Source organism: Sulfuriferula nivalis (assembly GCF_009937995.1).
Classification (GTDB): domain Bacteria; phylum Pseudomonadota; class Gammaproteobacteria; order Burkholderiales; family Sulfuriferulaceae; genus Sulfuriferula; species Sulfuriferula nivalis.
Map to the genome: position 1 here is coordinate 1,605,459 of NZ_AP021881.1, position 57,671 is coordinate 1,663,129.

Annotated in this window: 56 protein-coding genes and 2 pseudogenes (2 of these 58 cut by a window edge); 29 read left to right on the forward strand and 29 right to left on the reverse strand. The window is 47.5% G+C overall.

All coding sequences use genetic code 11. From position 1 onward, the window contains the following. The 3 genes in view from SFSGTM_RS07895 to SFSGTM_RS07905 are tightly spaced (each overlapping or abutting the next) and all read right to left on the reverse strand, a layout consistent with a single transcriptional unit that may run on beyond the window. A protein-coding gene (locus SFSGTM_RS07895; protein WP_162084682.1) for an ABC transporter ATP-binding protein crosses the window boundary here: on the reverse strand, positions 1–289 show its 5' portion. 449 nt of this gene lie to the left of the window's left edge; only the first 289 of its 738 coding nucleotides appear in the window; it begins with the start codon at positions 287–289; its stop codon lies beyond the left edge, outside the window. Beyond that, positions 286–1,671, reverse strand: coding sequence for an efflux RND transporter periplasmic adaptor subunit (locus SFSGTM_RS07900; RefSeq protein WP_162084683.1), 1,386 nt, complete (start codon positions 1,669–1,671; stop codon positions 286–288). The genes SFSGTM_RS07895 and SFSGTM_RS07900 overlap by 4 nt, the downstream gene beginning before the upstream one ends. Beyond that, positions 1,668–3,146 carry an efflux transporter outer membrane subunit gene (locus tag SFSGTM_RS07905; RefSeq protein WP_162084684.1) on the reverse strand — a complete coding sequence of 493 codons (1,479 nt, stop codon included), beginning with the start codon at positions 3,144–3,146 and terminating at the stop codon, positions 1,668–1,670. Before SFSGTM_RS07905 ends, SFSGTM_RS07900 begins: the two co-directional genes overlap by 4 nt. A 329-nt stretch (positions 3,147–3,475) precedes the next feature. Here SFSGTM_RS07905 and tal point away from each other — a divergent pair, with 329 nt between their 5' ends. From tal to SFSGTM_RS07935, 6 genes are all read left to right on the forward strand, one after another. Continuing rightward, positions 3,476–4,588 (forward strand): transaldolase, encoded by a 1,113-nt coding sequence (gene tal, locus SFSGTM_RS07910; protein WP_162084685.1) that lies wholly within the window; start codon positions 3,476–3,478, stop codon positions 4,586–4,588. Positions 4,589–4,813: 225 nt separating this feature from the next. After that, a complete protein-coding gene (locus tag SFSGTM_RS07915; RefSeq protein ID WP_162084686.1) occupies positions 4,814–5,224 on the forward strand; it encodes a SpoIIAA family protein in 411 nt (136 codons plus the stop codon). Between the two features lie 47 nt (positions 5,225–5,271). Further along, positions 5,272–7,638 (forward strand): phosphoketolase family protein, encoded by a 2,367-nt coding sequence (locus SFSGTM_RS07920; protein WP_162084687.1) that lies wholly within the window; start codon positions 5,272–5,274, stop codon positions 7,636–7,638. Continuing rightward, a complete protein-coding gene (locus SFSGTM_RS07925; RefSeq protein ID WP_162084688.1) occupies positions 7,635–8,663 on the forward strand; it encodes a class I fructose-bisphosphate aldolase in 1,029 nt (342 codons plus the stop codon). Before SFSGTM_RS07920 ends, SFSGTM_RS07925 begins: the two co-directional genes overlap by 4 nt. Continuing rightward, positions 8,660–10,999: a glucose-6-phosphate isomerase gene (pgi, locus tag SFSGTM_RS07930; protein ID WP_162084689.1), complete on the forward strand. Its 2,340-nt coding sequence runs from the start codon at positions 8,660–8,662 to the stop codon at positions 10,997–10,999. Before SFSGTM_RS07925 ends, pgi begins: the two co-directional genes overlap by 4 nt. A 541-nt stretch (positions 11,000–11,540) precedes the next feature. Continuing rightward, positions 11,541–12,203: a TIGR00341 family protein gene (locus SFSGTM_RS07935; RefSeq protein WP_198420630.1), complete on the forward strand. Its 663-nt coding sequence runs from the start codon at positions 11,541–11,543 to the stop codon at positions 12,201–12,203. Between the two features lie 59 nt (positions 12,204–12,262). On the opposite strand, the gene SFSGTM_RS07940 is transcribed toward SFSGTM_RS07935, so the two are convergent. Next, the gene (locus SFSGTM_RS07940) at positions 12,263–12,940 is read right to left on the reverse strand and encodes a MarC family protein (RefSeq protein WP_162084690.1); all 678 of its coding nucleotides are present in this window, start codon (positions 12,938–12,940) and stop codon (positions 12,263–12,265) included. A 95-nt stretch (positions 12,941–13,035) separates the two neighbouring features. Then, positions 13,036–13,344, reverse strand: a complete 309-nt coding sequence (locus SFSGTM_RS07945) for a hypothetical protein (protein ID WP_162084691.1) — start codon at positions 13,342–13,344, stop codon at positions 13,036–13,038. 624 nt (positions 13,345–13,968) lie between these two features. Between SFSGTM_RS07945 and SFSGTM_RS07950 the strand changes: the two genes are divergently transcribed. The 3 genes from SFSGTM_RS07950 (at position 13,969) to SFSGTM_RS07960 (ending at position 17,489) form a co-directional block, all read left to right on the forward strand. Further along, positions 13,969–14,412, forward strand: a complete 444-nt coding sequence (locus SFSGTM_RS07950) for a low affinity iron permease family protein (RefSeq protein WP_232526069.1) — start codon at positions 13,969–13,971, stop codon at positions 14,410–14,412. A gap of 131 nt (positions 14,413–14,543) precedes the next feature. Continuing rightward, positions 14,544–16,622, forward strand: a complete 2,079-nt coding sequence (gene tkt / locus SFSGTM_RS07955) for a transketolase (protein WP_162084692.1) — start codon at positions 14,544–14,546, stop codon at positions 16,620–16,622. 108 nt (positions 16,623–16,730) lie between these two features. Next, positions 16,731–17,489, forward strand: a complete 759-nt coding sequence (locus SFSGTM_RS07960; RefSeq protein ID WP_198420631.1) for a DUF3943 domain-containing protein — start codon at positions 16,731–16,733, stop codon at positions 17,487–17,489. A 302-nt stretch (positions 17,490–17,791) separates the two neighbouring features. Here the strand turns inward: SFSGTM_RS07960 and SFSGTM_RS07965 are convergent, their stop codons facing one another. Further along, the gene (locus SFSGTM_RS07965; RefSeq protein WP_162083488.1) at positions 17,792–18,907 is read right to left on the reverse strand and encodes an IS91 family transposase; all 1,116 of its coding nucleotides are present in this window, start codon (positions 18,905–18,907) and stop codon (positions 17,792–17,794) included. Next, positions 18,904–19,817 (reverse strand): annotated as a pseudogene (locus tag SFSGTM_RS07975) (tyrosine-type recombinase/integrase). The gene SFSGTM_RS07965 and the pseudogene SFSGTM_RS07975 overlap by 4 nt, the downstream one beginning before the upstream one ends. 67 nt (positions 19,818–19,884) lie before the next feature. Between SFSGTM_RS07975 and SFSGTM_RS07980 the strand changes: the two are divergent. The 3 genes from SFSGTM_RS07980 to SFSGTM_RS07990 all read left to right on the forward strand — a co-directional run bounded on the left by SFSGTM_RS07980 (position 19,885) and on the right by SFSGTM_RS07990 (position 22,552). Next, positions 19,885–20,853, forward strand: coding sequence for a hypothetical protein (locus SFSGTM_RS07980; protein ID WP_162084693.1), 969 nt, complete (start codon positions 19,885–19,887; stop codon positions 20,851–20,853). 194 nt (positions 20,854–21,047) lie between these two features. After that, positions 21,048–21,263, forward strand: a complete 216-nt coding sequence (locus SFSGTM_RS07985; RefSeq protein WP_162084694.1) for a hypothetical protein — start codon at positions 21,048–21,050, stop codon at positions 21,261–21,263. A gap of 92 nt (positions 21,264–21,355) precedes the next feature. Next, positions 21,356–22,552 (forward strand): DUF2252 domain-containing protein, encoded by a 1,197-nt coding sequence (locus tag SFSGTM_RS07990; protein WP_162084695.1) that lies wholly within the window; start codon positions 21,356–21,358, stop codon positions 22,550–22,552. A gap of 69 nt (positions 22,553–22,621) precedes the next feature. Here the strand turns inward: SFSGTM_RS07990 and SFSGTM_RS07995 are convergent, their stop codons facing one another. Then, complete coding sequence (locus SFSGTM_RS07995) at positions 22,622–23,506, reverse strand: NAD-dependent epimerase/dehydratase family protein (RefSeq protein ID WP_162084696.1); 885 nt, start codon at positions 23,504–23,506, stop codon at positions 22,622–22,624. A 2-nt stretch (positions 23,507–23,508) separates the two neighbouring features. Continuing rightward, positions 23,509–24,561, reverse strand: a complete 1,053-nt coding sequence (locus SFSGTM_RS08000) for an LLM class flavin-dependent oxidoreductase (RefSeq protein WP_162084697.1) — start codon at positions 24,559–24,561, stop codon at positions 23,509–23,511. Between the two features lie 148 nt (positions 24,562–24,709). On the opposite strand from SFSGTM_RS08000, the gene SFSGTM_RS08005 reads away from it, so the two are divergent. The 12 genes from SFSGTM_RS08005 to SFSGTM_RS08060 are packed head-to-tail and all read left to right on the forward strand — an operon-like array spanning position 24,710 to position 33,989. Further along, positions 24,710–25,525 (forward strand): ABC transporter ATP-binding protein, encoded by an 816-nt coding sequence (locus tag SFSGTM_RS08005; protein ID WP_162086249.1) that lies wholly within the window; start codon positions 24,710–24,712, stop codon positions 25,523–25,525. Further along, positions 25,522–26,313 carry a lipid asymmetry maintenance ABC transporter permease subunit MlaE gene (gene mlaE, locus SFSGTM_RS08010; RefSeq protein ID WP_162084698.1) on the forward strand — a complete coding sequence of 264 codons (792 nt, stop codon included), beginning with the start codon at positions 25,522–25,524 and terminating at the stop codon, positions 26,311–26,313. The genes SFSGTM_RS08005 and mlaE overlap by 4 nt, the downstream gene beginning before the upstream one ends. A gap of 1 nt (position 26,314) precedes the next feature. Beyond that, on the forward strand, positions 26,315–26,818 hold the full coding sequence (gene mlaD, locus SFSGTM_RS08015) for an outer membrane lipid asymmetry maintenance protein MlaD (RefSeq protein WP_162084699.1): 504 nt from the start codon (positions 26,315–26,317) through the stop codon (positions 26,816–26,818). Further along, a complete protein-coding gene (locus tag SFSGTM_RS08020) occupies positions 26,815–28,167 on the forward strand; it encodes a TolC family protein (protein ID WP_162084700.1) in 1,353 nt (450 codons plus the stop codon). Before mlaD ends, SFSGTM_RS08020 begins: the two co-directional genes overlap by 4 nt. 25 nt (positions 28,168–28,192) lie before the next feature. Beyond that, complete coding sequence (locus SFSGTM_RS08025) at positions 28,193–28,813, forward strand: MlaC/ttg2D family ABC transporter substrate-binding protein (RefSeq protein WP_162084701.1); 621 nt, start codon at positions 28,193–28,195, stop codon at positions 28,811–28,813. A 3-nt stretch (positions 28,814–28,816) separates the two neighbouring features. After that, a complete protein-coding gene (locus SFSGTM_RS08030) occupies positions 28,817–29,083 on the forward strand; it encodes an STAS domain-containing protein (protein ID WP_162084702.1) in 267 nt (88 codons plus the stop codon). A gap of 5 nt (positions 29,084–29,088) precedes the next feature. Beyond that, positions 29,089–29,988 (forward strand): ABC transporter ATP-binding protein, encoded by a 900-nt coding sequence (locus tag SFSGTM_RS08035; protein WP_198420632.1) that lies wholly within the window; start codon positions 29,089–29,091, stop codon positions 29,986–29,988. Beyond that, complete coding sequence (locus tag SFSGTM_RS08040; RefSeq protein WP_162084703.1) at positions 29,985–30,740, forward strand: ABC transporter permease; 756 nt, start codon at positions 29,985–29,987, stop codon at positions 30,738–30,740. The genes SFSGTM_RS08035 and SFSGTM_RS08040 overlap by 4 nt, the downstream gene beginning before the upstream one ends. A gap of 14 nt (positions 30,741–30,754) precedes the next feature. Further along, the gene (locus SFSGTM_RS08045) at positions 30,755–30,997 is read left to right on the forward strand and encodes a BolA family protein (RefSeq protein WP_162084704.1); all 243 of its coding nucleotides are present in this window, start codon (positions 30,755–30,757) and stop codon (positions 30,995–30,997) included. A gap of 2 nt (positions 30,998–30,999) precedes the next feature. Continuing rightward, positions 31,000–32,253, forward strand: a complete 1,254-nt coding sequence (gene murA / locus SFSGTM_RS08050; RefSeq protein WP_162084705.1) for a UDP-N-acetylglucosamine 1-carboxyvinyltransferase — start codon at positions 31,000–31,002, stop codon at positions 32,251–32,253. 9 nt (positions 32,254–32,262) lie between these two features. Next, positions 32,263–32,898, forward strand: a complete 636-nt coding sequence (gene hisG, locus SFSGTM_RS08055) for an ATP phosphoribosyltransferase (RefSeq protein ID WP_162084706.1) — start codon at positions 32,263–32,265, stop codon at positions 32,896–32,898. A gap of 2 nt (positions 32,899–32,900) precedes the next feature. Further along, positions 32,901–33,989, forward strand: coding sequence for a glycosyltransferase family 9 protein (locus tag SFSGTM_RS08060; protein WP_162084707.1), 1,089 nt, complete (start codon positions 32,901–32,903; stop codon positions 33,987–33,989). Here the strand turns inward: SFSGTM_RS08060 and SFSGTM_RS08065 are convergent. Further along, positions 33,965–34,780, reverse strand: coding sequence for a glycosyltransferase family 2 protein (locus SFSGTM_RS08065; RefSeq protein WP_162084708.1), 816 nt, complete (start codon positions 34,778–34,780; stop codon positions 33,965–33,967). The two genes, SFSGTM_RS08060 and SFSGTM_RS08065, sit on opposite strands and share 25 nt — an antisense overlap. 62 nt (positions 34,781–34,842) lie before the next feature. On the opposite strand from SFSGTM_RS08065, the gene SFSGTM_RS08070 reads away from it, so the two are divergent. Beyond that, the gene (locus SFSGTM_RS08070) at positions 34,843–35,886 is read left to right on the forward strand and encodes a glycosyltransferase family 4 protein (protein WP_232526085.1); all 1,044 of its coding nucleotides are present in this window, start codon (positions 34,843–34,845) and stop codon (positions 35,884–35,886) included. Here SFSGTM_RS08070 and SFSGTM_RS08075 read toward each other — a convergent pair. Genes SFSGTM_RS08075 through SFSGTM_RS08085 form a run of 3 tightly spaced genes read right to left on the reverse strand, consistent with a single transcriptional unit; the run spans position 35,868 to position 38,706 of the window. Further along, on the reverse strand, positions 35,868–37,142 hold the full coding sequence (locus SFSGTM_RS08075) for an O-antigen ligase family protein (RefSeq protein ID WP_162084710.1): 1,275 nt from the start codon (positions 37,140–37,142) through the stop codon (positions 35,868–35,870). The two genes, SFSGTM_RS08070 and SFSGTM_RS08075, sit on opposite strands and share 19 nt — an antisense overlap. Beyond that, positions 37,133–38,140, reverse strand: a complete 1,008-nt coding sequence (locus SFSGTM_RS08080) for a CgeB family protein (RefSeq protein WP_162084711.1) — start codon at positions 38,138–38,140, stop codon at positions 37,133–37,135. The genes SFSGTM_RS08075 and SFSGTM_RS08080 overlap by 10 nt, the downstream gene beginning before the upstream one ends. After that, complete coding sequence (locus tag SFSGTM_RS08085; protein ID WP_162084712.1) at positions 38,137–38,706, reverse strand: glycosyltransferase family 2 protein; 570 nt, start codon at positions 38,704–38,706, stop codon at positions 38,137–38,139. Before SFSGTM_RS08085 ends, SFSGTM_RS08080 begins: the two co-directional genes overlap by 4 nt. Positions 38,707–38,761: 55 nt before the next feature. Here SFSGTM_RS08085 and SFSGTM_RS08090 point away from each other — a divergent pair. Together SFSGTM_RS08090 and SFSGTM_RS08100 are read left to right on the forward strand one after the other, a co-directional pair. Beyond that, positions 38,762–39,675, forward strand: a pseudogene (locus SFSGTM_RS08090) (tyrosine-type recombinase/integrase). Then, positions 39,672–40,787, forward strand: a complete 1,116-nt coding sequence (locus tag SFSGTM_RS08100; protein ID WP_162083488.1) for an IS91 family transposase — start codon at positions 39,672–39,674, stop codon at positions 40,785–40,787. The pseudogene SFSGTM_RS08090 and the gene SFSGTM_RS08100 overlap by 4 nt, the downstream one beginning before the upstream one ends. Before the next feature lie 302 nt (positions 40,788–41,089). On the opposite strand, the gene SFSGTM_RS08105 is transcribed toward SFSGTM_RS08100, so the two are convergent. From SFSGTM_RS08105 to SFSGTM_RS08180, 16 genes are all read right to left on the reverse strand, one after another. Continuing rightward, on the reverse strand, positions 41,090–41,497 hold the full coding sequence (locus SFSGTM_RS08105; protein ID WP_162084713.1) for a glycosyltransferase family 2 protein: 408 nt from the start codon (positions 41,495–41,497) through the stop codon (positions 41,090–41,092). Beyond that, complete coding sequence (locus SFSGTM_RS08110; RefSeq protein ID WP_162084714.1) at positions 41,494–42,120, reverse strand: class I SAM-dependent methyltransferase; 627 nt, start codon at positions 42,118–42,120, stop codon at positions 41,494–41,496. Before SFSGTM_RS08110 ends, SFSGTM_RS08105 begins: the two co-directional genes overlap by 4 nt. Before the next feature lie 36 nt (positions 42,121–42,156). After that, the gene (locus tag SFSGTM_RS08115; protein WP_332836251.1) at positions 42,157–43,293 is read right to left on the reverse strand and encodes a glycosyltransferase family 4 protein; all 1,137 of its coding nucleotides are present in this window, start codon (positions 43,291–43,293) and stop codon (positions 42,157–42,159) included. A 12-nt stretch (positions 43,294–43,305) separates the two neighbouring features. Further along, entirely contained in the window at positions 43,306–44,055 is a 750-nt protein-coding gene (locus tag SFSGTM_RS08120; RefSeq protein WP_162084715.1) for a flagellar brake protein, read from the reverse strand. 32 nt (positions 44,056–44,087) lie between these two features. Further along, on the reverse strand, positions 44,088–44,378 hold the full coding sequence (locus tag SFSGTM_RS08125; protein WP_162084716.1) for an EscU/YscU/HrcU family type III secretion system export apparatus switch protein: 291 nt from the start codon (positions 44,376–44,378) through the stop codon (positions 44,088–44,090). Beyond that, positions 44,371–45,432 (reverse strand): flagellar hook-length control protein FliK, encoded by a 1,062-nt coding sequence (gene fliK / locus SFSGTM_RS08130; protein WP_162084717.1) that lies wholly within the window; start codon positions 45,430–45,432, stop codon positions 44,371–44,373. The genes SFSGTM_RS08125 and fliK overlap by 8 nt, the downstream gene beginning before the upstream one ends. Positions 45,433–45,435: 3 nt before the next feature. Next, positions 45,436–45,774, reverse strand: coding sequence for a flagellar protein FliT (locus tag SFSGTM_RS08135; RefSeq protein WP_198420634.1), 339 nt, complete (start codon positions 45,772–45,774; stop codon positions 45,436–45,438). 4 nt (positions 45,775–45,778) lie between these two features. Continuing rightward, positions 45,779–46,258, reverse strand: coding sequence for a flagellar export chaperone FliS (fliS, locus tag SFSGTM_RS08140; RefSeq protein WP_162084718.1), 480 nt, complete (start codon positions 46,256–46,258; stop codon positions 45,779–45,781). A gap of 149 nt (positions 46,259–46,407) precedes the next feature. Then, positions 46,408–47,844, reverse strand: coding sequence for a flagellar filament capping protein FliD (gene fliD, locus SFSGTM_RS08145; protein WP_162084719.1), 1,437 nt, complete (start codon positions 47,842–47,844; stop codon positions 46,408–46,410). A 14-nt stretch (positions 47,845–47,858) separates the two neighbouring features. Then, a complete protein-coding gene (locus SFSGTM_RS08150; protein ID WP_162084720.1) occupies positions 47,859–48,203 on the reverse strand; it encodes a flagellar protein FlaG in 345 nt (114 codons plus the stop codon). A 66-nt stretch (positions 48,204–48,269) separates the two neighbouring features. Then, positions 48,270–48,995, reverse strand: coding sequence for a flagellin N-terminal helical domain-containing protein (locus tag SFSGTM_RS08155; protein ID WP_162084721.1), 726 nt, complete (start codon positions 48,993–48,995; stop codon positions 48,270–48,272). A 230-nt stretch (positions 48,996–49,225) separates the two neighbouring features. Next, complete coding sequence (locus SFSGTM_RS08160) at positions 49,226–50,800, reverse strand: GGDEF domain-containing protein (protein WP_162084722.1); 1,575 nt, start codon at positions 50,798–50,800, stop codon at positions 49,226–49,228. Positions 50,801–50,974: 174 nt separating this feature from the next. Next, a complete protein-coding gene (locus SFSGTM_RS08165; protein ID WP_162084723.1) occupies positions 50,975–51,619 on the reverse strand; it encodes a response regulator in 645 nt (214 codons plus the stop codon). A 5-nt stretch (positions 51,620–51,624) separates the two neighbouring features. Continuing rightward, complete coding sequence (locus SFSGTM_RS08170; RefSeq protein WP_162084724.1) at positions 51,625–53,076, reverse strand: PAS domain-containing sensor histidine kinase; 1,452 nt, start codon at positions 53,074–53,076, stop codon at positions 51,625–51,627. Between the two features lie 165 nt (positions 53,077–53,241). Continuing rightward, the gene (locus SFSGTM_RS08175) at positions 53,242–53,568 is read right to left on the reverse strand and encodes a hypothetical protein (RefSeq protein WP_162084725.1); all 327 of its coding nucleotides are present in this window, start codon (positions 53,566–53,568) and stop codon (positions 53,242–53,244) included. A 168-nt stretch (positions 53,569–53,736) separates the two neighbouring features. After that, on the reverse strand, positions 53,737–54,933 hold the full coding sequence (locus tag SFSGTM_RS08180) for a multidrug effflux MFS transporter (protein ID WP_162084726.1): 1,197 nt from the start codon (positions 54,931–54,933) through the stop codon (positions 53,737–53,739). Positions 54,934–55,209: 276 nt separating this feature from the next. Here SFSGTM_RS08180 and nhaA point away from each other — a divergent pair, with 276 nt between their 5' ends. Both nhaA and nhaD read left to right on the forward strand, forming a co-directional pair. Beyond that, positions 55,210–56,589 carry a Na+/H+ antiporter NhaA gene (nhaA, locus tag SFSGTM_RS08185; protein ID WP_162084727.1) on the forward strand — a complete coding sequence of 460 codons (1,380 nt, stop codon included), beginning with the start codon at positions 55,210–55,212 and terminating at the stop codon, positions 56,587–56,589. A 192-nt stretch (positions 56,590–56,781) separates the two neighbouring features. Then, a protein-coding gene (nhaD, locus tag SFSGTM_RS08190; protein WP_162084728.1) for a sodium:proton antiporter NhaD crosses the window boundary here: on the forward strand, positions 56,782–57,671 show its 5' portion. 394 nt of this gene lie beyond the right edge of the window; only the first 890 of its 1,284 coding nucleotides appear in the window; it begins with the start codon at positions 56,782–56,784; the stop codon falls past the right edge of the window.

Sequence of the window (57,671 nt, forward strand, 5' to 3'; positions counted from 1 at the left end):
TAAAACCCTGAAACACAAATCCCAGATAGCGCCGTCGCAGCCGCGCGCGCTGGTCGCGCGACAGGGCTTCGACATGCGCACCTTTGAACAAATACTCGCCACTGGTGGGCGTGTCCAGGCAGCCCAGAATGTTCATGGCTGTGGACTTGCCCGAGCCACTTGGACCCATGATGGACACAAATTCACCTGCGTTGATCTCCAGGTCGATGCCGTTCAACGCCATCAGCTCGTTAGCGCCGCTACCATAGCGCTTGCTGACGCCGCGTAGCTGGATCAGGGGCGTGCTCATTTTGAGGCCGCGGTTTTCTGCGCGGTGACGACCTGCATGCCAACTTTCAGGTCTCCGCCGATGATTTCGGTCATATGGCCGTCGCTGATGCCAGGCATAACAGCCGTGGCCACTGGCGTGCCGCTCGCACCTACGGGCAGCACCCAGACTTGACGTGCGTTGGCTGTGCTGGCGCTGTCGGCAGCGCCCTTGCGGCTGCTCTCGGTCTTAGGTCGGCCAAAATTGATGCCGGAAGCGAGACCTTTTTTCGCGTCGGCCGCAGCAGTGGTCGGTGTGTAACGCAATGCGGCGTTGGGCACCAGCAGTACGTCTTTGCGCTGTTTGGCTACGATGGTGGCGGTGGCTGTCATGCCCGGGCGCAGGCTCAGATCCGTATTGTTAACGTCCAGGTAGGTTAAGTAGGTGACAACATTGTCGGTGATCGTAGAGCCGAAACCTACGCGCGTAATGTGTGCTGGGAACGACCGGCTTGGATACGCACTGACGGTGAAGGTTGCCTCTTGCCCGAGCTTCACCACGCCGACATCGGCCTCGTCTACATAGACCCACAGACGCAACCTTGTGAGGTCTTCGGCCACGGTGAATAGAGTGACGGCCTGCAGTGAGGCGGCAACAGCATTGCCCGGATCCACCGCGCGGGTCAGCACGACGCCATCGGCGGGTGCACGGATCGATGCTTTTGACAGGTTGATCTGGTTGGTAGACAGCGTTGCTTGCGCGGTTTTAACGGCAGCACGGGCGCTGGCATCGGCAGCTTTAGCGCGGGTGAGCGTCGCACGGGCGACATCAAGCTCGGTTTTGGCTGGCACCTTGCCGCCGGAAAGTTTTTCTACGGCTTCAAGACGCGCAAGGCTGGCTTGCGCCTCTGTGATGGTGGCGGCAGTTTCATTTGTTTTACTTTGAGCGGCGTCCAGTGCCGCCTGCGAACCAGTGACCTGATCGCGTAATTTAGCAGGGTCGAGTTCGACTAGTACTTGCCCCCGCTTGATCTGATCGTTGACATCGGCGTTAACCTTCAGCACCGTGCCCGAGAGTTCGCTGCCTATACTGATCGTGCGTGTGGGCTGTATCGTGCCGTTGGCAGTGACGGTCAGTGTCAGGTTGCCGCGCGTCACTGCCTGTGTGATGTAGACCGGTGCAGCGTTGGCGATTCGGCTCATATACCAGTACCACAGGCCAATGGCTACCAGCAGTATCAGCGCGACGCCTGCCCAAATCATTGGTCGTCGATACCAACTTTTCGCAGTCGGTTCGTCAAGCATTGCGGCCAGATTAGTGGCGGGTGCTTGATCGTTTGCAACCTCGGCTTTAGTTTTAGCATCAGCTGAGTTTGCAGTTGGCGCTGGTGATGCTGCGTCGGGTGAGGGGGTCAGGTCGGTCATGATAGCGGAGTCCGTTGTTCGGTATGGGATGTTGCATGATCGTTGTTGTCGGGTATCCAGCCGCCACCCAGCGCCTTGTACAGACGCACATGATCGGCGCTGAGGTCGGCAGTGGCGCTGGCCACACTGTCCTGCGTGCTGAGCTGGGTGCGCTGGGTTTGCAGCACGGTCGCGAAGTCCACCAATCCGCTGTCGTAGCTCTGGCGCGCAAGCCGCGCGGCATTAGTCGCCGCCTTGGCGGCTTCGCGCAGATGTAACAGGCGCTCGCGGTCGCCGCGTATTGCAACCAGTGCGTTTTCCACCTCCTGTAATGCCTTTAGCACAACAGCTTTGTAGGCCATACCCGCCTGATCCAGCGCGGCCTGCTGAGCGCGAATCTGGCCGCGTATGGCTCCACCGTCGAATACCGGCATGGAGATGCTGGCCAACAGTGAACTGACGACTGACGCGCCGTTGGTTAGCGCTCCCAGTGTCAGCGCGCTCAAGCCGAGCGAACCACCAAGATTGAAACTTGGTAGACGCGCCGCTTCGGCCTGCGATACGCGAGCCAGTGCTGCTGTCACCTGAAATTCGGCAGCCCTGACGTCGGGCCGCTGGCGTAGTGTATCGGCGGGCATGCTCATCGCCAGGTTGTCATCCGCCTGCGGCACCGGGGCGACAGCAGACAGCACAGTCAGCAGGGCTGCCGGTGGCTTGCCGGTCAGCACGGCGAGCGCATGGCTGGCCTGGTCGATGCTGATTTGTAAGAGCGGCAGTTGAGCACGTGTCTGTTCTGTTGCGGCACGCGCCTGCTCAACATCAAGTGATGTGACCAGGCCAGCCTGCATGCGCCACTGCGTGATCTGTTGCGTCTCCTGCTGGCTGGCCAAGTTGTTTCTGGCAATCGTCAGTCGCGCCTGTGCGACGCGTAAGGTGATATAGCTGAGCGCCACTTCGGCGGCAATCGACACCTGTACGTCGCCGAGGCTCGCGGAGCTGGCTCTCGCCGTGGCGGCGCTGGCATTCAGCGCACTCCGTTTGGCGCCAAAGACATCAATCTCCCAACTCGCGTCCAGTCCGGCGTTGAAGTGGTTAATTGCATCGCTATCACCAGATTTACTGCGTTGTGCCGATGCCGAGGCACCGACTGTCGGCAACAGTGCAGCGGCAGCGACATCACGCAGCGCCCGAGCCTGCCGCAAAGCAGCTTCGGCACTTTTTACGCTGGTATTGGCCTGCATGGCCTGTGCCACAAGATTACCAAGCAGCGGGTCGTTAAAGCGCAGCCACCACTGTGTCAGTGAAGATGATCCCACCGATGCCGTGTCATTGGTGACTGACCATGTGGCCGGTACTTCGATAGCGACGGGCGCTGTACGATACGATGAAGTAAGTGATGAGCAACCGTGCAGGGTCAGCAGCAAACCACCCACGACAGTGTGGATGCATATTTTGGCTGTAATGAGCCGGCTACGTGTAGTGAAAGGAATATTCATGGGTTAGGCAGGGATCGTGGGTCCGTGGGTGCTGGCTACTTAGTGATGACAATATTGCTCCGTGACCTTTGTGTAGGTCTGTTCGGTAGCGCACGAAGTTGAAAGTCATATAAATCCACAACACACAAGGCGAAATGCCAGCTGTATCAGTACATCAACAGTGCCGTAGTGTTTTTATGTTATGTGTTCCAGCGCACAGAGCGTCTTGATACAAACGGCAAGAATGTCGCTTCTATCGAAATATCGCGGCGTTACTCTGGAAAAGGCTGGTTAAAGCAGAGTGAAGTGTTGATTGCAGCAGACTGTGTATGTCACAAATTGGTGAATAAATGAAAATTACACAACAATTGCACGAACTCGGCCAAAGTCTCTGGCTCGACAACATCACGCGTGAGCTGCTGACTAGCGGTACATTGGCTCGTTATATCAGCGAGCTTTCCGTGACAGGGCTGACCTCCAATCCCACTATCTTCGATCACGCCATGCAGAAGGGGGATTTCTACGATGAAGCGATCCGTCAAAAAACACTCGCTGGCAAGTCGGGAGAGGTGTTGTTCTTTGAACTTGCATTGGAAGATCTGATTCGGGCGGCTGATTTGTTTCGGCCTATCTATGACGCCACGGGTGGGGTCGATGGTTGGGTGTCGCTGGAGGTGTCGCCCTTGCTGGCTGAAGATACTGCAGCCACGATAACAGCTGCTGTCCAGTTGCATGCGCGTGCACAGCGCCCGAATCTTTTCATCAAGATTCCAGGTACGGCGGCAGGGATTCCCGCAATTGAGGACGTGATTTTCGCTGGTGTGCCGGTTAACGTCACGCTGCTATTCTCCCGTGAGCACTATATTGCTGCAGCCGAGGCATACATGCGCGGCATCGAGCGGCGCATCGCTGAGGGGCTTGATCCAGTGGTCGGTTCAGTGGCATCGTTATTTATCAGCCGCTGGGATGTCGCTGTTAAGGATAAGGTTCCGGATACATTACACAATCGTCTCGGTATCGCTATCGCGATGCGCACCTACGAAGCCTACCGTGATTTGCTGTCGTCCCCGCGTTGGCAAAAATTGGCTGCTTCCGGGGCTTTACAGCAACGCTTGCTGTGGGCGAGCACCAGTACTAAGGATCCTGCAGCCACTGACACACTTTACGTAGAAGCGCTCGCTGCGCCAGATACGGTCAATACCATACCCGAGAAGACACTACTTGCCTTCGCTGAGCACGGCAACATAAAGCACGTATTATCGACCGATAAAGCTAATGCCGTAATGGCGGAAGCGGTAATCGCAGAATTTACCCGCGAGGGCATCAACGATGCAGCGCTGGCGGCTGAACTGCAACTTGAGGGAACAGCATCCTTTGCAAAATCCTGGCGCGACCTGATGGCATGCATTGCATCAAAAAGCGCCGCACTTACACATAACCATCCAGGTGAAAAATTGCCATGACCATCACAACGAACTCGACAAGTTGCTTGTCAATACCTTGCACCCATTTTCATCATTACGCTGCAGCGGTTGTAGCGCGTAAATTTCGGTACGTCGTAAGTGAAGTAGCAAACCGACACATCCTTCCGGGGCAGCCATGCTCCTTAACATGTACACGGCACAAGATGTTTTGAATATGAATGTTGTCTAAGAAGTATTTGTATATTTAATTAAGGAGAGTAAGCAATGCTCAATTACGACTTGCGACAAGACGAAGGCATACTGGTACTGCATCCGGAAGGACCACTTGAAGCGGCAGATTTTATTTCGATAACGAGTCAGGTTGATACTTATCTTGCTGAACATGGGAAGCTGCACGGCGTATTGATACATGCAAAATCATTTCCCGGCTGGAAAGGCTTTGCCGCGATGCTGGCTCACTTGAAATTCATCGAGGCGCATATTCAAAGAATCGAGAAAGTGGCAGTTGTTGCGGATGGCGCGTTGGCGAATATCATGCCGGACATTGCGAAACATTTTGTCCATGCAGAGGTGCAGCATTTCGACTTTGCGAACGAGGAAGTCGCGTGGCTCTGGCTTAATATCCACAAGATACCCGTGAATCCAGGCGCGTCAACGGATAATCAGCACCCGTAATTCACTTAGCTTACATTCATGAGATAGTAATGAAGGAAACATAGTCTATGACTACTAACACGCTCACACCTGACCTGTTGTACAAAATTGACGCTTACTGGCGTGCCGCCAACTATCTGTCGGTCGGGCAGATTTTTCTCTATGATAATCCGCTTTTGAAGCGACCGCTGGTACTGGCGGACGTGAAACTCATGCTATTGGGTCACTGGGGTACTACACCCGGACAGAACTTTATTTACGTACACCTGAACCGGGTCATCAATAAATATGACCTTGACATGATCTACGTCTGTGGCCCCGGCCACGGTGGCCCGGCCGTAGTTGGTAACACTTATCTCGAGGGTACCTATAGCGAGATATATCCCGACATCAGTCAGGATGAGGCAGGACTACAAAAACTCTTTCTACAGTTCTCGTTTCCGGGTGGTATTCCCAGTCACGCCTCGCCCGAGTGTCCCGGTTCGATCCATGAGGGTGGAGAGCTGGGCTATTCGTTAAGCCATTCGTTCGGCGCGGTGTTTGACAATCCCGATCTCATCGTTGCCTGTGTCATTGGTGACGGTGAAGCAGAAACCGGCCCCTTGGCCACGGCGTGGCAATCCAACAAGTTTCTCGATCCGATCACCGACGGCGCGGTGCTGCCGATTCTGCATCTCAATGGCTACAAGATCAGTAATCCGACTGTCCTCGCTCGCATCGAACATGAAGAATTGGAGCAATTTCTTCGAGGTTGTGGCTGGGAACCTTACTTTGTGGAGGGTGATGAGCCGGAAGTGATGCATCAACTCATGGCCGGCACGCTGGAAAAGGCTATCGAAGACATTAAGAGCATCCAAAGCAATGCGCGCAGCAATAATAACACCGCGCGTCCGCGCTGGCCGATGATCGTCCTCAAGTCGCCCAAAGGCTGGACAGGGCCGGAGATAGTCGATGGTCTGCAGATCGAGGGTACGTTCCGCGCACACCAGGTGCCGCTCCATCCACACAATAAACCCGAGCACCTCAAGCTGCTGGATGACTGGATGCGAAGCTACCGGCCTGAAGAACTGTTCGATGAACAGGGTCGTCTGAAACCCGAACTGGCCGAATTGGCGCCCAAGAGCGAACGTCGCATGGGCGCGAACCCCCACGCCAACGGCGGTATCTTGTTGCGCGATCTGCGTATGCCGGATTTTCGCGACTATGCAGCTTCAGTGCCGATACCGGGTGCACCCGGCATCGGCGACACCCATGTGCTCGGACCTTTCTTGCGTGATGTCGCGAAGCTGAACCAGACGCAGCGAAATTTCCGGGTGTTTGGTCCAGACGAAACACTTTCAAACGGCCTGGAGGCGATGTTCGAAACAACCCAACGCCAATGGGACGCCGCGACCGTGCCGAACGACCAATATCTGGCGCCTGCCGGGCGCGTGATGGAAATGCTCAGCGAGCACCAGTGCGAGGGCTGGCTCGAAGGTTACCTGCTGACCGGGCGGCATGGGCTGTTCAATTGCTACGAGGCATTCATCCACATTATCGATTCGATGTTCAACCAGCACGCCAAGTGGCTGAAAGTCACGGCGCACTTGCCGTGGCGGCGCAAAATCGCCTCGCTTAACTACCTGTTGACCTCTCATGTCTGGCGTCAGGATCACAACGGCTTTACCCATCAGGATCCCGGCTTCATCGACCACGTAGTGAACAAGAAGGCCGAGGTCGTGCGAGTTTACTTTCCACCGGACGCCAACTGCCTGCTATCGGTGATGGATCATTGTCTGCGCAGCCGTCATTATGTCAACGTGGTGGTCGCGGGCAAACACCCGGCACCGCAGTGGCTGACGATGGATGCCGCGATCAAGCACTGCACCCAGGGTATCGGCATATGGCAATGGGCCAGTAATGATCAGGCAGTTGCGCCCGACGTAGTCATGGCGTGCTGCGGCGATGTGCCTACGCTGGAGACACTAGCTGCCGTGTCCATCCTGCGCGAGCATCTGCCCGAACTGAAAATCCGCGTGGTCAATGTCGTTGATCTGATGAAACTACAGCCTGCCAGTGAACACCCGCACGGTTTGAGCGACACGGATTTTGACGAACTGTTCACCAAGGACAAGCCGGTTATATTTGCCTATCATGCCTACCCGTGGCTGATCCACCGGCTGACTTATCGCCGTACTAACCACGCCAATATCCACGTGCGCGGCTACAAGGAAGAAGGCACTATCACAACACCTTTCGATATGACCGTGTTGAACGACCTGGACCGCTTTCATCTGGTCATGGACACCATCGACCGTCTGCCGCAAACGGGTGATAAGGGCATCTACCTGAAACAGCAGCTCAAGGACAAGCTGATCGAACACAAACAGCACATCGAAAAGTACGGCCAGGACATGCCCGAGATTCGCAACTGGAAGTGGAGTAATTCCATATGAATATACAAGCGCTTATCAATACCGCGAAGATGCTGGTCGCCGACGACAAGGGCCTGCTGGCTATGGATGAAAGCAATCCAACTTGCAACAAGCGCTTTGCCAGACTAGGCATTCCGCAAACGGTAGATGCCCGGCGTGCGTATCGGGAATTGCTCATCACTACGCCCAATCTCGGCGTGTGTATCAGCGGCGCGATCCTTTATGACGAGACGATACGCCAGACGACGAGTAAAGGTATTCCCTTTGTTCAAGCCGTTATCGATGCAGGCATTATTCCCGGTGTGAAAGTGGACGCGGGGGCAAAGGACATGGCCGGCCATCCCAGCGAGAAAGTCACCGAAGGACTGGATGGGTTGCGTGAGCGCCTGAAGGAATACGCTCAAATGGGTCTGCGTTTTGCCAAGTGGCGTGCTGTGATCGTGATAGAAGAAGGTCTTCCCAGCCGGGCTTGCATTGAGGCCAACGCACATGCTCTGGCCCGTTATGCCGCGCTGTGCCAGGAAGCCGGACTGGTCCCCATAGTTGAGCCGGAAATTCTTATGGATGGGGAGCATACCCTGGCGCAGTGCTTGGCGGTGACGGAGCAAGTTCTACATACTGTCTTCGACCAGCTCCATACCCAGGGCGTGGCACTGGAGGGTATGCTTCTGAAACCCAATATGGTGCTGCCAGGATTGAGTTGTTCACGGCAGCAAAATGCGGAGGAGGTAGCCGAAGCCACTGTAAGGTGTTTTCTGCGAGCCGTGCCTGCAGCCGTTCCCGGAATCGTTTTTCTGTCGGGCGGCCAATCCGCCGAACTGGCTACGGCTCGATTGAATGCGATGAATATGCGTTTCAAGTCGTGTGCGCCCTGGGCATTGTCATTTTCGTATGGTCGCGCCCTTCAGCAACCTGCTATGGCGATATGGTCGGGCCAAATCGCCAATGTGAAAGCCGCGCAACAGGCTCTGCTGCATCGTGCTCAATGTAATCGAGCTGCGTGCCGCGGAGAATACAGCGAGGCGATGGAAGTCGCAGTCGTATGAAGCCAGACACATCCAAGCCTCTGCGCCTCTATCTGATTCGACATGGCGAAACCGAGTGGTCACTCTCCGGTCGGCACACTGGTCGTACAGACATTTCATTGACCGAAAATGGCGAGGATGAGGCGCGTGAGTTAGGTAAGCGTCTGGTGGGTATCTCGTTTGCACATGTGCTGGTCAGCCCGCTCAAGCGTGCACTGCAAACCTTTGAGTTAGCGGGGTTAGATAAAATTCCGGAGATAGAACCCGACCTTGCCGAATGGGACTATGGTGAGTATGAAGGACAGCGTTCTGTGGATATCCGCAAGGAGCGGCCAGATTGGAATGTTTATCTGGATGGTTGTCCACACGGAGAAATGCCTGCACAAGTATCAGATCGGGCTGATCGGCTTCTTGCCCGTTTGTGCGAGATGGACGGGAATATCGCGCTGTTTTCGCACGGTCAATTCAGCAGTGTTCTGGCTGCGCGCTGGATAGGATTGGCAGTAGCCAATGCACAGCATTTTATGCTTGGTACGGCATCACTGAGTATTTTCACCTTCGACCCCCACCATCCGACTGTGCCGGTTATCGCATTGTGGAATGCTGTTTCTCATGAAATATTCAGTACCGTCAGCTCTCATTCCGTCGGCGGCACCATGACGGCTAAGGAACGATCACTTGCGCGATGGGAAAACGAGGGCGGAGAGATCCCGCAGCCCAAGCCGAGCCGGGAAAACAGTATCGTGCCACTGACTAAGCTCGCGGCATGGCAGGCACTCGAAAAGCATTACCCTAAAGTTCGGGAACTGCATCTGCGTAAGCTCTTTGCGGATGATCCGACGCGTGGCAATCGCATGACGGTCGAAGCCGTCGGCATTTACTTCGACTATTCGAAACACCGCATTACGGACGAGACTATCGAGCTACTGTTGCAATTGGCGGAGGAGTCTGGCCTGGGGTCTCGCATCGATGCCATGTTCCGTGGTGAAAAGATCAACGTTACGGAGAAGCGGGCTGTACTGCATGTGGCCCTGCGCACTCCCAAGGGGGAATCCATATTCGTGGATGGTGTAGACATCGTGCCCGAGGTTCACGCCGTGCTTAACAAGATGGCTGATTTCTCCACTAAGGTGCGTAGCGGGGCGTGGAAGGGGTACACCGGCAAACCAATACGCAACGTCATCAATATCGGCATCGGCGGGTCTGATCTGGGGCCGGTAATGGCATACGAGGCCTTGCGACATTATAGCCAGCGTGACCTGACTTTCCACTTTGTTTCCAACGTGGACGGCACCGACTTCGCCGAGGCTACCCGCGACCTCGATGCTGAAGAAACGCTGTTTATCATTGCATCGAAGACCTTTACGACGCTGGAAACGATGACCAACGCACACACGGCGCGCGACTGGGTTCTCAAAACTATGAAGGATCCTGCTGCCATTGCCAGACATTTCGTTGCGGTCTCGACTAATGCAGGGGAAGTGACCAAGTTCGGCATCGACACCACAAATATGTTCGGGTTTTGGGACTGGGTCGGCGGGCGCTACTCAATGGACTCGGCGATTGGCCTTTCGACGATGATTGCCATTGGTCCCGAACATTTCCACGCCATGCTCGACGGTTTTCACCAGATGGACGAGCATTTTCGTACCGCCCCATTTGAACGCAACTTGCCAGTGCTGATGGGTTTGCTGGGTATCTGGTATAACAACTTTTTTGCTGCCCAGACCGTAGCGGTACTTCCTTATGAGCAGTACCTGAAACGTTTTCCGGCCTACCTCCAGCAACTGACCATGGAGAGTAATGGCAAGCATGTCACGCTTGATGGGACGGAAGTTGACTACCAAACCGGACCCATCTACTGGGGGGAGCCAGGCACAAACGGCCAGCATTCCTTCTACCAACTAATTCATCAGGGAACCAAGCTCATCCCTTGTGACTTTATCGGATTCGTTCAGCCACTTAATCCCCTCGGTCACCACCACGACATATTGCTGGCCAACATGTTGGCTCAGGCAGAGGCGCTTGCCATCGGCAAAACGCCGCAGGAGGTTAGCGCCGAGGGTACTCTTGAATCACTGGCGCCACACCAGACTTTTGAAGGGAATCATCCATCTAGTACGATTCTTCTGGAACGGTTGACACCGATGGCGTTAGGTAAGCTTGTTGCACTCTACGAACACTGTGTTTTTACTCAGGGCACTATTTGGCAAATCGACTCATTTGATCAATGGGGAGTTGAACTAGGGAAATCACTTGCCAAACAAATAGTCACGGAACTTGAGTCCGGAGCCACAGGCCAACTCAAGCACGATAGTTCAACCAATATGCTGATTCGGCGCAATACTATAGTCTAGGAATGGTTGTATGAATATTAAGGTTAGCTCAGCAAAAGTATGACCAACAACGACTTGCAAGCATCTAATTTCTGGGGGGTATATGATGCTACAAAACATAAATAACATAGACGGGTGATCATTCTGATCGAGGTCTATGTCGACCTATGACAGAGATTTGCGTATGGACATGGAAAGGATGACACCTGGATGGCACTACGCCTGATCGAAATGGTGTTAAAAGAGAAGGACGGCGAAGAAGTCCGCGAGCTTCTCAAGGAACACAAAGTGCTCGAACACCGCCAGATCCGGTTGCCGGATGACGAAGTGCTGGTACGGATCCTGCTCGACGCGGAACAGATCGAGGCGGTGCTGGATTTATTGGAGAAACACTACACCAGTGAGGAAGGCAACCGGGTGGTGGTTCTGCCTGTGGAAGCAACCTTGCCGCGTGCCCAAGTGGCGTCGGAACCTGAGCCAGACGCTACGCCCGAACAAGCACCGGCTGTGGAAAAATCGCCGGAGCGGATCGGTCGTGAGGAATTGTACGAGGATATCAAGGATGCCGCGCGTTGCTCACGGGTCTATCTGGCTATGGTTGTTGTCTACCATTGTGGCGGCCATCGGCCTGTATTACAACAGCGTTGCTATCATTATTGGCGCTATGGTGATTGCGCCGTTGTTGGGGCCAAATATGGCCATGGCGTTAGCCACAACACTGGGCGACTTGCCGTTGCTGTGGCGCGCGCTGAAGGCAAGCCTGGCCGGGATCGGGACGGTGATGGTGCTGTCGGTGATGCTCGGCGTGCTGCTGCAGGTAGATCCGGCATCGCCGGAAGTGTCATCGCGCAATGCTGTGGCACTGGGTGACATTGCTGTCGCCCTGGCATCAGGCGCGGCAGGTGCACTGGCGTTTACAACGGGTGTGTCGGCGACGCTGATTGGTGTAATGGTAGCGGTGGCGCTGTTGCCACCACTGGTGACTTTCGGCTTGTTGTTAGGTGGCGGGCATATGGTGCAGGCCACCGGTGCATTGTCGTTGTTCCTGATGAACCTGATCTGCATCAATCTGGCCGGCGTGACGACGTTTCTGGTGCAGGGCATTCGTCCTGCAACTTGGTGGGAAAAAGATCGTGCCGTTAAAGCCACGCGCATCGCCCTCGCACTGTGGGCGGTGCTGCTGGCAGCTTTGATCAGCCTGATTCTGTTGTTACGAAAGTCCTGATGAACTTCTTGGTCAGCATCCCGAATGTCCTTGCGTCTGCTGATTGGGAGTCGGAACTGTCAGCCGTGGATGCCGACTTCTAACAGCAACGACTTGATGCCGTTCCAGCTGATTCCAACGCCTATGCACAGCATGATGAAAGCCGATAGTCTAACTACTACATTCATGCCCGTGTTTCCGATAAATTTACTGACTCGATGGGCGTAGCGATATGTCAACATAATGGACATCGCGATGATGCCTGCACCGATGATGACGGCGATTAGTTGGATTACCGCACTTTTGACAGAGTGCGCGTGATTGGCACCGACGGTGATGGCAACCGAAATAGCCCCGGCATCAATCGTCATCGGCAAAGTCAGTGGGGAGATTGCGCGCTCAAGCGCAAAGAGATTGGCGTGGATTGGGTCAAGTTTCACATCAGCTGGCCTGGAATTGTCATATAAGAGATCCCAGCTCAGCGCACATACCACAGCACCACCCGCCACTTGCACCACAGGTATAGAAAGATCAAACATCCGCAGGACGAACGAGCCAAGCAACAGCGAACCCAGTAACAGGAAGAATGAGTAGAAAGCGATGCGCTTTGCCAGCAATATACGGGTTGATTCATCACAACCGGGCGTCATCCTCAGGAAAATCGGCGCGTCGCCCAGCGGGTTAACAACGGGCAGAATGGCTGCGACGATGAGCAGGATGGCACCGGTAAGTTGGGTAATGTCTGACCAGATCATCATCTGGCAAGAACAACAATATTATTCATGTGGCTTCCAGTTAATAACAGTATTTCGACTATATGGAATATTCGCACTGCGTTGTCGAGTTCCCTTAATTAGGGGGTAAGTCTTTCCACAAGTTTCTCCAGATCACCGGCGAGTATGTCCCAAACAGCCATTGGCCCCGCCTCATAGATATGCTTGTCCTGTATGATTTTCAGTTGCCTGCGTTCCTTAAGCTGCTCTAGCTGTTTGCTCAGCTGATCATGCTCCTGAGCTAGACAGTTTATTTGCATTCGTTCGTTGTCATGCTCGGGGCCGTGGCCAGCAAGCTTTCGTGCACTGGCAAACAGCTCCTGCGCATGCTTTTGCCGTGCTTCATATTGCAGAATATTCTGTTCCATTAACTCATCTATATTTGTCATCGCTTATCCTTAACTTGGGTTGTCTCATCAGTAGTCGGGGCATCGTTCATGGCACAAGGTTATGGATAACATTTTGCACCGTCTGTTTGCTGGCGCACATTGTAGGATTTATTCGAATGAATGCTGGGCAGGGTGGCTGATAGCTTTGTATCGCTATGTACGCTGGCGTACAGAATGGTCAACTATGTTGGTTTAGGATGATAGCCATTTAATGGAGGGTCGTATGCTCGAATACTCAATAATGAATCCAGAAGGAATGCTGTTGCCTAATCCCTGTACATTATTAAGCAAAGCAGACTTTGATAGTCGCAACGCTGTTGTCGATTCCTATCTCGCCAATCGAACTTCATGGTGTATTGCTTCATACGAGGGATTTTCCGGGATGGGAGAACTTCGCTGGATTCACCACGCATATGCACTTTGTCCGTGATCACCACAAAAGGGTAAAGCGGCTGGTAATCGTGACAGATAGTTATATTGCCGGTTTGGCGGAATTACTTGGTAAACACTTTATTTTGAAAAAATGCAGGCGCTGAACTGGTTGAAGTCTATATAAGGTAACGCGACTAGTAACGGTTTTAAATTCACCATTCACAAGTGCACCTCCAGAAAGGTCGGGCTAGCGTGTCATTCAGGCATCAGAAAGAAATACTCGGCATTCACACCTCCACGTGGTACAGCCGATTTGCGAAATCAGCCTCACACTTCTGCGGCCGGCCTCGAACCTTTGCGTTAGCCGTCACAGTGATCGTAATCTGGATAGTCACGGGACCCGTGTTTGCGTTCAGTAATACTTGGCAGCTCGTCATAAACACAGGGACGACAATCATCACTTTTCTGATGGTGTTCCTGATTCAGAATACACAAAATCGAGACACCGAGGCCATACAAATCAAGCTTGATGAGCTGATCCGCGCAACGACGGGTGCACACAATGCATTACTTGATCTGGAGGAGCTAGAGGAGGAAACCCTTGATGGTTTTCGCCAGAAGTATCAGGCCTTGGCAACCACAGCACGGAATGAACTTAACCAGGGTAGCAAGGACACAGGAACCCCGGAACCATGAGCTCGGTGATGACACCAATCGCATACTTAGTGCGAATTTAGGGTAGTGGATGCGCTGATTGCGCCAGACCGTTACAGGCACAACTCACTGCTTTTGGACAACAGCCAAATGACGACAACACTGGAGGCAACATGACAGACATACCTGACACCACAAACCTTGACCAGCAATGCATTAATTGCCTGCGCTTTCTCTCGGTGGATATGATACAGAAGGCCAACAGCGGACATCCCGGTTTGCCACTTGGCACCGCGCCTATGGCTTACGTACTATGGACGCGCTGGCTCAAGCACAACCCACACAATCCGCAATGGCCTGACCGCGACCGCTTCGTGCTTTCCGCTGGACATGGTTCGGCATTGTTATATAGCCTGCTGCATCTGACTGGTTACGACCTCACTCTGGATGACTTGCGCCAGTTCCGTCAATGGGGCAGCAAGGCGCCAGGACATCCCGAACGCGGTCACACGCCGGGCGTGGAAACTACCACCGGGCCACTCGGTCAGGGCTTTGGCAACGCCGTCGGTATGGCGATTGCGGAGGCGCAGCTGGCAGCTCGCTACAATCGTCCTGATCATCCATTGATCAACCATCACACCTATGTCCTTGCCGGCGATGGCGACTTGATGGAAGGCGTAACGGCTGAAGCTGCCTCGCTGGCCGGGCATCTGCAACTCGGCAAACTCATCTGTCTTTACGATGACAACCGCGTCACCTTGGCTGGTGGAACTGACATCACTTTCACCGAAGATCGTGCGCTGCGCTTTCGGGCTTATGGCTGGCACACTGTATTGGTGGCGGACGGCAACGACCTCGCTGCGATCGACGCCGCGCTGGTTGCCGCACATGCAGAAACCGCAAGGCCGTCGCTGATTTTGGTGCGTACCCACATTGGTTATGGCTCGCCAGAGCAGGACAGTTTCAAGGCTCACGGTTCTCCGCTAGGCGTGGAGGACGTGCGCAAGACTAAGCAGGCGCTGGGTTGGCCGATTGAGCCAGACTTCCTCATACCAGATGCTGTACTGACGGTGTTTCGCAAGTCAGTGGAACGAGGTGCGCTAAATGAATCCGCATGGAATGCCTCGCTAAATGCCTACGCGGAGACATATCAGGATGTGGCCGAGGAGCTTTGGTACCGTTTGCGCGGAGAACTGCCGCCGGGCTGGGATGCGGTCGTCCCAGGCTTTGACGCCGATGCTCATGGTATTGCCACACGCGATGCCTCTGGCCAAGTGATGAATGCCATTGCGCCCAGTCTACCGGCATTAAGCGGTGGTTCGGCGGATCTCGATCCTTCGACCAAAACCGCATTAAAAGGGTTGGGTGATTTCAATCCGCTGCCAGCACCAAAGGCAGATCAGCAAGGGTCTGATGGTGGCGGCTGGAGCTACGCCGGGCGTAATTTGCACTTTGGCGTACGCGAACATGCGATGGGCGCCATAGTCAACGGCCTCGCCGCGCACGGCGGCTTTATTCCATATGGATCCACCTTTCTGATTTTTTCTGACTACATGCGGCCGGCTATCCGGTTGGCTGCACTGATGGGGCTGCATGTTGTGTATGTGTTTACGCACGACAGCATCGCTGTTGGCGAAGACGGTCCCACGCATCAGCCGGTAGAGCAACTGGCGAGCCTGCGGGCGATTCCTAACCTGCTCGTGATTCGTCCCGGTGACGCCAACGAAACCACGGTCGCCTGGCGGGTTGCGCTGGAAACGCGCGATATGCCAGTGTTGCTGGTGTTGACCCGTCAGGCGCTGCCTACGCTTGATCGCAGCCGTTATGCGGTAGCGGACGGATTGCGCAGCGGTGCCTATGTATTGAGTGATGCACCCAGCGGCAAACCTGAACTGATCCTGATCGCCAGCGGTTCCGAAGTTGCACTGATTGTGGCGGCAGCGGAACGCTTGCAACAGCAGGGCATCGCTGTGCGCTGTGTGTCTATGCCATGCTGGGAATTGTTTGAGGCCTTGCCACAAGTTGAACGCGATGCGGTACTGCCGCCTGAGGTTGGTGCCCGGCTCGCGGTTGAACTGGGTATATCGCAGGGATGGGATCGGTACACTGGTGCACATGGCGATATGCTTAGTGTAGATCGCTTTGGTGCTTCTGCACCGGCTGCAGTCGTACTGCGTGAATATGGCTTCACTGTCGATAATGTCTGTGCGCGCGCGACGGCACTGTTGGCGGCGCAGGCTGCATGTAAGTAAGTGCTGTGTAGACTGCGGGGGCTGTGTTCGATGCCGCACAGAACCGAGTTCATTTTGTGTGTATATCTTGATCAGACTGAATAGATACCACTTTGAACGGGAGCCACCATGCAAGTGAAATACACACCAGCTATACCTATTTTTCATCGTCTGCGGAGCGTGATCATAAGCACTCGTGTGCAAAAATCGGCCATTAATTCGTCTTGCAGACGCTTACCAGATAGTGGATTCAGACGGCACTGGCTTGGGTCTGCGTTGGTGCTGGCGTTCATTACCCCCATGACAGCTTATGCCGGAGACCTTGAAACTGTAGAATCAGGCAAAAGCGGCCACTTCACTACGCCAAATCCTGAATTGCAATACATGCTTGCGTTGCATGATCAATATACCTCAGAACAACCGTATTCCAGTACCACGGCGGTCGCCGCTCAAACTGCTACCGTAGCACCCGACAGTCAGCCGATTCGATTTGGTACTGGCGCAGACGGCAAGAATTATCTGCTTCCGGCTGAGGAAATTGTTGGCTTCAATATCCTGCTCAATCGATTCAATTACTACTTCATTGATAAGCAGGTGTATGGCACTACCTTGCAATCGGTAGGAGATAATTTGCACGGCAAATGGATAGTCGATTCCGATCCGTTTGCCGTAAATCAGTTCATGCACCCATATCAAGGCTCGGTTTACTTCGGGCTGGCACGTTCGAGCGGGCTCGATTTCTGGGAATCAATGGGTTATACGTTTGGCGGCAGCCTGTTGTGGGAGATTGCGGGTGAAACTGGCGCGCCTTCCATCAATGATCTGGTCACCACCGGCTTCGGTGGCTCTTTGCTTGGTGAGCCGCTATTTCGCATGGCTAACGAATAAGGTTAGATTGTGATCGCGAAGCGAGCCACAATCTGAACCGTTTGTTGGACAAGCCCGGCATGGCTGGGGCGGGTGTTGCTTGAGCGCTTATGGAAATATCTTTTTGACTATGCTGGCATAACTGGACGCGTTACGCATCCCACCCGCCATTTCACGACCTTCACGTTGCCATTGCAGCAACTTATTCTATTCAACTCACCGTTTTTAGTCGGCTTTTCGGGCATGTTAACCCAATTTCAGCCTTCTTCAGGGCGAGCACGGCCATACCTGCCTAGTCTGGCAGGTGGGCGGTGTGGGCTGGTTTAGCGCATGGTCTCCCACCCTGTGTCATCTGCTCTGTGTTCCCGTTTTATAGATGGGGCTGATGTGGCTAGCGGTATCGCTTTGATACGTGTGCGCACTATCTTCATCACCCCACCGCAACATTGGCAACGTATCGCTGGTCTGGGTTGCGCTGGCGGCGGATTGTTCCGTCGCCATAGGTGGGTCAGCTGTAGCTGGGTGAGTAGTTTGCTATTGGGATGCAGGTAGCCAAAGTTGCGGGCGCGGCGGTAGCCTTTGGGCAGAATGTGTTGCAGTATCAGTCGCAGGAAGGCTACACCACTCAAGGTACGGGTTTCCATTTGTTTGGTTTGGCTGTTCCGGTAACGGAAGGTGACCTGACCATGCCGGTCGGAGAGGATGTCTTTCTCCTGTATCACCCCCCGATACAGATAGCGCCCAAGGTAGATCAGAGCGTGCTGTCCAGTGCCGACGGCTTTGCAATCCACCACCCAATCGGTCGGGTAATCGTTTGGCAGGGTGAGTCCTGCTTGTCTGATGCCTGCCAGTAATTTGGCACGAAATACTTTGGCCAGGGCTTTGTGGTTAAACAGGTAGTTGCCGTGTTTATGACGCATGCGTCGCTGTTTGGGGTTAAAGGCGACAGCGGGCATGACGAGATGCACATGGGGGTGATAGTCCAGTCGGCGGTTATGGGTATGCAGTACAGTCACCGCCCCTGCGCTGCCGCGCAGCTTGTTGTCGTTTTGGCTGAAGGTGTTGACTGTTTCCCACGCGCAGCGTGTGATCAAGTCATACATGACGCGCTGATGTTGCCAGGCCAGTGTGCGCAACTGGGCGGGCACGGTGAAGGTGAGCATGAAGTAGTTGGCGGGGATGGATTTGTGTAATTGCTGGTCTATCCAGCGCTGTGATTCGTGCGCCTGGCAATGCGGGCAATGCCGATGACCGCAGGAATGTGGCAGGTAGCTGGGTGTTTGACAATCATCACAGGCAAGTTGCATCCTCGGGCTCATCTGGCTACGGCAGGTTTGAAAGGCGGTTAAGGCAGCTTGCTGGCTGGGCAATAGGTGATGACCGTGTTGTGCAAGCAGTTTAGCTGCGTAGGTTGCTACGATGTGCGCCAGTCTGATCATTTGACTTTGCCCCAATGAATGTGGAATTTCTCCATTAATTGATTAAGGCGAGTGTGTGCGCTCTGATGGCGTTGTTCGGTGAGGTGGGTGTAGCGGATGGTGGTGAGGATGGACTGGTGTCCGAGTATCTGCTGAATTTCGAGTAAATCGATGCCAGCTTCTATCAGGTGGGTGGCATAGCTGTGGCGCAGGCTGTGTGGTGTAATTCTTTTTTTAAGCCACAGTCACGGGTCACTTGACCCAAGGTGGTCTGGATACCACCACGATCCAGCGGGGTGCGTGCCAAGTGCGATTTGGCAAGACCGCCGTGTCGATTAGGAAAGAGCAAGCTTGGGTTGCGATGGGTGAGCCAGAAACGGCGCAATACCTGCAAGGTGTTCTCTGATAACGGCACCAATCGATCACGGTTGCCTTTGGCGTTGCGTACTTGCACCCGCATCCGATCCGCATCGATATCCCCTACCTGCAAGCGTAAGCCTTCGCCTAATCGTAAGCCCAGGCTGTAGAGGGTGAAGAAGAATACGCGGTAGCTCAATACGCGGGTGGCCATGAAGATTTGTTGTGCCTGGGCGACGGTAATGATGTCGGGCAGGCTATATGACTTGGGTGGTTTAACCAGATCCGCACCTGGCCAGGGTTGGCTGAGTACATGGGCATAATAGAACTTCAGTCCATACAGATCATGTTTGAGCGTACTCCATGAATGGGTATCCAGGATGCGAACAAAATAGTCGGTTAATTGTGGCTTGGTGAGCGCGTCTATCTGGTCATTAAAATACACCGCTGCGCGCCGTACGCCGTGTGAATACAAGGCGATGGTTTTAGGCTGCATGCCTCTGAGCTTGAGGCAATTCAGCAGTCGCTGGTGATTGTGCTCGAAGTGCGCGGGGATGGGTGTGGGGGCTGTCAATGTCGTCTCCTCGTGGTACAGTAATCAAAATTCCATTGCTGGGGGAGACGAAATTATGCTGCGTAATTTGATGGTTCGGGAATATTTCTCCGCGATAGCGGCTTCGTTCAACCTGCTGCTTGAGGGCGGCGGCAAACACCCTAGTGCATGGCGCGAAGTAGGTGCGGCAGCGATTTCGCCTTCGCTTGGGTTCACCAGACTGGCCTACGGTGACCGCTACCGCAGCGTGTTTGATAGCCACAATCCGGCAACCTATACCTATATGCGCATAGGCTGGAACAAGGTCGATAACCTGTTTGATTCGGCCGTGTCGCAAAATGTAAAACGAAATGCTGCGACGATGGACTTTCACATGTCCTACGGCTTACCCGGCAAGGACGGCTATACCTACACCCGGCCATTCGACTATTTCGATTTTGAGTTTTCTGCCACCAGCGCCAATGTGTTCGAGAACATCATGAGCCGTGGACTGCTAGTCGGCAAAGATTATGCGGCGGGGGAAAACTATCGTGGCGTGTGGGGGCTGTATGGCAGTTACGATTACATCTCACCACAGGTGTTTCGTGTTTCGAGCACTGCGGTGTCACTCGGTACGACTGGGCAGTTGTGGCTTTCGAAAAATGTCGCGCTACAGGGAACTGCTCTCGCTGGTGTCGGCTACGGTGCAGCGGGCACCATACATGGTTCGGGTGAGCGCGATTACCATTACGGCGCTACGCCACAGGCGCTGCTTGCTTTGCGTATGCTCTTCGGTCAGTCCGCCAACCTCGACTTAACGGCACGTTCATACTATGTCAGCGATGTCGCCTCGACAGAAAATCGGGGAACTGAGCGTATTTTGCGCGGTGATGCGGCGTTCACCGTACGTGTTCATGGCCCTCACAGCGTCACCATCAAGTACAACGCTTCACGCCGCGATGCGAGCTATCCCGACCTCGCTACCACACACCAGTCGGTGAATACCCTCAGTCTGCTGTATACGTATTCATTCGGCGATACCCGATTTGGCGCTGTGGATTGGCGCGATACGCCATGAATTGAACAGGGAAAGTAAAAATGACAGCAGTTTTGTTGCTTGTTGAATTTTGACCATGTAATTACTGATAAAAACACCACAAATTTAGCAAAGCCTGTCAACAGAGGGTTCCCTTATTGCGTTATTTGCAGTGACGGCGATAATTTGTTATCCCGATCAACCAATCACCGATTATTTACTTTGAGGATTCCCAAATGAACAAATTATTATCCGCTATCATCGCTGCTGCTTTTGCTGCTGTTTCTTTCACTGCTGTTGCTGCTGATGCACCTGCACCTGCTGCTGAACCAGCTAAAACTGAAATGGCTGCACCAGTAAAGCATAAAGCTAAAAAACATCACGCTAAGAAAAAAGTAGCTGCTAAAAAAGAAGCTGCTGCACCAGCCGCTGAAGCACCTGCTGCGAAGTAATTAGTTTTAGGTAGTATTGAAAAGGCAGGGGTATCCCTGCCTTTTTTATTGATTGTACTGATCAGCTTGCCGATTTTAAGGGTGTTCATTATATGGATGTAATCCGCAATATACAGTCATTCAATGCAGAACGTGAACCTGAGCGGCTGATTATTAAATACCGCAATATGCGGTTAAATCCTTTTGTGTTCCTGCGAGGAACCTGTCATCTATTTTACGACCGCCTGCCGCGTGAGCAGGTGCTGGATCAGGCACCATTGACCTGGTTGTGTGGTGATTTGCATATTGAAAACTTTGGTAGCTATAAAGGTGATAATCGTCTCGTATATTTTGACATTAATGATTTTGATGAGGCTGTGTTGTCACCATGTAGTTGGGATTTGGTTCGTTGTCTAAGCAGTATCCTCGCTGGCGCTAAGAGCATGGGCATCAAACGGGTCGCAGCTCTGGCTTTGTGCCAAAGGTTTCTGGATGGCTATGTGGCTGCATTGAAGAATGGTAAGGCTCGCTGGGTCGAGCGTGATACTGCTGATGGTTTGATTCGAAAACTATTGGATAATCAGCGCAATCAATTACGTCCACAGTTTCTGGATAGTCGTACCGAGCGTAAGGGAAAACAACGCTTAATACGGGTGGACGGGAAAAAGGCATTGCCAGTGAATGATAAGCAACGCAGCAAAATTATTACATTCATGGACAGCTTTGCCAGTAAGCAGCCTAACCCTGAGTTTTTCCAAGTACGTGATGTGGCACGTCGCATTGCAGGTACGGGTAGTTTGGGTGTGGAGCGTTACATTATTCTGGTTGAGGGCAAAGGCTCACCCGATCGTAATTATCTGTTGGATTTGAAGCAGGCATTGCCATCATCGTTATCCTCGCATTTGTTCGTTAAACAGCCAGACTGGCAAACTGAAGCGCATCGCATTGTCGCGTTACAGCAGCGGATGCAAGCCGTTCCTATGGCATTCTTGCAGCCAGTGAAGATCGGCAAAAAATCCTATGTGTTACGTGGTTTGCAACCTAGTGAGGACAGAGTCACGTTAAATGGTGCACAACAACCTCATTTACTAGATGGTGTGATTCTAACCATGGGTGAACTTGTTGCCTGGAGTCAATTACGTAGCAGTGGTCGAAATAATTCTGCTATCACTGATATGTTGATTGATTTTGCACAGAAAAAGAAATGGCAACAAGTGTTAATGGATATCGCTGAACAATGTACTTTGCAGGTAGTGCAAGACTGGAAAGTTTATGCTGAAGCGTTTGATGATGGGGTGTTTGCCAGTTAATTTAGTTTAAGTAGCCTACAGGGTACATCTGGCATTATGTGTTTTTTTCGTGGTTTGATAATGCGAGTATTATCCAAATAGCATTTTATGCGTGTGTATCTTTGGTTCCCAATTCAGGTCATTTTCGGCCTTACTGCAGTCCAGCGTTAAACTTTTATTTGCGCCATCTATCCAGCCAATTTCACCCCCAATGCCTGTGCTGCGCCAAACGAAATTCAGCGCTGCTTTAGCTAATTTAGGTGGGAGTGGAATAGCCAGGTGATGACGTTTAATGATGGTGTCGCGGAAGCTGAAACACGGATTGGCTGAGAGGTTGTAAGCGCCTTGTGCTTTTTTTAATAAAGCGGCAACGATGGCTAGGGCAACATCATCTTCATGTACACATTGCAACACGGGCTGCGGGTCTGGCAGTTTTACATAAAAAGGTTGCCGTAAAATGTTGATTAATAATGGTTGTGCATGCTTTCCAAGGATGATATGCGGGCGTAAACGGCATATCTGTGGGTGGTTTTCTATTAGCCAGTGTTCCAGCTCGGTTTTGTGCTCGGCATACAAAAATCCCTTGATCGGGCGTAGTGGGGCATCTTCATTTAGCCATATTCCATCGCCATAAACTGATGCACTGGAGAGGTGTACGATGTGTTGCATACCTGATGACACTGCGCTGGCTAAGAGTTGCTGTGAAGCGGTGATATTGATTGCACGCATGACGTCAACAGACGTTTTGCCACGAAGTACGACAAAGGCTAAGTGGATGAGTGCATCTTGTTGTTGCAACAGGGCTGGTAGATCAGCGCTGGTCAGATCAGCTTGTGTTGCTGTGAATTTGGGGTGTTGGTAGCGACTGGGCTGAATATCGACGCCTGTAACCTGACTAATTTCAGGATGGTCACACAATAAAGGTAGTAACGCTTGTGCTAAATGACTGCTGCTGCCGGTGACTAGGACGCGCATATTCAGTCGCGTAAAGCAGGCATTACGTCTTGTGCGAGGCAATGCATGGATTCTTGTACGATTTCAGTTGGCACGGCGCCTGCACCTACTGCGCAAAGCAGATTAGTGACGCCGGCTTCACGATATTTTTGTAGTTTGTCTATGCATTCTTCAGGTGTGCCAACAACGGCCATGCCAAAAGTTTCCAGCATGGTTAAGTTGATACCCAGTTTTAACAAGTTGCGGAATTTGCCTAAATCATGGAAATGTTCATAGCTGGGATATAGCTTTTCCAGTACGGGCAGGGTAGTTGCGAATAGTTGCTGATAAAACCAGACAAAGGCTTCTTTAGCTAGGGCTTTAGCCTTTTTACCATCAGGCAGGCAGAGTACACCTACTGTCATGCCTGTACGTGCTGGTTGCGGATTTTGCCAGGCCTCGAGGTAGTGTTTGATATCTTGCTTGACCATAAGCCATGGTTTGAAGGGGCCGGCCAGCATGCCCAGTTGCGCCTGTGCAGCCCAAAGGAATGTATCGGGGCTGACGGCTGCGCTCCAGATGGGTGGATGTGGTGTTTGAACCGGGTAGGGCAATATGTCGAGCGCGTCCAGTTGGTAATGCTGACCATGGTAGGTCACAGGCTGTCGAGCAAAGGCAAGTTTGATGATGTCTAATGACTCGGCGGTCATGGTGCGGCTGTGCGCCATATCTGCTCCAAATGCACGATATTCCTGCGGAGAAAAACCACGGCCTATACCAAGCTCTAAACGGCCATTAGATAAAATATCCAATGTAGCAGCACGTTCGGCTACATGGATGGGGTGGTGGTAAGGCAGTGGCGTTACACCCAAGCCTAGTCGTATATTTTGGGTGCGCTGACTGAGTGCCGCCAGTACCAAATCTGGTTTAGATGAGTGCGAATAACTACGCATAAAGTGATGCTCAACTAACCATGCAGTACCAAACCCCAAACTGTCAGCCAAAGTGATTTCTTGCATGCTTTGTTCAAACGCTTGGGCTTCTGTGCGTTGAATTTGAGGTGGCTGAGAAATTTCGTAGAATAGGTCTAGTTGCATAGGTGTTAATCAGTTGGTTTTTAACTATGACGCCATTGTAACAAGGAAAATACTAAGCTTGGATATTGTTAGGTTGATCTGTGTTTAAGTTTGTTGCCGTTATGTTATTTAGGTTAGAATGATCGCTTTAGTATCCTTATTTTGTGCCGTGTCCACTGATAATCTGATTGAAATTCGTGATGTTTCATTTGCCTATGGTAGTCGTGAGATATTAAAGGGTATCAATCTCAACGCACCTCGTGGCAAAGTCATTGCGATTATGGGTGGCAGTGGTTCTGGAAAAACAACTTTACTTCGTTTAATTGGCGGTCAATTGCGTCCCACGCAAGGCGAAGTGAGTATGGATGGTCAAATTATTCATCAGCTGGGTAATGATGAACTCTACAAAATTCGCCGTAAAATGGGTATGTTGTTTCAGTTTGGTGCGTTATTTACGGATATGTCTGTCTTCGATAACGTGGCTTTTCAAATGCGTGAACACACCGATTTGTCTGAAGAAATGATACGTGATTTGGTATTAATGAAGTTGCACGCTGTCGGTTTACGTGGCGCGCATGAACTGATGCCGCATGAGTTATCAGGTGGTATGGCGCGGCGAGTAGCATTGGCGCGAGCTGTTGCCCTAGATCCACAGTTGATTATGTATGACGAGCCATTTGCTGGTTTAGATCCAATTTCTTTAGGTGTTATTGGTAATCTGATTAGACGTATGACTGATGCACTAGGACTGACTTCAATATTGGTCACACATGACATCCATGAGTCACTTAAAATAGTTGATTATGTTTATTTTATTTCCAATGGGGTGGTAGAAGCCGAAGGTACACCTGAGGAAATTCTGGCTTCTAAATTGCCTTTCGTGCATCAATTTACGCATGCTGAGGAAGATGGGCCCGTACCATTTCATTATCCTGCGCCTGATTATGCAAGTGACTTGGCATTGATTAAAATGGCGGGCAAATGAAAACTAAACAGGGTTTTGTTAGTCGAATTGGCCATGGTCTGATTGATAGTGTGTGGCGCTTGGGTGTTGCAACTCGTTTCTTAATGCAGATTTTGTGGCGATCGGGTCTGAGCTGGAGACGTTTTCAGTTGATTATGCGGGAAATATTTTCCAGTGGTGTGTTGTCGCTGATTATCATTGTAGTGTCAGGTTTGTTTGTAGGTATGGTATTGGGTTTGCAAGGTTATCAAACCCTACAGACTTATGGTACTGAACAATCATTAGGTGTGTTGGTGGCCCTGTCATTGGTGCGTGAGTTAGGGCCAGTTGTCGCCGCATTGTTATTTGCCAGTCGTGCCGGATCTGCGATCACTGCTGAAGTCGGACTGATGAAAACGACTGAGCAGCTAAAGGCGTTGGAAATGATGGCGATAGATCCGATTGCGCGTGTGATTGCACCGCGCTTCTGGGGTGGTGTGATTTCTATGCCATTGTTGGCTGCGATTTTTTCAATTGTAGGTGTGTTTGGTGGCTATTTGATAGGCGTCGTGTTAATCGGTGTGGATGAAGGTGCTTTTTGGTCGCAAATGCAAGCCGCAGTGGATGTGCGCGATGATGTGTTAAACGGCGTGATTAAAAGCGTTGTGTTTGGCTTTGCGATTACAACGATAGCGTTGTTTGAAGGGTTTGATGCCATGCCCACAGCTGAAGGTATCTCGCGTGCCACGACCCGGACAGTGGTGACATCATCATTAGCTATATTGGCACTGGATTTTGTGCTCACTGCGTTTATGTTTAAAGGGGTTTAGTATGGAAAGAGCCAAGCTGGATTTTTGGGTCGGGCTGTTTGTATTAGCGGGTTTTGCTGCGCTGCTGGGACTAGCGCTTAAAGTTGGCAACATGACTAGTTTTAGTACCGCGCAGACATATTTGGTTAATGCCGATTTTAGTAATATTGGAAGTCTCAAAGTACGTGCACCTGTCAAAAGTGCCGGGGTAGTGGTGGGAAGGGTTAGTGACATACGTTTTGATAATCAAAATTTTGAAGCAACTGTAACTTTGAAGTTGGATGCGAAATATCAGTTCCCTAAGGACACTTCTGCCGCAATTATGACGTCAGGCCTGTTGGGTGAGCAATTTGTTGCATTAGATGCGGGTGGTGATGTTAAAAATCTCATAACTGGTGATAAAATCAAAATTACACAATCTGCGGTTGTGTTGGAGAATTTAATCAGTCAGTTTCTATATAATAAAGCGTCAGATGCACCTAAAACGGATGCTGCACAAAAATCAACTCAAGGAATGCAACCATGAAAAAGAGTCTTATCAGCTTATTTGTAGCCGCAGCAATAGCAAGCCCTTTGGCAAATGCGCAAACGGTAAATTTGGCTGAAGCTGTAACCATGAGCTTGAGTGCAGATCCTCGTATTAAAGAACGCGAGCAGTTAGTTGAATCCGCCCGCGCATTGCTTGATGAAGCACAGGGAAATAATGGTCTGCGTATAAGTGCGAACGTATTTGTGGGCTTGGCGCCTGCGGTTAGTGGTGGCTTTTATCAGAATGGTGCAACTTCGGGTACAACTCCCCGTTCTGATGGTCCTTTCCCTGGCGGATTATCTGATTGGACTTCATTACAGTTTTCTATCATTAAACCGCTTTATACTTTCGGCAAAATTGAGCATTACAGCGAGGCTGCTAAAGGCAATATCGATGTAAAGCGAGGTGATGTACGTATTAGCCAGGCTGATACAGTCATGGATGTGAAACGTGCGTATTATGGATATTTGACTGCAAGGGATAGTCGTCGCTTATTAGAAGACGTTCAGGGTAAATTGAATGATGCTTTGTCACGTGTACTACGTAATCTTAAGGCGGATAATGGTGAATCCAAGCAGTCTGATTTGTATGCCCTACAAGCTGCGAATGGGATGCTGGCAAAATACCACAGCCAGGCACAAGCCATAGAAAAAATCAGCCTGGATGGATTGAAATTACTTACAGGTGTGGGTTTAGATGCCAATCTCACAGTCGCTGATGATAGCCTGACTCCTGTAGCGTTACCGAAGGGTAGCTTAACTGACTTTGAAAATACGGCCGTTGCTAATCGTCCTGAAATGGCGCAACTGGAAGCTGGCATGCGTGCACGTCGTGCATTAGTCGCAGCGAAGAAGTCGGAAAATTATCCTAACCTTTACGCGGGTGTAATTGGGCAGGCAAATTATGCTTCACGTCGCGACACACTGAATAATCCATATGTTTATGACCCGTTTAATAATGCAGGATTAACGCCCGTTGTCGGTATGAAGTGGGATATGGTGCAAGATGTATCCAATGCGCAAATTGCACAGGCGCAAGCTGAGTTGGAAGCATTGAATTACAAAACACAATTTGCTCAAGCAGGAATCCCGTTCCAAGTGTCCGAGGCTTACAATCAAGTTCAAGCTAATTATGATGCCCTAAAACAGCTTGCTGATGGAGCAGCCGCTGGTAGACGATGGATGATAGCTTCACTGGCAGATTTTAGTGCTGGTTTAGAGAAAGCTGACAAAGTAGCTGACGCATTAAAAACTTATGCATTGACTCAGGCTGAATACTTGCGCACAGTGAATGATTACAATATGGATGTAGCGCAATTGTCGCGCGCAATAGGTGAAACTAATTAACACTATGATGATTTTAAGAAAAAAAATGAATTACATTGTTGGATTGTTGCTATTGGCTTTTAGTGTATTAACTTACGCGGACAATGTGCCTCCTGATGTTTTGGTGAAAAATACAACTGTAGATGTTACAACTATATTAAAGCGTGATAAGGCTGTTTTGCTTAATGATTCACAAAAGCTGTACGCGCTAATTGATGCCAAGGTGTTGCCGCATTTTGATTTTAATCAAATGACTATGCTGGCAGTGGGACGTTATTGGCGTCAGGCGACACCCGTGCAGCAGCAGTCGCTCATTAAAGAATTTCGTACGTTATTGGTGCGGACTTATGCGAATGCATTGGCTGAATTTAATAATCAGGTAATAGAGTTTAAGCCTTTCAATATGGCAGCGAATGCAACTGATGCAACAGTGCAGACACAAGTGAAGCAGCCAGGTGCACAACCTATTCCTATTGATTACAGTATGGAAAAAACTGACGCAGGCTGGAAAGTTTATGACGTCAGTATCGATGGAGTCAGTTTGGTTACCAACTATCGTAGTTCTTTTGCTACTGAGATACGTAATTCTGGTATAGATGGATTAATCCATACTTTGGCAGGACGTAATCAACAAAATGCGCCTACAAAACCGGCGACGACCAAGTAATTTATGGCATTGGTTCATTCAGTTTCTGGTGAGTTAACCCTCAATACTGCTACTCAGCAGTTAGTTAATGCTTTAGACGCAATTAAACACGGTTGTGTAGAGTTTGATTTTGCTAATGTAGCTAAATTAGATTCTGCAGCCTTGGCATTCATTTTGACTTGTCAACGTGCTGCTAATGCTATTAATCAAAAGATACATTTTTCACATCTGCCTGAAAATCTTATAAATCTTGCTACGTTATATGGTGTAGCGCCTTTTCTCGATATCTGACTGTTGTGATTAGTGCAATCAAAATTGAACAACTCCATAAGCATTTTGGTGGTTTACATGCGTTAAAAGGGGTATCCCTCGATATTGCTCAAGGTGAATTTTTTGCATTGTTAGGCCCAAATGGCGCTGGTAAAACTACGCTGATTAGTATACTGGCAGGGCTTACAAGAGCGGATGGCGGCACAGTTCAAGTAATGGGGCATAATGTGGTTACGGATTATCGTGCTGCAAGGCGATTGCTCGGTGTAGTGCCGCAAGAACTTGCTTACGATCCGTTCTTTACTGTGCGTGAGAATTTGCGTATTCAATCTGGTTATTTTGGTTTGCGCCATAATGATGATTGGATAGATGAAATTATGACTAATTTAGGTTTGATGGATAAAGCCACTACTAATATGCGTGCCTTGTCTGGTGGTATGAAGCGACGGGTTTTGGTAGCGCAGGCATTAGTTCATAAACCCCCAGTGATTGTTCTTGATGAACCTACGGCAGGCGTTGATGTTTCATTACGCACATCTTTATGGGAGTTTGTCAGTGGCTTGAATAAATCCGGACATACGATTATTTTGACTACTCATTATTTAGAGGAAGCTGAAGCGCTATGTAATCGTGTGGGAATATTGAATCAAGGGCAGATTGTTGCGTTAGATACAACAGCAGAATTATTAAAATCATCTGGTGAGTTAAAGCTGAAGATTCAAATTAAGCCTAATCAGTTGCCACTGGGATTGCGCTCTTATGTTGTGAAAGAGGCGGATGATGCTTACAGCTTGTTAATACATAAACCAGCTGAGGTTGAGGGTATATTGGCGCAGTTAAGAATGGCCGGGATAACTTTAGTAGATATGGCACTTACTAAGCCTGATCTAGAAGATGTGTTTTTGCAGATGACGTCATCAATATGATAGGTTTTTATACGTTGTTATATAAAGAGATGTTACGGTTCTGGAAGGTTTCCTTTCAGACCGTGCTCGCTCCTGTGATCACAGCTTTATTATATTTAATGATTTTTTCGCATGTATTGGCTGAACATGTGCAGGTATATTCAGGTGTGGGTTATACGGCTTTTTTGATACCTGGTTTGGTAATGATGTCTATGTTGCAGAACGCGTTCGCGAATAGCTCATCTAGCCTGATACAATCCAAAATTACAGGTAACATTGTGTTTGTGTTGTTACCCCCCATCTCTTATGTTGAGTTTTTTACAGCCTATGTAATCGCAGCCGTTGCACGAGGTTTGGTTGTCGGTTTGGGGGTGTTTTTAGTTACTATGGTGTTCGCAATTCCACCTATAACTCATTGGATATGGTTAATTGCATTTGCAATATTAGGTTCGGCTGTTATGGGTGCGCTAGGCGTGCTGGCAGGGATATGGGCAGACAAATTTGACCAGCTTGCGGCTTTTCAAAACTTTCTTATTATGCCATTAACCTTTTTATCTGGTGTGTTTTATTCGATTCATAGCTTGCCTCCAATTTGGCTCGCAATATCAAAGTTTAATCCTGTGTTTTATATGATAGATGGATTCCGATTCGGTTTTTTTGGCGTCAGTGATGTATCACCTAGTTTGAGTATGTTAGTTGTATTCTGTTGCTTTGTGGCATTATCTGCATTTTGTTTGATTTTATTACAACGTGGCTACAAGCTGCGACATTAAGAAGTGAATTATTGATGGTACAACCTGATAGCATTAAATTATACATAGAGCAGGGTATGTCCTGCGATTTTGTTAACGTAGTGGGCGATGGACAGCATTTTGAAGCTGTGATTGTCAGCAACGAATTTGCAGGTAAAAGTCGCGTTCAGCAACACCAAGTCGTTTATCGCGCATTGGGTGATCGCATGAAATCTGAAATTCATGCATTGTCGATGAAGACCTATACTCCTGAACAGTGGGCTGAGGCGGGTAGATAATTATGGATAAACTCGCAATTCTTGGTGGCACACGCTTGCAAGGTGAAGTACGTATTTCAGGTGCAAAGAATGCGGCATTGCCGATATTGTGTGCTGGCTTGCTGACTGCAGAAATTTTGCATCTAGATAATCTACCTAAGCTTAAAGACATTAGTACGTCATTGACGCTGCTTGGGCATATCGGCATGCAAGTTAATTTGGATGACCAAAATGGTGTGGATTTAAATGCTAAAAATCTTCCAAATCTAGAAGCGCCTTATGACTTGGTTAAAACGATGCGTGCTTCTATTCTGGTTCTAGGGCCATTATTAGCGAGATTTGGTGAGGCTATGGTTTCATTGCCAGGAGGCTGTGCAATTGGTTCTCGACCTGTTGATTTGCATATCAAGGGTTTGCAAGCCATGGGTGCAGAGATCCATATAGAGCATGGTTATATTCATGCCAAAGCCAGTCGTTTGCAAGGTGCACGTATATTCATGGATACGGTAACCGTTACGGGTACCGAAAATCTGATGATGGCGGCTGCTTTGGCACAAGGGGTTACGGTATTAGAAAATGCGGCACGCGAACCTGAAGTGGTTGATTTGGCAGATTGTTTAATCGCTATGGGTGCAAAAATTACAGGTGCGGGCAGCGATATGATTACCATTACGGGTGTTGATGAACTGCATGGTGCAACGCACAGTATTATGCCAGACCGTATTGAAACCGGAACTTATTTAGTTGCTGCCGCAATGACACAAGGTACAGTGACTTGCACACATACCCGTGCTGATACGCTGGATGCGGTATTGGAGAAATTGCGCGAAGCCGGTGCTGAAGTTGTGACAACACAAGATACGATTACGCTTAATATGAAGCAAAGACCGCATGCTGTGAACATTAAAACAGCACCTCACCCAGCTTTTCCGACAGATATGCAAGCACAGTTTATGGCGATGAATTGTATCGCTGATGGGGTTGCCACGGTGACCGAAACCATATTTGAAAATCGTTTTATGCATGTGCAAGAAATGCAACGACTGGGTGCTAATATTGAAATAGAAGGCAATACGGCAATAGTGCGTGGTGTTGATAAGCTGGAAGGTGCCATAGTGATGGCAACAGACTTGCGCGCTTCTGCGTCTCTCGTCCTGGCTGCGTTAGTGGCTGAGGGTGAAACCACAATAGAACGAATTTATCACATCGATCGTGGTTACGAGTGCATAGAAGAAAAATTCAATCAAATTGGCGCACGCATACGCCGCATACACTAAGGAGGTTGCATGATTACGATTGCTTTATCCAAGGGACGCATTTTTCAGGAAACCTTGCCACTATTAGCAGCTGCAGGCATTACACCGAATGAAGATCCAGAAAAATCACGCAAACTCATCATCGGTACAAATAAACCTGATGTACGCCTGATTATCATCCGTGCGACAGATGTGCCCACGTATGTACAACATGGCGCAGCTGATTTGGGTATAGCTGGTAAGGATGTGCTGATAGAACATGGCGGGGAAGGGCTCTATCAACCGTTAGATCTAAAAATTGCCCGCTGTAAAATGATGGTGGCTGCACATCCAGCTTTTGATTATGAACAGGCTGTGCGTCAAGGTGCGCGCTTACGTGTGGCAACTAAATACCTAAATACTGCGCGTGAATATTTCTCTGCCAAAGGTGTGCACGTTGATTTAATCAAACTTTATGGTTCTATGGAACTGGCGCCATTAGTCAAGTTAGCTGACGTGATCGTTGATTTAGTGAGTAGCGGTAGCACATTAAAAGCCAATGGTTTGGTAAGTGTTGCTGAAATCATGGACATTAGTTCTCGTCTGGTTGTGAATCAAGCTTCACTAAAACTTAAACGTGCTGAAATTCAGCCGTTACTTGATACCTTCGAATTAGCGATAAAATAAACATGCCCCTAGATTTACCCAGCGATCCTAGCATACGTCGTATATTGATTATAAAATGGAGTGCGTTGGGGGATCTCATCATGGCTACCAGCCTGATGGAAGATGTTGCGCAGGCCTTTCCACATGCACAAATAGATCTTAATACCTTACCGCCTTGGCATAAACTTTTTGAAGGTGATCCGCGCTTCACTCAGATCACCCATGTTAATGTCCGTCAGCGTAAAGGCAAATTGCCTGCAATGTGGCAATGGATGCAAACTGTACGTCGTGGTCAATATGATTTAATTATCGATTTGCAAACTACAGACAGATCTCGTTATATGTTGGGATTGTTACGTTTAACGGGTGGTGCAGCACGCTATTTAATAGGTAATCGACTTTGTTGGCCGTACCATATCAGCACTCCTGGTGATTTCACTGATCCCAACCCAGCTCAGCGCATCCGTGCAGGATTGAATCTGGCAGGGATAGCGACTACGCATCCACGTCCGGTGTTACACATCCCGACAAATAATCAATTGCGTGCTGATGCATTGATGCAGACCCATGGTTTGCAGGAAAACCGTTATGCCTTGTTTTTTCCAGGATGTCAGGCCGCTGGTTATTTGAAGCGTTGGGGTGAAGAAAAATATGCAGATCTTGCACGTACCCTACTGCAAGGTGAAGTGGATCATGTGGTGCTGATAGGTGGCAAAGATGAAATTGAAGACTGTAAACGTATAACCGAGCTTGTTGGACAGGGTGCTGTGAACTTGTGTGGTGTTACAGAAATACTGGATATCATTCCATTAGCCAATAAAGCAAAATTCATGTTTGGCAATGACACAGGGACTGCACACATCGCTTCAGCATCAAGTAAGCCTATGGTCATCATATGTGGCCCAACTGACCCGCATCGAGTTAAACCGCTAGGTGATAATGTTGTAGCACTACAAGCTGAATTGTCTTGTATGAATTGTTATTGCAAGCATCCGTGTGAACATCACTCATGCATGAAAGCGATCAATACTGATCATGTCATGGCTATGTTGCAATATCACCATGCTGAGGTGGTGATGATCAAACCTCAACAGGGTTTATCAGACTCATAAACGGGTGGGTTGTCGGGAGCACCAGGCGGCATCATGGATTTGCCATAACGCTTACGTTGATGATATTCATACAGCTTAGCGTATTTTAGAAAAACATAAAAAGCACCGCAAAAAGAAGTGATAAATCCACCCCAGCCGTTCATAAATGCACGCTTGAAAAAATAGGCGCGTAAAAAATAAAAGGGTGGATAAATCACCAGCATCCAAGGATTAGGTCGTGTCCCTTTAGCAACTTTGTCTTTTACCAATCCAGTTGAATAAGCGTTTAATTTACTGACTTTGACATCAATGTCGGTTTCGCCGTAGTGGTAGAATACCGAATTGAGACTTTTGATGACACCGTCTACCTTAGGTGCGGCGTGTATAGGCATGTCAGTAATATGCCCTTTGTCTTTGCGGAATAAGCGCAAAAATTTATTAAGTCGAGTGTGCGGGTTATTCATGCGCCAGAACATTTGTTCTAAACGTGGAATATCATAGCCATCCGCATCTGGATGTTGAAGTACATCACGAACTTCTTGTTGAGCTTCTAGTGAAAGTGCTTCATCGGCATCAAGTAAAAGTACCCACAGATGTGTGGTTTTTGTGAGGGCTAATTGTTTTTGTTTACCATAGCCTAGAAATGGTTGATGGAAAATTTGGCAACCATATTGTTTGGCAATGGCTAAAGTAGCATCGGTACTACCAGAATCGAGTAATACTATTTCATCAGCCCATTTTACGCTTTCCAAACAACTGGCTAAGGTTCTATCGTTATTAAAGGTAGTGACAAAAGCGGATAGTTTTTCCATGATGCGATAGCAATAAAATAAATGTGCATGACTATAACATATCAAGGATGTTTAATTTGAGAGTGCTACATGTAATTGGTTCAATAGGTGTCGGCGGGGCAGAAAAGCACGTACTGGATCTGTGCTTACAGCAACAGGCTCTGGGGCTGGATGTGCATGTTGCGTTACCATCTGTTGGTGAGTTGAGTGCAGCTTTAACTCAGCATCATATTGCTTACACAATTACTCGCGCTGGTGGGCGTTGGCATCCTTTAGCTTTATGGTCATTGCGCAATGCAATTAAAGAAGTACACCCGGATATTATTCATGCTCATATGCTGAAATCTGCTGCTATGGTTGGACGTGTTAACCGTAACGTGAAGTGTGTCGCAACTGCGCATAATATCGTTAAGCACACTAACCCCTTTATGCATTGCCAACATGTTATTTGCGTATCTGAAATGGTTCGAGACAGTTTGTGCCAATTGGGTTATCCGCAACAAAAATCTAGTGTGATTCATAATGCGGTAGAAACTCATGAGTTCAGTACCAATAATCGTGATGCCATTCGTACTAAGATGGGATGGCAAGACTCATTGGTTGTAAGTTGCGTGGCGAGGTTAGTGCCAGCTAAAGGGCAAATCTACGCTATTCAGGCATTGGCAAAGCTGATAACTGTTGTACCCAATATCAAATTGGTTTTAATTGGTGATGGTGATGATAGAGATAAACTTACCCAGCTTGCAAATGAACTCAATGTTATTGGATACATAGAATTGCTCGGTGCAAGAGCTGATGTGTCAGACTTGCTTGCAGCAACCGACATTTATCTGCAGCCTAGTGTTAAAGAGGGCTTCTGCATTTCATTTCTGGAAGCAATGGCAACAGGTTTAGCATGTGTAGGAACAGAAACAGGTGCGATACCCAACATGCTTAATGATGCCAACGGCATATTGATCCCACCCGCAGATGTCGTTGCAATTGTTAATGCTGTGCTACGTCTTGCGCAAAACCAGCCGTTACGTAATCAATATGCTCAAGCAGCTAAGATAACCGCTAATACACAGTTTAGCCCTGAGAAGCAGGCTAAAGACACGATGGCGGTATATCAAAGGGTGTTAGGTTGATTTGGTTTAATCAATGTGGCAAAAAATATTGCCAACATCCACCATGTCATTGCCGATAATATACTGGCATAAAACCCTATCCCTGCATTGATGGGCATCGTTGCGACTAATACAGCAATGCCGAAAGGTACTGGATGATGATTATGTTGGCGTATTGCCTGCCAGGTTAGTTTGATTATCAAACCCAGAAAGATAAAGTATCCGATGACGCCGATAATTCCCGTTTCAACTAAAACCTCAAGAAATATCTGGTGTGGATGAGTTGGACCCATGTGAGGGTTCTGTTGTAGGAAAAAGTCACCCTTTTCTGCGTAAGGTGGATATGCATAGCGAAAACCACGAGGACCAACACCATTGATTAAATGATCTTTGCTCATTTTTAGTGCAACTATCCAAATAGGCAGGCGAATACTCGTTGCGACATTCGCCTTGTCGTAATCTCCACTAAACAGCCCCTCTGTTGCCTCAACCTTATGTTTAAATGGTGGGTATTGATATAAACCAAAACTTAACGGTAAGGTGAGTGCAGCAGCAATGACTAGATATCTTTTTAAATTCCGTTGTGGGTTGGTGTAATACAAATATACTGCAAATCCTATCATACCTACTGCATAAATTCCCCAAGATGCGCGACTACCTGACAATAAAACCGCTGCGGTATAGGGTGCAAGTAGCAGCCAGTATGTCCAGCCATATCGGCTTGATTTTGATAACTGTCTAACTTTTTCAAAGTAAATCGCACCAAATGGCGCAACCCACAAGCCAAACGTTAATTTTGGATAAAACAGACCGCTAATTCTTTCTCCTATCATAGGTGCACCGAGTAAATTTTTACCAGTAGCTGCCTGTAATAAACCATCCATGATCAGCAAAGTAAACATGGCGAATATTGCGGTGTAAAGCTTGTCACGATGCTCTGTGTTTGCCAAAGCATATAGGGCAAATAATATTGCAAATGGGAACCGTAAAAATGCCAATGCAGTGCTGGCTGTAGGCTCAAACATAAACGCATCGGGTAGTGCGGTCGCAATGGGTATCCATATGCAAGCAAAGGTTATGAGTGCCAAGCGCATATTATAGCCTTGCAACACAGCGCGTCCTTCTTTTGCGAGCAATATCATTCCACCAATAGCCATGAGTGCCAGTGGTACTTCAAAGCCCTTGCCCAATGGTATTGCGAAGATAAAAAGGGCTACCATCCACCAGCCATATGTATATATAAACTGAGTGAATTTAGTGCTTGCGGTTATCTGCATGATGCTTCCTGTGGATAGCCTGAAATACAGGCCTGTTGTAATTTATATTCAGCTGCATGTGTTAGCCAGCCCTGAGTTGCTTGTAATATGCGGTGATAATACGTATGTTTGCTGAGTACCTGCTGACGAGCATTTGCCGCTATCTTAGCAGCTTCATTTGTGTTCACTAATAAGTATTGAACTTGCTTGAGCATTTCATCTGGTGTTTTGCTAGTCAGGATGGCAGTGCTATCAAAAAAATCGGAAAAGCCAGGTCGATAATCAGTTACTTGGGGGATGCCATAGGCAGCGCATTCAAAAGTACGCATATTAGTGCCTTGTTTCACCACTTTGGCGTGAATATTTATGCTGATTCTGTACTTGGCATAAATATATTTCATTCGCTCATTATTAACCCCTGGGTAAAAATTTGATGGGTTACGCCAAAATAAAGCTGTACGCAAAAAATAATTTCCATATATTTGAATGTCAGTTTTTTGATTGATCAGGTATTTTAGCCAATTGTCACGTAGTGGATCTTTATTTCCTATAAAACAAATATCACGAGAGGGTTTTTGAATAAGTTGTGCAGGTTGGTGCAGTCTTGGATAGCATCCAAACGCTAATTCACCGTGATAACGTGGTTCACTTATATTCGCCAGAAGTTTTTGTTCATAACCTAAATCGGAAATAAATATACGTTCAAATGCGTCATCCTCACCTAATTTTATACTGGGTGCATCCGTCATCCATAATATGTTATGACGATCAGTACGTAGTTTTTTAAAGATACTAAGATGATTAATAAAAATAGCTACATCATATTCTGCTTGATTGATGCTTGTGATGAGCTGATCTAACCAAGCTGATTTATCATGTCGGTAACGCAAATATTCTGCCACGTTATCCGGGTAAGTAGGTAGCCATTGCACCTGATGAGGGAATACATCATTTAGTGATTGAAATATGTATTTGGCTAACCCACCTTTCCATGGTTTGGCGACAAGTAGGATTTTCATGCCGCTCTTGCCAATTGCTCGGCATAATATTTGTAATTATTCGCTGTAGGCATACGGAATGGACTTGCTAGTACATCTTTGAATATAGATAACAGCAGCGTAGGTTGTTTTTTTCTGCTCCAGCGATATATGCGATGCAGGTTGTCACGGAAACTAAGTTTTCTGATTGCTGTTGGAATTAAATCTCCATGTTCGTCCAAGAACTTGGCGAATGTACGCATCATTGCTTCAAGCATGAGATGCTGATTACGACTGGTGTTGTGTGGGTGATAACGATAGCTGGCTAAAACTTCGGGTAATCGTGCAATACTGTAGTCAACGGATAATCGTAGCCAACAATCCCAATCCTCCAGTTTTAAGCCTTCATCGAATCCACCTATAGCTAAAAAAGCTTCTTTGTTTATGACGATGGTAGGGTTAGTAATCGGATTTTGTAGAAATAACTGTAGATAAGCTCTGCTAACAACACCTGCTTCAGGGCGATTTTTCTGAAGTTTCTTGATAGTTATGTTGAACGAAGCCGCTATCGCGGAGAAATATTCCCGAACCATCAAATTACGCAGCATAATTTCGTCTCCCCCAGCAATGGAATTTTGATTACTGTACCACGAGGAGACGACATTGACAGCCCCCACACCCATCCCCGCGCACTTCGAGCACAATCACCAGCGACTGCTGAATTGCCTCAAGCTCAGAGGCATGCAGCCTAAAACCATCGCCTTGTATTCACACGGCGTACGGCGCGCAGCGGTGTATTTTAATGACCAGATAGACGCGCTCACCAAGCCACAATTAACCGACTATTTTGTTCGCATCCTGGATACCCATTCATGGAGTACGCTCAAACATGATCTGTATGGACTGAAGTTCTATTATGCCCATGTACTCAGCCAACCCTGGCCAGGTGCGGATCTGGTTAAACCACCCAAGTCATATAGCCTGCCCGACATCATTACCGTCGCCCAGGCACAACAAATCTTCATGGCCACCCGCGTATTGAGCTACCGCGTATTCTTCTTCACCCTCTACAGCCTGGGCTTACGATTAGGCGAAGGCTTACGCTTGCAGGTAGGGGATATCGATGCGGATCGGATGCGGGTGCAAGTACGCAACGCCAAAGGCAACCGTGATCGATTGGTGCCGTTATCAGAGAACACCTTGCAGGTATTGCGCCGTTTCTGGCTCACCCATCGCAACCCAAGCTTGCTCTTTCCTAATCGACACGGCGGTCTTGCCAAATCGCACTTGGCACGCACCCCGCTGGATCGTGGTGGTATCCAGACCACCTTGGGTCAAGTGACCCGTGACTGTGGCTTAAAAAAAGAATTACACCACACAGCCTGCGCCACAGCTATGCCACCCACCTGATAGAAGCTGGCATCGATTTACTCGAAATTCAGCAGATACTCGGACACCAGTCCATCCTCACCACCATCCGCTACACCCACCTCACCGAACAACGCCATCAGAGCGCACACACTCGCCTTAATCAATTAATGGAGAAATTCCACATTCATTGGGGCAAAGTCAAATGATCAGACTGGCGCACATCGTAGCAACCTACGCAGCTAAACTGCTTGCACAACACGGTCATCACCTATTGCCCAGCCAGCAAGCTGCCTTAACCGCCTTTCAAACCTGCCGTAGCCAGATGAGCCCGAGGATGCAACTTGCCTGTGATGATTGTCAAACACCCAGCTACCTGCCACATTCCTGCGGTCATCGGCATTGCCCGCATTGCCAGGCGCACGAATCACAGCGCTGGATAGACCAGCAATTACACAAATCCATCCCCGCCAACTACTTCATGCTCACCTTCACCGTGCCCGCCCAGTTGCGCACACTGGCCTGGCAACATCAGCGCGTCATGTATGACTTGATCACACGCTGCGCGTGGGAAACAGTCAACACCTTCAGCCAAAACGACAACAAGCTGCGCGGCAGCGCAGGGGCGGTGACTGTACTGCATACCCATAACCGCCGACTGGACTATCACCCCCATGTGCATCTCGTCATGCCCGCTGTCGCCTTTAACCCCAAACAGCGACGCATGCGTCATAAACACGGCAACTACCTGTTTAACCACAAAGCCCTGGCCAAAGTATTTCGTGCCAAATTACTGGCAGGCATCAGACAAGCAGGACTCACCCTGCCAAACGATTACCCGACCGATTGGGTGGTGGATTGCAAAGCCGTCGGCACTGGACAGCACGCTCTGATCTACCTTGGGCGCTATCTGTATCGGGGGGTGATACAGGAGAAAGACATCCTCTCCGACCGGCATGGTCAGGTCACCTTCCGTTACCGGAACAGCCAAACCAAACAAATGGAAACCCGTACCTTGAGTGGTGTAGCCTTCCTGCGACTGATACTGCAACACATTCTGCCCAAAGGCTACCGCCGCGCCCGCAACTTTGGCTACCTGCATCCCAATAGCAAACTACTCACCCAGCTACAGCTGACCCACCTATGGCGACGGAACAATCCGCCGCCAGCGCAACCCAGACCAGCGATACGTTGCCAATGTTGCGGTGGGGTGATGAAGATAGTGCGCACACGTATCAAAGCGATACCGCTAGCCACATCAGCCCCATCTATAAAACGGGAACACAGAGCAGATGACACAGGGTGGGAGACCATGCGCTAAACCAGCCCACACCGCCCACCTGCCAGACTAGGCAGGTATGGCCGTGCTCGCCCTGAAGAAGGCTGAAATTGGGTTAACATGCCCGAAAAGCCGACTAAAAACGGTGAGTTGAATAGAATAAGTTGCTGCAATGGCAACGTGAAGGTCGTGAAATGGCGGGTGGGATGCGTAACGCGTCCAGTTATGCCAGCATAGTCAAAAAGATATTTCCATAAGCGCTCAAGCAACACCCGCCCCAGCCATGCCGGGCTTGTCCAACAAACGGTTCAGATTGTGGCTCGCTTCGCGATCACAATCTAACCTTATTCGTTATTTTCATCAATGTAGTCAGCATCTGCATAAACTAGTGCTAAATTTGGATCTGCCCAGGCTTTAATAGCATCTTGCTGATGTGCAATTTTGTCTGGGTGTATCAAGTCATCTGATCCTAACAAATGTACCCATTCTCCATTGCATAGTGCGATTGCTTTATTTGATGTTGCACTCACACCCTTATTGTTTTGTGATTCAAAAATAATATTTGCGAATCTATTTTGGTGTCTATTTAGGAAGGCAGAAATTTTATCTGCTGTATTATCTGTTGAGCCATCATCAATGATAACAAGCTCTATATTGGGGTAAGTCTGATCAACAACCGATTGCAAACATTGCTCAATGTAGCGTGCATGGTTGTATGCTGGTATTGCGACACTAACGAGTGGATTAATCATTTACTAGCAAGGGCAAAGTACTGTACGGCTACAAATTCTTCTAGCAACTGGTATGGATACCACCATTTTAAATATTTTTTCTTAATATTTGGTTGCGTTCTCTCAACGACCCAACCAGTATCTCTCAAAATCTTAATCAAACTTGAGCGAGTGAAAAAATGTAAATGCGTTCTATCCATAACTCCAGAGTTTTGATATTCAAATTGACCACGAAATAGCAGAGGTAGCAGTACATTTTTTTCACGAATATTAGGGACGCTAACTACCAGTTTAGTACCCGCAGCTGCATTCTGATATAACTCACTTAGTACTTTCCATGGATCCATGAGGTGTTCTAAGGAGTCAGCCATGCATATTAAGTCATAATTTTTTAGCGGAATATCAGGTAAAACTGCTTCTATCCCACCTTGCCAAACTTTATGTAAAACCAATTCTGCCTGTTTCGCAATTTCTGTATTGATTTCTACGCCATCTACATTGTTGACTACTGATGCACGCATCATTTGCGTTCCCAAGACACCAGCAGCACAGCCAATATCCAAACCATTTTTGAATTTTTCTGGTTGTAGAAATTGCAGAAGATCATTTCTATCGGCATGAAAATAAGAATTTTTTGGTGTCATTGAGCGCTATACATATTGGGTGAGTTAATTGGATAATTATAACCTTGGATTTTGCAGTTCACGATAAACAGAAAATGTTTTATCTTGCATTTCACCTAAGGTGAATATTGTATTTTCATTAATGGGATACAACTGCGTTAAACATTGCTGAGCAGTTGTGATTAGTCCATTAATGTCACCTAGTTTTACTAGACCAACTGGAAACATTGCCTTTAAGACTTCTCCAACACCGCCATGATTATATCCGACTACGGGAATTCCGAGGCTGAGGGCTTCGGGTGTGATGCGACCAAATGCTTCCGGGTCTTGTGAAAGTGATAGTACCAAATCAGAAACAGACATTACTTCTTTTAAATCAGATCTATGACCGATTAAGCTAATGTCATTGGTTAAATTAAGTGTGCTGATTTTTTCCTTAAGTTCTTGCAAAAAAGAAGCTTTCTTAGGGTCTGCTTCACCAGCAATAATCCCATGTACATTTATTCCATTTTGTTTTAAACGTGTTACAAGCTGGATGAAATCCAATTGGCCTTTCCAGCGTGTGATTCGTCCTGGCAAGGTGATAATTATTTTTCCGGATAATTGCGGATAATCATGCTGCCATTTCGCTAACCATTCTTTGCTTGGTTTGTAGCCACGAGGAAACTCTTGTGGATCTACCCCGCGATAAATAAGTCGGATCTTGTCAGGGTTAACTTTAGGGTAATTTTTTAGAATATAGTCACGTATTGTGCTGGAGACAGCAATAACACGTTCACCTTTGGTCATTACAGAGCTATAGGCGTTAACACTATATGCGCCATGGACGGTAGTGACGAGTTTGGGTCGGGTGGCCGGATCCATACCACGCCAGGCAAGGTAGCCTACCCATGCGGGCATACGTGAGCGCAGGTGCAGGATGTCAACTTTATGTTCGACTAAAAATCGACGTAATTGCCAAATTAATCGTAAGTTAAATAAGGACTTTTTGCCTATAGGCGAGGTGAAGTGCTCTCCACCTTCTGCAAGCAATTGCGGCACCATGCGTCCGCCGGCTGACATGACTAAAGAGCAATGACCGTGTTGAACAAGATAACGTGAAATTTCTAACGTACCACGTTCAACTCCGCCAGCGTGAAGTGCGGGGAGTATCTGTAAGATGGTGAGTGGGCGCGTGGAGGAAGACAATAGCAATTTAGTAATGGTTTATACCATGCCTGTCATGCGGGCATTGCGTTGGCGTTCTAAGTGCATAATGAAGCGTTGAACTAGAGTCAGCATGCTAGGTGTCAGGCCTTGAAATTCACAGCCTATGCGACGATTTGTCTTGCCTGAGTTTAAGCTAAGATCCTGACTGTTGCGTATTTGTAGGGTGACATGAATGCTGCCATGTTCACCGAAATCCAGGTGGCAGTTTGGATATTCGTAGCCCACATCTGTGATTAGTTGATGTTGTTCATCCAATAATGCAATGCCGCCGCCACTGATATCGACAACTTGTGCTATATGAATACCGGTATCCAGCATTAATTTGCAACTTACAATCTGTGCGCTTGATATGTTGACACGGAAATACTCACGTCGTTGCAGGCGTATGAGCACTTGAGGGATATCAATACAAAATGCGGGGCGATCGGCTTGCGTGCATGTATTCACTTGTGAAGCGAAAAATGTAATGCGAATTTTATCCAGTGATGATGAAAATTCTATGTCATCCGATTCAATTACACGCTGATTTAACAATGCACTCGGTGCTTGATCTATGAATAGTTTATTGTTTTTTTCATCGACTTCCAGAATAGACGTGACAATCACTTCGGCACCGCCATTGATAATTATGCTCAATAGTTGATGCGTGTCTTGAATTCCGCGCAACAGGCTTAATATTTCTCGGCGCGAATGAACTTGATAGAGTTGCTGATTTTCTGTTCCAAATTCTGGCTGATTAGTTGACATATTAGAAGATGAAAAAAAGTAAACAGCCTAGATTATAGCTGAGTAGGTGGAATTGGCGTGTTATTTTGTCCATTTTCTATGCGATATAACCATGCTAAAAGTTCGGCTACAGCACGATAAAGATTGGGTGGGATATTTTCATCTAAATCTACCTGCATCAATAATGCGACTAATTCTTTGGATTCATGCACAAACACGCCATTTGCCTGTGCGCGGGCTATGATTTCCTCGGCGATTAGTCCTTTGCCTTTCGCAACTACCTTTGGTGCAGCATCACCAGCCTGGTATACGAGTGCAACGGCCGATGGTGGTGGTTTATTCATTGTTTTGACTCATGGATAAATCTACTGGCACTTGTGTAGCCGATATTGCAGGCTTAATTAATACTGCGTCGATAGGAATTCCTGCAGCAGACAGTGCGTTAACCAATAATGTCGTATTAGTCTGAAGTTTATTGGCGCTGTCCGGATTTTCTGTCTGAATCTGGACACTTAAATGTGTACCCGTTAATCGTAAGGTGGCAGTAATATTACCCAACGCAGGTAGTTCAAATTTGACATCGCTATGCCAAGTGGATTCAGCAGATGTTTGCTGTTGATTGTGCTGCGGCGTGTCTTGGCTGATTTCCCATTGCATGGCTTGTCCAGGCCAAGCATTTCCCTGCCATATGAGGTGGTTTTGTTCTAAAGTTTGTAGCTGTGTATTGACTAGTTGTTGCAGCGTCGGATTATTTGATAGTTCAGTTAGTTTGTTAGTTGTATCAGTGGATGATGAAGTTTCTAGGCGAGGTGAAAGCTGTGCCTGCGGCTCCTGCATGAGTTGCGTCACATTCATATGCCCACTCGCCCAGTTTGCTAAATGGGACTCATAGAAAACACCCGACTGTGAGATGGCTTGTTGTAATGTTTGAGCTACTGCTTGTGGCTGGCTGGTTTGGTTCATTAGCACAGTATTGCTTTTCGCAATAATCATTGCGGGTGGCTGATTACTTGAGTTTTGCAATAAAGTGCTTATTAAATGGGCTGTATTACTGATGTCTGTTGGTGTGCTGTTAATACCAGAAGTAATATTTTCAGCGGATGGGCTAATGACAAACGTAGGGCGGGGTTCTTTACCAATTAATGTCAGATTAAGCTTGGAGCCGACTTCAGTTGAGTTGGGAAGGTTCATCTTGGCGACAGTATCGGCGAGCTTTACTAAAAAACTACCGTCGCTTAACTTGGACTGTACATTTGCAACTAGTTGTTGCCCTAAACTAATTTGGGTTAATCTGTGAAGTAACTCGTCCTTAATATCCCCTAAAGGGGATATCGGAGATGATGCGTGTATCAGTGTTACGGGGCGAGTGCCTGTAAGCTCTGCCGGCGCGAAGTTCATTTCTTATCGCAACGATTGACTGCCATAAGACACGGAGAGTTTTTGTTCCATCTGGGTGCTGCTAATTAAACCGGATAACTTTTCCATCCATGGCTCAGTTAAATTACGAATTTCTTTGTCATCAGCTAAAATTTGCTTGATTACTGTTAACTTGCGATTGCGTAAAGCGGGCGTCAATTTGACAGGTGCTTCGTAAGTTGAAAGTTGGTTAATATGTGTAGCTACTTTTGATTCCAAACTAATCAAATCATCCCAGGCGCCCTGACGTGCTGCATCAAGCATGTTCTTGGTGATTTGTGCAACTGACTCGTAAGTATCAATAATTTCTTCACAATTCATCATGGCATTATGCCTCCACAAAGGAAATTTTACGAGGTGCCAGTGTATCGTGCGGGGTTGTTATGGGAGCGCTAGCTATAGTTGAACGCACATTATTTGTGTTATCAATAGTGATCCAAGCGCTCCGTAACTCTTCTAATAAAGATTTCACTTCATTTAGCTTGCTAATGTCGTTATGAACGTTTGCATCGAGTAAACGCATTACCATGTAACTGTACAAAGCGTCTAAGTTCAAGGCGATTTCTCCACCAACGTCCTTATTCAAGCTTGCTTGCAAACCATCACTGATGATAGACATAGCATGAGAGATTGCTCTACCCTTTGGTGCGATTTCATTGTTTTGGGTATGCGTAATGGCTTTATCGATAGCCATTTTTGCACCATCAAACAGCATGGTAATCAGCTTATGTGGTGATGCTGCAAGTACGCCGGTTTCCAGTTCTACTTTTGCGTATGCATTTATGCCTCTTTGCGCAGATCCAAACATGATTTTATCCTTATAGTCCATGCAGCTGATTGTTTCGCTTTATACCAGTACTTTACTGATACCCCATGATATTTATAACGGCAAAAAGAGGTGTAAATTTAGTGTTAATCAAAAATTTATATTCTGACAGCGCTATTTAAGTGACGTAATTATGCGAGTTGTTTGGTCAGGAAGCTGCTGGTGGCATTCATGCTACCTAACAATACGTTCAGATTGCTATATTGTGTAATATAGTTTTGTTTAACTGTAACTAGGCGCGCTGTTAACTGATCAATTTGTGTGTTGTCGTTTTTTATTGAGCTATTTAAACTTGCAGTACGCGTGGCAATTAGGCCATCCCCAGGTGAGAGCATAGAAGTCGCCCAGGCATTTAATCGCGTACCTATGCCCGAAGTCGAGGACACTAGATTATTCAGATCGCTAAAATTATTAGTAATGGCATTGTTAAGCGCCGTGCTATCTAATTGCAATGAACCGTCAACCTGAAAAGCTATACCAACCTGGGCTAAGGAGCTATAAGCACCACCGGTTACTGCAGTATTAAACACATTGCGTAGTTGATCTTGCATGGCGCGAATTACGCCATCACCAGCTAATGACCCCGCTGGTGAGGTGCTGGTGCCATAAGCTGAGCGTGAAGTGAGTTGGGTGGCAAGCGCATTATATGCGCTAACTAATCCAGTAAATGCTGTGTTAATGGTGTTTGTATCTCTAGCAACCGTTAAGGATTCTGCGGAAGTGGTTGTCTTATTAAGCGACAATGTTACGCCTTGAATAGCATCGGCAACTTTATTGGATGAGCTGGTGATCGCAATACCATTTACAGTCAGATTCGCGTTTTGCGCCGTAACTGTTTGATTGAGATTTTGTGTGCCAGCAGGGTCATAGGCTAATAAGTTGTCAACGGCACTGTCACCACCACTAGTGGTGATTTTCATACTGTTGCTGGCACCCGAGCTATTCGACGTTAAAGTCAGGCGATATGGCGTGCCACTACCATCGTTCACAATAGTCGCAGTAACACCCATGTTGGCCGCATTGATCGCGTCTCTGATACCTTGCAGAGAATTGTTGCTACTGTCTATAGTGATACTTTTTGTACCGCTGGCATTGGATGTAAAGCTCGCTCCACTGTACACGCCATTTGTTAATGTGCCCGTAGGCGGTGTGCCCAGGCTAATACTGCCAAAATCAAATGTAATGGTGGTCGCTGTGCCAGTGCCTATGGCTGCAGTACTGCTCGTTTGTCCTGTAGCGACTAAATTTTGAGCTTGTGCAAGTTGAGTCACATTTAACGAGTATGTTCCAGCTACAGCAGTGCTGTCGGCAGATGCGGAAAAGATACTTGAGTCCGAAGGCGTAGCTACATAACCCTGTAAATTATTGGTCAGGTTGGTTATTGAGGTTTGTAAGCCCGACACTAAGCTGCTAATAGTGCCCCAGGAAGATATCATGGACTGATAGCTAGTGACCGCGGCATTAAGTTTATCTACCGGTTGTTGCTCGACTGCCATCAATTGTGAAACAAGTGACTGAACATCGAGCACACCTGATGCGGTTGAAGATGCGACTGTACTTGTTGACATGATATTCTCCTTGCTTAAGCCTTATGATTCAATAGCATACCGCTTTGATATTGGTCTATTGAGTGTGCAATCGCCAATATTGCCTTTGACGGAAATTGCATAATCACATCGCCTGTTTGGCTATCAACCACAGTGACTACGGGTCTCTTTGTTTCTGTATCCACACTGAACTGCAAGCTCTGATTTGACTGCGCCATGGCATGGTTCATAGTGTCTACCGCAGCATGTAGCTGTTGAGACGTCGCTGATTTTTCAGGGGCTGGGGCTGGCGTCGGAGTGGGTGCAGGAGAAGCGACTTTAGCCGCACCCGTGTCAGGAGTAGCGGCTAGTCCGGTTGAACCTATATTTTGGATAATCATGATGATATCCTCCTAATGTTTTAGCCCTAAACAGCGATCTGTTTAGGGCTAAGTCATACTAGCGTCTTATCGTAACAGTGACAAGACTGACTGGGGGTTTTGGTTAGCTTGTGCTAATGCTGCTGTCCCCGCTTGTTGCAAGATGTTGTTTTTAGATGCTGCAGCTGTCTCTGCGGCATAATCTGTATCCATGATACGGCTGTATGATGCAGATACGTTCACGGATTGCAGTTGCAACACGGCTACAGCTGAACCATAGGTTGCCATATCTGCACCGTAGCTTGAACGAGCAGTAGAAACGGCAGTAAGGTCGGCATTAATGGTTGCAATTGATGCGGAACTCCCGGTGGCAGTAAGCGTAGGCTTCGTACCAACTGCACCTCCTACAGTACCCGTTGAGTCAATAACTGCTCCGGTATCGCTGGTGGCTAAAGCATTAATGCGGGTATTTTCTGCTATCAATGCTGTTGCCTCTGCGCCTGATGCCGTACCGCCCAACTGCACTCCAATCTCATATAAACGTTGCAGATTGGCGGTAATTTGTGCCATATAGCCGTCATTGGTTTGTGCGGTTGAGATGGCGTCATTTGAATTGCGAGCTGCTTGGTTTGCACCGCGTATCGTAGTGTCGTAGGTAGTGGCAGTCGCTAGGCCAGTTGCATCATCTTTTGCGCTATTGATACGTAAGCCTGATGAAAGGCGTTCTTGAGCTGTCTGTAATGCTTGTTGTGATTTATTCAACGCTTGGCCAGCAAACAGAGCGGATACGTTAGTGTTAATGACTTGTGCCATGATAATTCTCCTTAAATAACTCGGGTCTATGAATCAACTTAGTACTTCAGCGCTGGAACTTCTCTTTGAAGCATTTTCACCGCTGTTATTTACTTTATCGGTCATCTTTTGAAGAAGTTTAATGTTTTTTTCTAAACTTTTACTTTCTTCAGTTCACTGCTTTGCTAGCCAGTTACCCAGTTTTCGGCTACGTTTAAGGAAAACTTTAATTTATTTATTTGTCAAAAAACTTAATCGGCTGCAACTACACGGTTTTTCCCGGTCTTTTTGGCTTTGTACATGGCTTCATCTGCACGACGAATTGTTTCAGCCATTGCTTCATTTGGTGCGCGAGTAGCGACGCCCGCACTGAAAGTAATGAACAGTTTCTGATTGTTAAACATGAAAATACGTTTTGTTAGTTCCTTTTGTAGGCGACCAACTACATCAACTGCTTCTATTGTTGGTGTGTCGGGCAAAACAATGATGAATTCTTCACCACCGAACCGGCCAACCACGTCCATAGAGCGCAAAGTATCTTTAACGATACGTACGATATGGATAAGTGCTTCATCACCTGCTTCATGCCCATAGGTATCGTTTAGTTTCTTAAAGTCATCGATATCCAGCATAGCAATGCTTAGGGTTGTTCCATGGCGATCAGCACGAGCTTGTTCACGCTCAAACACATCATCTAGACCACGACGATTCAGGCTGTTGGTAAGCTGATCATGACTCGCTAAAGCACTGACTTCAGCTAGTTGAGATTCTAGTAGATGAATGCGGGCTTCTGCATCTTGTGCTTCTTTATGCGCTACCAGCATTTCGTCGCGAGATTTTAATGCTTCCGCCTGGATGCTGCGTGTATCCCGCATCACATCATCCAAAATGGTATTAAGTTCGCTAATGTGTTGTGCTTGCGCAATTTTTTGTGTGTAGATATCAATCTTGCCATGGTAATCACCGGTAGTGGTGGCGATAGAACCTAAACGATCAATAAAGATCGTAATCATGTTTTTAACAGTGATTTTAGCTTCTGACAGGCTGTCCTTTAAGGTACCTTGCTTGTAAATAACTTCCTTCAGGCTTTGTGTCGCATCTTCCAGAGCATGATGGTTGACTGGGCCGGCAATTAGATTTTGCACTACATTAATTTGGCCGCGTAGCCAGCTGTCATCATCGAGTAAGTAACTGACGTTGTCCAATAACAACCTGAATAAACGCAACAGCATATCTTGCTGTTCAGCGATATCTCCACTTTTAAGTTCGATACGGAAGCAGAGTTGTTTTAAGCGATTGCCAATATCTGTGAGCTCTGCATCAGTCCGTGCATCTTTGATTGCATTGCCCAATGCTTCAGATTCTGCTGCTAGTTCAGGTATGTTGGAGAGTAGTGAAGCGACGGCAAATGTCAGTGTGCGGGTGAGGAGTTCACGTAGCAACTGAGTTTGCTCTGTATCTGCAGCAATAACTTGTGCAACCGTGCTTACAGCGGGTGCGGCAACGACTTGCATACTTGGTTTTATTTGGTTGTTAATAAGCTCATTCAGGTCTTCCTGATATGCAGCCCAGTTATTGGATTCAGCAGCTTTACGTAAGCGCTTTCCGAAGAATGAGGCTTCGCCAGGAAGACGAGTGAGCTCCGTGGCAAAATCATTAAGAATAATTTGAGGATTGTGTGTCTCTATAACGCCGCTGATTTTATTGTACGCTGCGTGATATGCCTCAGGAGTCGGGGCGATTTTTTGCATAGCCAACTGGCGAAATGCTTCACGAGCAATTTCTGCGGGGTTGAGCGGTGTAGAATTTTCCGGTGGGGTTTTCATGATTGCACTCGCTTTCTAGCACAGTTACCATTTCGATTAGGTATAATGGTAACTGATTTACTAGAAGCGCAATCAACTGATTAACGGCATAAAAACCGATTACTTTAGGGTTTAGGTGAAATAAATATTAAATAATTTCACAATTTTTTATATCTAATTGATTATTAATAATAATTAAACTAAATTATTTTTCATTGCATAATGCATTAATTCTGCATTATTTTTTAATTGCATCTTTTGCAACAAGCGTGCGCGATACATGCTGACTGTTTTAACAGACAAATTCAAATCTATAGCAATGTCACTAACGCACTTCCCAGAGGCTATCATGGTCATGGTCTGGTATTCACGATCAGAAAGTGTCTCATGGGCTGATGATTGGTGTTTACCACCAATTTGATTGGCGAGTTCTTGCGCCAGTGCATTGCTAATATATTTGCGACCAGCAAAGACTTCCCGTATAGCATCCACTAGCTCAGCAGGTGCGCTTTGTTTATTTAAATAGCCGGATGCGCCCGCTTTAAGTGAACGAATGGCATATTGATCCTCACTATGCATAGAGAGCATAAGTACCGCTATATAAGGAGCCTCTTTTTTGATTTGCTTTAATATTTCAATGCCATTGCGATCAGGCATGGAAACATCAAGTAGCAGGACATCAAACTCTCGGTTTCGTGCCAGTTTAATTGCCTCATGACCTGTATCAGAGTCACCAGCAACGATTAAGTCCGTAGTGTCGGCCAGAATTTGTTTCAAGCCTTCTCGTACGATAGCGTGATCGTCAACAATATATACGCGAATTTTTTTATCTGTAGTCATAATTATTACTCATGAGTTAGTGGAATGTTGATGAGAATGTTAGTTCCCGTTTCGGTGCTTGATGTAATAGACAATTGCCCACCTAACGAGTTCACGCGCTCCATCATGCCGCGTATACCAAAGGACTTTAACTTCAGCCTGTCAGCTTGTTCCATACCTTTACCATTATCATCTATCTCTAAGGTGATGTCGGCTTTCTGTTTTTTCAAGTGCACATGAACTAATGTTGCATTCGCATGTTTGCTGATATTGGTTAGCGCTTCTTGAAAAACCCTAAAAAGCGCCGTTGCCTGATCGGAATTGAGCGCAATATCATCATCTGATGTTATAAATTCACAGGTGATACCCATTTGACGTTCAAATTCACGCGTTTGCCATTCTATCGCAGCTACCAAGCCCAAGTCTAAAATACTAGGACGTAAATCACTGGCAATTCGCCGGACTGATTCTATGGTTCTATCCGCTAACATGTCAATATAGTTGATTTTTTCAAGGCAGCTATCGTCAGTCGCTAACCGTCGTTTGACTAATGTTACTGCCATCTTGATAGCCGTCAGATTCCCGCCTAATTCATCATGTACTTCACGTGCAATACGGGTACGTTCCTGTTCTTTAATACGCTCTGTGTGTGATGATAATTCTGCCAGTTGCGCCTGTGTCTGCTTTACTTCCATTTCCTCATGCTTGGTCTGCGTAACGTTAGTAATAACGCCATTCCACAGTGTGCTGCCATCCTTTTGTAGCGTTGGGGTTGCTCGTATTGCAATCCACTTTATATCCTGCCACGCTTCTATCCAAACTTGACCTTTCCAGTTCCATGTATGCATGGATGAAGCCGACTGTTGCATAGTATCCCAGTAGGTTGCTCTATCATCGGGCACAATTAAATCGACAAACAGATTGGCATCATGGATTAATGCATTTGATACGATGCCTAGCAGATCAGCACAACGATCGCTAACATATGGAAAAGCAACTGAATTGTCGGGGCGACGCAGGAGCTGAAAAACCAGACTGGGAATGTTAGCGATGATTTCCTGGAAACGTGACTCACTTAATTGCAACGCCGCTGCATTGGTTTGCTGTTGGCTCAAGTCGCTCCCAATTGCGATATAGGAGTGTGCAGGATCAGGTGAGCGAAATAATCGGAAGGCAATGGGATATGTCGAGCCGTCTCGTCGCAGGTTTGTTGTTTCAATACTTACTGATTGCTGAGTATGGTTACAAATGTTTGCCAAAAGCTCATCCAGTACTTCAGGCGTGAGCGTAGGTGAGATATCAAATTGAGTCTTTTGGGTTAATTCATTAAGGCTGTATTGCAGATTAGTTAATGCAGATTCATTTGCATGTGCGATTTTTTTGGTTGCGCAATCAATGAAATAAATTTCACTAAAAGAACCATTTAGCACAGTGAGTAGCCATGCAACATCAATAGTTTCTTGATTAAATGGGAGCATGAAGGTGAGCTTATGAATGAAAGTGTCATATTCTATCTTATCAAATAGTAAAACGTACTAAATAAATAGCATAGTTTTATGTCACTGCGGTTCAGTAGTGTTGCGGTGCTGAATCCCCTTGTGGAAATTCAGCACTAACTATCATTTGCCAACTTTGTATTGAGATTATATTGATGAAATGCTTTGGCTCGCTGATTGTGAAAGCGCTTGCAGATAATCATTAACCGAAGCATATGTATTACCGGATAGGCTTTGTGCAGCCTGCTGGATATCTGCGCCTGATTGCTGAGACTGGGCGATACTTTTCATAGATGATTTGGCTTCATCACGATTCTGAACCGCTTCTGGACTGGAAAAGTTTGATAATGCTTGAGCAAAAGAACCGCTGCCGGATTTGCAGCAGTGTTGAGCTTTTGCCATGTGGGTTTCCATTAATGATTTGGCGTTAGCTGCATTGACACCTGTTCCTATTGCACTTGGATTGAATGACATTTTATTCTCCTAAATAAAAGTTAATGAATTTGCATGAAGCAATTTTATTGTAGGACAAAAATCTATTTTTTAAGTATTAAATAAGGGGGTTATTCTGCCTCTATTCTTAATGATTAAATCAAAGTAATTTTAATTAATTATTAAAATACAATTAATTATATTTATTATTTAATGTTTATTATTGACAGAGCAATATAGCCCCCATGTGCCACGCCCAAGTAGTAAAAATATCATCATCCCTATCGCCAGATAAATTGGTGAGGCTGATAACAAAGGGGAAACAACACCTGCAACCATGGCATTAAGCATGGTTTGGACAAAACCTTGCATAGAGGATGTCAATCCACGATGTTGCGGGAATAAATCCAAGGCGAGCAGGGTAATGCTTGGCATTGCGAGTGACATACCTGCGCCATATAGCGTGATGGGTAAAACCGCCCAAGGCCACGTTGGTATGAAAAAAACGTTGTAACCGATATTGATTGTGGCCGCGCAAAGCAAAAGCACATAGGCATATTTAACAGTTTTATGTGGTGTAATGTGTCCAGCCACACGGCCTGATATGAATGCGCCTATCATTACGCCTGCTATTGCAGGAATAAATAGGCCTGCAAATTGATCCTCTTTTAAATGTAGTGTTTGCAACACAAATACAGATGCTGATGCTATATACAGAAAAAACCCCGCAAAATGAAGTGCGACAGTGCTTGCCAATAATAAGAAGTGCGGATGACTGGCGACTTGATGATAATTAGTGACCAGGGGTCTAAATGAAAAAGTATGTCGCGCTACTGCGGGATGCGTTTCTGGCAAATAGTGGTAACTTATGACTAATAGCAGCAATCCTAGCCCAGCCATAAAAAAGAATACTGATTGCCAGCCAAACATCATGTGTAGCCATCCACCTATAATGGGTGCAACAGCGGGAGATACTGCAAACATCATCGTGACTTTAGACATTAAGCGCTGCGCCTCTGCCCCTGTATACAGGTCTCGGATGATGGCGCGGCCTACTATCATCCCTGCACCCGCCGATAATCCTTGTAGCCCACGCAATATAATGAGTGTGTGTATATCCTGCGCAAATGCGCACGATATGGAGGTAAATATAAAGGCTAGCAGCGAAACAAGAATTACTGGTCGGCGACCAAATGAATCTGATAGTGAACCATGAAATAGCATCATGATGGCGAAACACAACAAATATACGCTTAACGTTTGTTGAAGCTCTAGTGGCGATGCGTGCATACTTGCCTGTATTGCAGGAAATGAAGGCATGTAGGTATCAATTGAGAACGGCCCAAGTGTAGCAAGTCCTGCCAGTAATACAGTGAGGGTAGAGCGGTGGCGGGGGTGCGTAGACATTACAGAAATACGTGCTGAACTAAATGGAACATGTTACGGTAAGGTGGTAGATGAATCTAGCGTTAAATACATCAATGATGTTGATTGTAACTGTCGAAGTCTAGAAATGGCTGACGCGATGTAGCTGTATGTGCCATATGCAAGGTAATCGATTTTATCTGTTTTGTGCTGACAGCCAGATTGTCACATAATTTGGAATCGAACTTTCATCAGATCTTGTTCCATAACTTCGCAACTAGTTACTGTGCTTCTAAATATTTAATGGGAAAAGTAAATATGTCACAAGACCAACAACCCTTGTCCAATATAGAAAAGGGACGTATCTATGCTCCGTGGGAGCGCACTTTCAACCGAGTGCTGACTCCATTTGAAGAGTTTATCCACCGCCAGACTACAAGCGGATTGCTATTAATGGGCATGGCAATAGTCGCGCTTTTTTTGGCAAATAGTTATTTATCGGAAGCATACCTGCATTTTATTCACACCCCAGTGAATTTAAGTGTTGGTAACTGGGCAATTAATATGAGTTTGCACCATTGGATAAACGACGGTTTGATGGCGCTTTTTTTCTTTGTTGTCGGTTTAGAGCTTAAGCGTGAAATTATGGTGGGTGAACTATCAGATTTGCGTCAAGCAGCATTGCCTATCATCGCAGCTATTGGAGGTATGATAGTGCCCGCACTCATCTACCTGGCATTTAATCATGACGGCGATGCAGCCCGTGGCTGGGGGATTCCAATGGCCACTGATATCGCATTTGCTGTGGGCGCGTTGGTGTTGTTGGCAGGTCGCGTACCCAAGGCGCTTATTACATTTCTGGTCGCGCTAGCGATTGCCGATGATCTCGGCGCCGTATTGGTCATTGCATTATTTTATACGCAAGAATTAGCACTTAATTGGCTGCTAGCGTCCGTGGCATTGTTCGCCGTATTATTAATATTAAATTTTGTTGGGATTCGTAAGGTGATGCCTTATTTTTTAGTAGCGGTCTTGCTCTGGTATGCGCTATTGCAATCAGGTGTTCACGCTACACTGGCAGGCGTACTGGGTGCATTTACTGTGCCGGCAAGATCTAAGTATGCCCCTGGCTTATTTATTGAACGCGTCAAAGCTCAGCTAGAACGCTTTATAGCCAATCACCAGCAAGATGACACGCTGATGACTAATGAAAAGCTGTATGCAGTTGTGCAAAATTTAGATGAAAATGTGCGGGGTGTACAAACACCACTCCAGCGTTTAGAGCATATTTGGCATATACCAGTCGCTTTTATTGTAATCCCAATTTTTGCCTTGTTTAATGCTGGCATCCCATTGCAACTTGGCGCGCTTGGCGATACTTTTACGCATCCGGTGATGCTGGGCGTAACCTTTGGGCTGCTGTTTGGTAAATTTATGGGCATTACTGGCGCTTGCTGGTTGGCTTTGCGATTGGGAGTAGGGCAACTACCTACCGGCACGCGCTTCAGCCAGATTGCAGCCGTCTCTGTTCTAGGAGGTATCGGCTTCACTATGTCGATCTTTATCGCAGAATTGGGTTTTGCAAGTCAACCTGAATATCTGCTGATGGCCAAAACTGGCATATTGGTCGCCTCTATGCTGGCAGGGCTGTTTGGATTTGTTTGGTTGTGGTGGTTGGGACGGAATATACCTGCATAGCAACTGCCTAATGCTGATGAAATGTGGGTAAAGTCGCAAAGCTACTTTACGTTGGTATAATGCTAGACGTTGCAAATTTGCCTTATAGGGCATAAAAGTAAAATATACAGAATTAAGCGTCAATTCATTTTATTAAACAACTCGCTGTCAGTTTACATTAGATAGAGTTGTTAACCTTTTATTAGTAAAAATATGATCAGCACACTCATTATTATTTTCCTTATCGCATATGCAGCAATTGCGCTGGAACACCCAATTAAAATTAATAAATCTGCTTCGGCTCTGCTAGGTGCGGGTTTGTTATGGACAGTTTATGCTGTTAGTACCAATGACCATATGCTGGTGGAGCATCAACTTAGTGAATCACTGGCTTCAACCGCACAAATCGTGTTTTTCCTGATTGGCGCAATGACTATTGTTGAAGTTATCGATGCCCATAATGGCTTTGAAGTAATTACTTCACGCATTAAGACCACAAAACTTTCGTCACTGATGTGGCTGGTAGGTTTTGTGACCTTTTTTCTCAGTGCAATTTTAGATAATTTAACCACAACCATAGTTATGGTTTCTTTAATCAGAAAGCTCTTGGACAAGCGGGAAGATCGTCTTTTATTCGCAGCAATGATAGTCATCGCTGCAAATGCTGGCGGTGCATGGTCCCCTATAGGTGATGTAACGACCACCATGCTCTGGATCGGTGGGCAAATAACTGCTATTTCGATAATCAAAGGGTTATTTCTTGCTTCTTTGGCTAATCTAATCGTACCGTTGTTAGTCGTAAGTTATAACCTTAGAGGTAAAAGTATCACTTCCCCTGTTAAACTCCAAAGCAGTAACCATTTGCAAACTAGCGATTTTGAGCGGAATGTCATGTTTTTTGTGGGATTAGGTGTCCTGGTTCTGGTTCCCGTATTCAAGACTGCGACCCATTTGCCTCCATTTATGGGAATACTGTTAGGTCTTGGATTCCTCTGGCTGGTTGGTGATTTGATACACCGTCATAAAGAAGATGAAGAAAAGCAGCATTTAACATTGGCGCATGCGCTGATGCATATCGACATGAGCTCTATTGTGTTCTTTAT

Coding starts and splice junctions, on each gene's coding strand:
- SFSGTM_RS07900 (WP_162084683.1), bottom strand. CDS start 1,671: ATGACCGACCTGACCCCCTCACCCGACGCAGCATCACCAGCGCCAACT.
- SFSGTM_RS08085 (WP_162084712.1), bottom strand. CDS start 38,706: ATGCTGCGTAATTTGATGGTTCGGGAATATTTCTCCGCGATAGCGGCT.
- SFSGTM_RS07960 (WP_198420631.1), top strand. CDS start 16,731: ATGCAAGTGAAATACACACCAGCTATACCTATTTTTCATCGTCTGCGG.
- SFSGTM_RS08155 (WP_162084721.1), bottom strand. CDS start 48,995: ATGGCACAAGTCATTAACACTAACGTATCCGCTCTGTTTGCTGGCCAA.
- SFSGTM_RS08175 (WP_162084725.1), bottom strand. CDS start 53,568: ATGTCATTCAATCCAAGTGCAATAGGAACAGGTGTCAATGCAGCTAAC.
- tkt (WP_162084692.1), top strand. CDS start 14,544: ATGACAGACATACCTGACACCACAAACCTTGACCAGCAATGCATTAAT.
- SFSGTM_RS08040 (WP_162084703.1), top strand. CDS start 29,985: ATGATAGGTTTTTATACGTTGTTATATAAAGAGATGTTACGGTTCTGG.
- SFSGTM_RS08045 (WP_162084704.1), top strand. CDS start 30,755: ATGGTACAACCTGATAGCATTAAATTATACATAGAGCAGGGTATGTCC.
- mlaD (WP_162084699.1), top strand. CDS start 26,315: ATGGAAAGAGCCAAGCTGGATTTTTGGGTCGGGCTGTTTGTATTAGCG.
- SFSGTM_RS08135 (WP_198420634.1), bottom strand. CDS start 45,774: ATGATGAATTGTGAAGAAATTATTGATACTTACGAGTCAGTTGCACAA.
- nhaA (WP_162084727.1), top strand. CDS start 55,210: ATGTCACAAGACCAACAACCCTTGTCCAATATAGAAAAGGGACGTATC.
- SFSGTM_RS08060 (WP_162084707.1), top strand. CDS start 32,901: ATGCCCCTAGATTTACCCAGCGATCCTAGCATACGTCGTATATTGATT.
- mlaE (WP_162084698.1), top strand. CDS start 25,522: ATGAAAACTAAACAGGGTTTTGTTAGTCGAATTGGCCATGGTCTGATT.
- SFSGTM_RS08065 (WP_162084708.1), bottom strand. CDS start 34,780: ATGGAAAAACTATCCGCTTTTGTCACTACCTTTAATAACGATAGAACC.
- SFSGTM_RS08120 (WP_162084715.1), bottom strand. CDS start 44,055: ATGTCAACTAATCAGCCAGAATTTGGAACAGAAAATCAGCAACTCTAT.
- hisG (WP_162084706.1), top strand. CDS start 32,263: ATGATTACGATTGCTTTATCCAAGGGACGCATTTTTCAGGAAACCTTG.
- SFSGTM_RS07925 (WP_162084688.1), top strand. CDS start 7,635: ATGAATATACAAGCGCTTATCAATACCGCGAAGATGCTGGTCGCCGAC.
- fliS (WP_162084718.1), bottom strand. CDS start 46,258: ATGTTTGGATCTGCGCAAAGAGGCATAAATGCATACGCAAAAGTAGAA.
- SFSGTM_RS08000 (WP_162084697.1), bottom strand. CDS start 24,561: ATGCAACTAGACCTATTCTACGAAATTTCTCAGCCACCTCAAATTCAA.
- SFSGTM_RS07965 (WP_162083488.1), bottom strand. CDS start 18,907: ATGATCAGACTGGCGCACATCGTAGCAACCTACGCAGCTAAACTGCTT.
- SFSGTM_RS07985 (WP_162084694.1), top strand. CDS start 21,048: ATGAACAAATTATTATCCGCTATCATCGCTGCTGCTTTTGCTGCTGTT.
- SFSGTM_RS08180 (WP_162084726.1), bottom strand. CDS start 54,933: ATGTCTACGCACCCCCGCCACCGCTCTACCCTCACTGTATTACTGGCA.
- murA (WP_162084705.1), top strand. CDS start 31,000: ATGGATAAACTCGCAATTCTTGGTGGCACACGCTTGCAAGGTGAAGTA.
- SFSGTM_RS07995 (WP_162084696.1), bottom strand. CDS start 23,506: ATGCGCGTCCTAGTCACCGGCAGCAGCAGTCATTTAGCACAAGCGTTA.
- SFSGTM_RS08125 (WP_162084716.1), bottom strand. CDS start 44,378: ATGAATAAACCACCACCATCGGCCGTTGCACTCGTATACCAGGCTGGT.
- SFSGTM_RS07920 (WP_162084687.1), top strand. CDS start 5,272: ATGACTACTAACACGCTCACACCTGACCTGTTGTACAAAATTGACGCT.
- pgi (WP_162084689.1), top strand. CDS start 8,660: ATGAAGCCAGACACATCCAAGCCTCTGCGCCTCTATCTGATTCGACAT.
- SFSGTM_RS07935 (WP_198420630.1), top strand. CDS start 11,541: ATGCCGCGCGTTGCTCACGGGTCTATCTGGCTATGGTTGTTGTCTACC.
- SFSGTM_RS08160 (WP_162084722.1), bottom strand. CDS start 50,800: ATGAAAACCCCACCGGAAAATTCTACACCGCTCAACCCCGCAGAAATT.
- SFSGTM_RS08100 (WP_162083488.1), top strand. CDS start 39,672: ATGATCAGACTGGCGCACATCGTAGCAACCTACGCAGCTAAACTGCTT.
- SFSGTM_RS08030 (WP_162084702.1), top strand. CDS start 28,817: ATGGCATTGGTTCATTCAGTTTCTGGTGAGTTAACCCTCAATACTGCT.
- SFSGTM_RS08150 (WP_162084720.1), bottom strand. CDS start 48,203: ATGATTATCCAAAATATAGGTTCAACCGGACTAGCCGCTACTCCTGAC.
- SFSGTM_RS08170 (WP_162084724.1), bottom strand. CDS start 53,076: ATGCTCCCATTTAATCAAGAAACTATTGATGTTGCATGGCTACTCACT.
- SFSGTM_RS08110 (WP_162084714.1), bottom strand. CDS start 42,120: ATGACACCAAAAAATTCTTATTTTCATGCCGATAGAAATGATCTTCTG.
- tal (WP_162084685.1), top strand. CDS start 3,476: ATGAAAATTACACAACAATTGCACGAACTCGGCCAAAGTCTCTGGCTC.
- SFSGTM_RS08105 (WP_162084713.1), bottom strand. CDS start 41,497: ATGATTAATCCACTCGTTAGTGTCGCAATACCAGCATACAACCATGCA.
- SFSGTM_RS08080 (WP_162084711.1), bottom strand. CDS start 38,140: ATGAAAATCCTACTTGTCGCCAAACCATGGAAAGGTGGGTTAGCCAAA.
- SFSGTM_RS08165 (WP_162084723.1), bottom strand. CDS start 51,619: ATGACTACAGATAAAAAAATTCGCGTATATATTGTTGACGATCACGCT.
- SFSGTM_RS08075 (WP_162084710.1), bottom strand. CDS start 37,142: ATGCAGATAACCGCAAGCACTAAATTCACTCAGTTTATATATACATAT.
- SFSGTM_RS07915 (WP_162084686.1), top strand. CDS start 4,814: ATGCTCAATTACGACTTGCGACAAGACGAAGGCATACTGGTACTGCAT.
- fliD (WP_162084719.1), bottom strand. CDS start 47,844: ATGTCAACAAGTACAGTCGCATCTTCAACCGCATCAGGTGTGCTCGAT.
- fliK (WP_162084717.1), bottom strand. CDS start 45,432: ATGAACTTCGCGCCGGCAGAGCTTACAGGCACTCGCCCCGTAACACTG.
- SFSGTM_RS07905 (WP_162084684.1), bottom strand. CDS start 3,146: ATGAATATTCCTTTCACTACACGTAGCCGGCTCATTACAGCCAAAATA.
- SFSGTM_RS07940 (WP_162084690.1), bottom strand. CDS start 12,940: ATGATGATCTGGTCAGACATTACCCAACTTACCGGTGCCATCCTGCTC.
- SFSGTM_RS08025 (WP_162084701.1), top strand. CDS start 28,193: ATGAATTACATTGTTGGATTGTTGCTATTGGCTTTTAGTGTATTAACT.
- SFSGTM_RS07945 (WP_162084691.1), bottom strand. CDS start 13,344: ATGACAAATATAGATGAGTTAATGGAACAGAATATTCTGCAATATGAA.
- SFSGTM_RS07990 (WP_162084695.1), top strand. CDS start 21,356: ATGGATGTAATCCGCAATATACAGTCATTCAATGCAGAACGTGAACCT.
- SFSGTM_RS08020 (WP_162084700.1), top strand. CDS start 26,815: ATGAAAAAGAGTCTTATCAGCTTATTTGTAGCCGCAGCAATAGCAAGC.